Origin of the sequence: Streptomyces rishiriensis (assembly GCF_003112535.1) — a bacterium.
GTDB classification, from domain to species: Bacteria; Actinomycetota; Actinomycetes; order Streptomycetales; family Streptomycetaceae; genus Streptomyces; species Streptomyces rishiriensis.
In genome coordinates, this window is sequence record NZ_BEWA01000002.1 from 573,743 (window position 1) to 629,484 (window position 55,742).

Below are 55,742 nucleotides of genomic sequence, written 5' to 3' on the forward strand. Positions count from 1 at the left end.
CACTTCGAACCGCTCCCCGGCGGCGGCGCGGCCGTCGCGCTCGACGACGTCGAGATCTCCATCATCCGGTCGCTGGCCGTGCAGCTCCTGGAGCTGATCGGCCCCGGCCCCGCCGAGGACGCCTCCGACGATCCGCTCGCCGAGCTCTTCGCCGAGGGTCCGAGCGAGCCGCCCGCCGATCCGGTGCTCAGAAGGCTCTTCCCGGACGCCTACACCGACCCGGAGGGCGCCTCGGGCGCCAGGGCCGCGGACGAGCAGAAGGCGCACTCCGCCGAGTTCCGCCGCTACACCGAGAACGACCTGCGGGCCGGCAAGCGCGAGAACGCCCTGACGGTGGTCCGCTCGCTGGACGCGCTGGCCTCGGAGGCGGCCGGCGAGGGCGGGGCGGTGCTGAAGCTGTCGCCGCGGGAGTCGCAGGCCTGGCTGCGGGCGCTGAACGACCTGCGGCTCGCGATCGGCTCCCGGCTGGAGATCACCGACGAGGACGACACCGACCTTCTCTACCGGTTGCCGGACGACGACCCGCGCAAGCCGATGGTGATGGCGTATCTGTGGCTGGGCGGCCTCCAGGAGACCCTCGTCACGACCCTTATGCCGTAGTTCGCCCCTCTTCCCGTTCGCTCAGAGGACGCTCAAATCCGGATAACGATCGCGTTACCGCGACGGCCGGGAGTGTCCTCTTTGTGTCTCGTTCATCCGCTTCTTCTTGTGTCGTGCGCCACTCGCCCGCCGGTTGATCAGTATGGCGGGCGTGATAAATCTTCACGACCGCCCGGCGAACACCACCCGTATGTTCGGCCGGGTGCGCCACCGAGCCGGTTGATCGCCGGCCAGGCATCGCTCCATCAATCCGGGGGGATCGAAACCCGATCCGCGGCCGACGAGAGGCCCGGTTCGGCATGGAGAAAGGCGCACCACACATGACCTCCGAGAAGGTCACTGACACCGCTGTCACTGACACTCCCGAAGAGGGATACGAACGCGGACTCGGCAGCCGCCAGGTCCAGATGATCGCGATCGGCGGCGCCATCGGCGTCGGGCTCTTCCTCGGCGCCGGGGCGAACATCGCCAAGGCCGGCCCCAGTCTCATCCTGATGTACGCCCTCGCGGGCGGGATCATCTTCTTCATCATGCGGGCCCTGGGCGAGCTGCTGCTCTACCGCCCGGTCTCGGGCTCCTTCGCGGAGTACTCGCGGGAGTTCCTCGGCCCGTTCTTCGGCTACTTCACCGGCTGGACGTACTGGCTGATGTGGGTCGTCACCGGCATGGCCGAGCTGACGGCCGCGGCGATCTACGTCAACTACTGGTTCCCGGCCGTGCCCCGGTGGGTGACCGCGCTGGTCTTCCTGGTGGTCCTGTTCGGGGTCAACCTGATCTCCGTGAAGCTCTTCGGCGAGCTGGAGTTCTGGTTCTCGATGGTGAAGGTCACCGCGCTCATCGGCATGATCGTCATCGGTCTGGGCGTCCTCACCTTCGGCTTCAGCAGCGCCGGCGACACGGCCGCGGTCTCCAACCTGTGGGCCTTCGACGGCTTCTTCCCCAAGGGCGTCGGCTCCTCCCTGATGACCCTTCAGGGCGTCATGTTCGCGTACCTCGCCGTCGAGCTCGTCGGTGTCACGGCCGGCGAGTCCGAGAACCCCGAGAAGACGCTGCCCAAGGCGATCAACACCCTGCCCTGGCGCATCGCGCTGTTCTACGTCGGCGCGCTCACCGTCATCCTGTGCGTGGTGAAGTGGACCGAGTTCGCACCGGGCGTCTCGCCCTTCGTCGAGGCGTTCGCGAAGATCGGCATCCCGGCGGGCGCCGGCATCGTCAACTTCGTCGTGCTGACCGCGGCCCTTTCCTCCTGCAACTCAGGGATGTACTCCACCGGCCGCATGCTGCGGAACCTGGCCGAGAGCGGCGAGGCCCCCGCGGCCTTCCGGAAGCTGTCGTCGACGAAGACGCCCGCCCTCGGCATCACCGTCTCGGTGCTGTTCATGGGCATCGGCGTGGTCCTGAACTACGTCGTCCCGGAGAAGGCCTTCGGCTACGTCACCTCGGTGGCCACCGCGGCCGGCATCTGGACCTGGCTGATGATCCTGATCAGCCACGTCCTGTACCGCCGCGCGGTCGTCGCGGGGCGGCTGCCCGCGTCCAGCTTCCCGGCGCCGGGCGGCTCCGCCTTCAGCTGGGTGGCGATCGTGTTCCTGCTGTTCGTCACCGGTCTGATCGCCTACGACGCCGACTCGCGCGTGTGTCTGTACGTGATGGCGGTCTGGGCCGCGGCCCTCGGCGTCGGCTGGGCGGTCCTCAAGCGCCGCAACCCGCAGATCACCGACCGGCGCGAGCCGGAGCTCGAGAAGGTCGGCTGACCGACCGCCGGCCACCCCCGGGACGTCCGGCCGCAGGGAGCACTCGTGGCGCCCCCTCCGGCAGCCGCTCAGGACGTCCGCGACGCGGGCCGCCCCGCACCGTCCGCCGGTGCGGGGCGGCCCGTCCGTCGCTCACCGCCCCGCCGCTGGAACGCCGCCGCGCGGCCCCACGCCGGTTGCTTATCCTGACGACCATGCTGACCATCACCCGGGCCCTGCACGACCAGATCGTCGCCCACGCCCGCAAGGACCACCCCGACGAGGCCTGCGGAGTCGTCGCGGGCCCGGCGGGCACGGACCGCCCCGAGCGCTTCATCCCGATGCTGAACGCGGCCATGTCCCCCACGTTCTACGAGTTCGACTCCGGGGACCTGCTGAAGCTCTACCGCGAGATGGACGACCGCGACGAGGAGCCGGTGGTCGTCTACCACTCCCACACGGCGACGGAGGCGTACCCGTCCCGCACGGACATCTCGTACGCGAACGAGCCGGGCGCGCACTACGTCCTGGTCTCCACCGCCGACACCGACGGCCTCGGCGAGTTCCAGTTCCGCTCGTTCCGCATCCTGGACGGCCTGGTCTCCGAGGAGGACGTGCGCGTCGTCGAGGCGTACTGAGCGGCCCTACGCGGCCGCGTTCCTCAGCAGGGCCCTGATCGGCCGCCACAGCTCCGGGCCGGCCGTCACGCCGGCCGCGACACCGTTGTCGGGCGGGGTGCGCCATATCAGGCCGTCGGGGTGGTGCAGGACCGCCGTGATCTCGTCCGGGGTCGGCGGAGCCGCGTTGCCGCGCAGGTAGACGGCGCGCAGACCCAGGTTGCGCAGCCTGGTCAGGGCGCGCGCCCGGTTCTGGGCGTGGACGAGGACGCGGACGTCCGCGGCGGGGCCCGCAAGGCCCTCTCGGACGGCGGGACGGGGCAGGTTCAGCGCCACCACCACCCTGCCGTTCGGCAGCTTGCAGAAGCCTCCTGCGGCCATGCGGTCACACCCCCGTGCGAGTCGGTGTCGAGTTCGGTGTCAATAAGAAGGGCACAGGAGGCACCTAAACACGATCGGCGGCAACCCGCCAGGGGTTGCCGCCGATACGCGTCTGACCTGCTAATACGTCGGCTACTTCGCCGAGGGGCCGACCTTCACCTTGATCGTGGAGCCGTTGGCGGGCTCGCTGACGATCTTGATCGAGGTGTTGGTGTCAGTGATCTTCACGCCCGACAGCGGGGTCGAGGCGTCGTAGTACGTCGACTTGCCGTCGTCGAAGACCGGGACGCCCGGGCGGGACTTGATCTTGACCGCGACGTCCGCCTTGTGCAGCGTGATCGCGTCCGTCCGGAACGTGCTGAAGGTCGAGTCGAAGCTCTGCAGACGGGCGTTCATCGCGGTGCCGTCCGCCCACTTCAGCGGGGTCGGGTGCGAGTCGACCGGAAGGATCTGGCCCTCACCGGGGTGGGCGCTGGTGTTGTTGTCCGCCTGGGAGGTGTCCCACTTCCAGATCAACAGGCCGTTCTGGTACGCGTAGTGCTCCACCCAGTCGGGGCGGGTCGTCGAGAAGCCGAAGTTGTACGGGCCGACCTTGAGGGTCTTGTCGTACGACACGTACTGGCGGTTCTCGGCGATGTAGTACTGCGCGTAGTCGTCGCTGACGGATCCGCCGATGCGCGAGAACCCGGTCGCCTTCCAGGCCGGGTCGGCGCTCTCGGCGTTGTCCGAGAACAGCGTCGCGCCGTCGGCCGTCACCTTGATCTCGTCCGCCGTGAGGCCCTTCTGGGCCACGCCGCCGTCGGTGGCGTAGCGGAAGCGCAGGCTGACCTTCTTGCCGGCGTAGGCGTCCAGCGGGAACGTCAGCTTCTGGTACGACGCGACCGTGCCGGTCAGCGCGGGCTTGCCGCTGCCGTCACGCGGGATCGCGGTGCCGTCGGCCAGCGTGCCGTCGATGGGCGTGTAGTTGGCGCCGCCGTCCGTGGAGACCTCGACGTACGCGTAGTCGTAGTCCTTCTCGGTGTCCCACCAGGCGTCCATCGTGAGGGCGGCGGAGGACTTGCCGGTCAGGTCGACGTCACGGGTGAGCGTGTTGCGCAGGTCGTTGCCGCTGCCGCTCCACCACTGCGTGGCGCCCTCGGCCGGGGCGACCACCTCGGTGGTGACCTTCTTCTCCGGCAACTGGACCACGAGGGCCTGGGCGTTCTTGGTGTTGTACTCCGCGACGCCCAGCGTGTGGCTGGACTTCCTGCCCGCCGCGGCGACGTCGTAGTCCAGCCAGCCGAGCTGGAGCTTGTCCCAGGCGTTCATGTCGCCGGGCAGGTCGCCGATGGCCTTCCTGCCGGTGCCGAGCCAGGAACCGGAGGACATCAGCGTCCAGAAGCCGGTGGAGTTCTCGCCGCCGCCGGAGGTGTCGTACTCGTCCGGCAGGCCGAGGTCGTGGCCGTACTCGTGCGCGTAGACGCCGAGTCCACCGTTCTCCGGCTGGATGGTGTAGTCGCCGACCCAGATGCCGGTGTCGCCGACCTGGGCGCCGCCGAGCTTGTTGGTGTCCGGGCCGGTGGAGCCGGCGTCGGTGCCGAAGGCGTACCAGCGGTGGGCCCAGATGGCGTCCTCGCCCTGTGCGCCGCCGCCCGCGGACTCGTCCTCGCCGGCGTGCACGATCTGGAAGTGGTCGATGTAGCCGTCGGGCTCGTTGAAGTTGCCGTCGCCGTCGTAGTCGTAGCGGTCCCACTGGTCGAACTGGGCCAGCTCCGCCTTGATCTGGGCCGCGGTGGCGCCCGCGGCCTTCCGCTCGGCGACCCAGGCGTTGACGCCGTCCTGGACCGCGTACCAGGCGCCGTTGGAGGCCTTGTTGGAGCCGTAACGGGCCTCGTTGTAGGGGACCTTGACCCAGTCGGTGACCTCGCCGTCGACCGAGTAGCGGCCCGAGGACTGCTTCTCGTAGTACTTCTTCAGCGACTCGGTGTTCTTGCCGGCGCCGAAGTAGAGGTCCTGGAAGTGCTTCTGGTTGTAGTCCGCCTGCCAGGCCGTGGAGTTGTCCTTGGTCCGGTCCGGCGAGGCTATCCGGTTGTGCAGCGGGCCGGCGGTGCCGCCGTAGCGGGCGTCGACCTGGTCGCCGAACTCGACCAGGATCGTGAAGATCTTGTCGGTCTTCTCGCGGCCCAGCTCGACGTACTTGCTGTCGCCCTTGCGGCTCTTGAGCTGGACGACCTTGGACCCGTTGCGGTCCTTGACCGACGCCTTGCCGGATATGACCTGCTTGAGCGCCTCCTCGCGCTGGGCGTCCTGCGTCTTGCTCAGCGGCCCGTCGAAGTCGTGCTCCTTGGCCTTCGCCGGCTGCGGGTCGCGCCGGTCCACCGCCGGGGCCTTCGCCGAGCCGTTCTCGGCGGCCTGCGCCACGGCGAACGTGGTGTACGTCGCCGAGGCCGCGGCCAGGGCGACGACGGTCGCGACCGTCCGATACGTCCAGGATCTACTGCTCACTCGATGTCCTCCCACGCACGCGCCTGTGCGCGCGGAAAGGGGATCCCTGTCAAGGAAGGTCCGCGCGCTGTTATACGCGTGTAGTCAAGTGACGCCATTTGACTACTGGTTTGCAAGAAAAGACAGACCTTGACTTGGACAAGTCAAATGCATTATCGGGAGCCGGTGTTCGCATTGCGGACTCATGACAGCAACATGACGGGCCGTCACGGACGACGGCGGGCGCGCGGGACCGTCCACCTGATGGACGTCATGACTCCGTGCGCCCCCTGTGCACCGGCACCGTGGGTTAGGTCACGCTTACCGTTCGCTCCACTCGGGCATGCAGGCGAATAGAGTCGAGACCGCCCCCGCTTCCGAGGACACGATTGCCATGCCTCGTCCGACTGTCGCACAGCTCACGTACGGTTCCTGCACCGTCATCTTCTCGACGCTCGCCATGCTGCTGCTGTCACAGACGAGTTCGGGCCCCGGGATCGCCGTCATCGTCGTCGCCGCGGTCGCGCTCGGCGTGCTCGTCGCCATGACGGTGCCGACTCCGAAGCCGTCGAGGACCGTCGTGGCCCGTTCCGCCGCGAGCGCTGCCGCGAGCCGGCCCCAGTCCGTCAGCGTCACCGTCCCGGTCACCGTTCCCGCGCACGCGCCCGTGCAGGCGCCCGTGCCGGCCGTGGTGGCCTCGGCACCCGAGCCCGTCCGGGAGCCCACCGCTCCCTGACACCCGACGCCACCGAAGCCTGCACGCCGACGGCCCGCACCTCCCCCAAGGGGTGTGCGGGCCGTCGGCGTGTCCGCCCTTCACGGCATCCCGCCCGGAGCGGGCGCGCGAGGGTCCCGGTCCGGGCCGGCCCGGACCGGGACCTCCCGGTTCAAGCGCGCTTGAGGTGGACCGCCACCGTCTCGGCCGCGGTCACCTGCTGTGCGTAGTCCGGGTCCGTCGCCGCGGCCCGCGCCTCGACCTCGACGTCTCCGCGCTGGAAGGGGGTGTCCCCGGTGGGCACGGCCGTCGCGGTCCAGGCCGTGGGCGCGCCCGGCGTGCAGGGCACCGACGCGGCGAACGAGCCGCGGATGAGTTTCTGCTTCTTCACCTGGGTGACGTTGCCGGACACGTCCACCCTCACCGGCTTGCTGCAGCTCACCGTCCCGTGCAGGGCGGCCTTGCCGTTCAGGGCGCTCGCGGTGCCGTCCAGGGCCACGGCGAGACCGAGGTCGAGCTGGGCCGGCGGGGCCGGGTTGTCGATGTGGACCTCGCCGCGCGCCGCGGGAGCGCCTCCCTCGCAGTGCTGCTCGAAGGTGGCGTCGAGCTTCTTCACGTAACCCTGCGGGCCGAACTCCACGTCGAGAACGGTGAACCGGCCGGTGAGCGTGTTGCATCCGCGCCCGTTGCCGCTGAGGTCCAGCCCCGGCTCGGCCGGTCCGTTGAACGGGTGGCGGGTGGCGCCGGTGTAGGTGCCCGGCGCGAGGACCTGGCCGGACGGCGCCGCGAGGTCCAGGGACCACCAGTCGCCGTTCGCTCCGTCCGCCTGGAGGTGGACCGCGTTGTCGGCGTTGTCGGCGGAGATGCTCAAGCGGTCCTGGGAGGCGGTCGCGTAGGCGTAGGACCGCCCGCCGCTGATGTAGTCGCCCTCGTCTCCGCCGAAGCCGAAGGTTCCCTGGGTGACGGGCGCGGCGTGCGCCTCGGCCCCGGACAGCAGGCCGGTCGTGCCGGTGGCCATGCCCAGGGCCAGTACGAGGACGGCCGCGGTACGGGCCAGGACGCGTTCGGGCGTGCTGAGTGACATGGATGGTCCCCCTGAGAGATGAAGTGCCCCGTTGCCGGCGTCATGCGCGTGACGCGCCGGCGGAGCGAGTCTGCCAACCAGGGGGATGTGCAACAACTGTGTTTCGAGCGACGGTAGTTGACGTTTCGGCCAACAGGCGGCACGAGAGCCGTCGCCGCCGGACGGCCGTCAGCCCGTGCTGACGACGACCGTCTTGGCCGCCTTGTCGTGCAGGCCCTGCTTGTACGGCTTGTCGAAATAGCTCCAGCCGCCGCAGATCGCCGTCCACAGACAGGCGCAGCAGAAGGCGAACGGCACCCACAGCACCAGCGCGCGGATCAGCGACGTCTGCACGGAGGGCGTGGCGCCGTTGTCGAGGTCGGCCACGCGCATGCCGAGCCACTTCTTGCCCAGCGTCCGGCCGGATCTGGCGGTCAGGACCGTGTCGTACGCGACGTACATGATCACGGCGACGAGTTCCCGGCCGAAGGTCTTGCCGAACTGGATCTTGTCGGCGTTCACGGTGTACTGCGCGACTCCGAAGGCCCATGCCAGCAGCGTCACCACGATGAAGACGATGACCATGTCGATGATCCGGGCGAGCGTGCGTCGGCCGCTCTCGGCGAGCGGCGGCATCCCGGCGAGCGGGTCGGCGGGCTGCCCGCCGTACGGGTCACCCCCGTAAGGGCCACCTCCGTAAGGGGCGCCGCCGTACGGGTCGTTGCCGTACGGGCCGCCACCGGGGGGCGGGGGCTGCCCGGCGCCTCCGCCGTACGGCCCCTGCGGGGTGTCGTACGGCGAGCCCTGCGGGGGCTGCTGCGGCCGTTTCCTGAACGGATCGTCCTCCGGCGGCTCGCCGCCGCCGGAGCCGGGGGGCGGTTCGGTGGTCATGCCCCCGAGTCGACCCCGAACCCCCGCGCTCCGCATCCGGCGAGCGGCCGTACGGGGTACCCGGCACGCGCGGGAGAGCACGGGTGGGAGAGAGCGGGAGGGCGGGCGGCGAAGGAGGGCGGGCGGCGAAGGGGGGCGGGCGGGCGGCGAAGGGGGGCGGGCGAGTGGAGCGGCGCGGGCGGTCAGCCCGCGACGAACGTGTGCGCCGCCTTGTCGTGCCAGCACTGCCGCCACGGCTTGTCGAACAGGCCCCAGACGACGCCCACGATCCCGAAGGCGAGCAGACCCGGAACGCTGTAGACGAGCCAGCGGAGCACGGCCGCCCCGTAGGTCGGGGGCTCGCCGCCCTCGATGTCCCGCACGTCCAGACCCAGCAGCTTCTTGCCCAGCGTGCGGCCCCACTTGGCGGTCGGCAGGGCCTCGTACACGATCCCGAACACCAGCAGGACGGCGAGGACGATCCCCAGGTACACCGACGTCGTGCCGTCGAGCAGCCAGACGGTCACGGTCTCCCCGGTCAGCTTGGCCGCGTCGATCTTCTCGTTGACGTGGTCGAGTGCCCTCACGCCGAGCGGCACCGCGGCCGCGCCGGTGACGGCCGCGAGGACGAGGGTGTCGACGAGACGGGCGACCAGCCGCTTGCCGAGGCCCGCGGGACGGGCCGAGGCCTGACGCCGGGCCGCCGCCTGGAAGATGTCGTCCACCGGCGGCTTCCAGGGCGCGACGGGGCCGTCCTCGGCCCCCGCGAGCCGGTGCACCTGCTGCGCCCAGGAGGGCTGCCCGCCACCGGGACCGACGGGGGCGACCGGGGTGGCCGGGGCGGCGGCGCCCAGGGGGGCGGCGGGCTGCTGCGGGACCGCCGCGGCGGGCGGCGCGGCCGGGAACGCGGCGGGCCCCTGGGGGGCGGGCGCCGCGACGGGGGCGGGGGCCGGTGCGGGCCGGGCCGGACCGGCCTGCGGCGCGGGGGCTGCTGCCTGCGACGCCGCCGCCCGCTCGGCGGCCGCCTTGCCGGCGCCGAACCCCGGCTTCGCGGGAGCGGCGCCGCCTGCCGCCGCCGGGGATGCCGGTGCGGACGTCGGTCCCTGCGTGCCGGGAACGAAGGACGCGGCGGGCGCGGCATCCTGGTGGGCCGTGCGCGGGCCCGGCGCGCGGAAGGCGACGTTGCCCTCGTCGGGGACGAACCCGGGGGCGCCGGACGGGGGCGCGCCGGGCGGCGAACCGGCCGTTCCGGCGCCCGGGGTCGGGCGGCGGAAGACGAACGTGCCGCCGGAGACCACGTCCCCGGCGCCGGGGGCGCCGCCGTCCTCCGGCTCCGCGGGCGGGATCGTCGTCATGCCGTCCGTGCTCGTCGAGCGGCCCTCGGGCTACGCCGGGGCGGGCGGGGCGGCCCGCGGGTCGGCGCCCTGCGGAGCGCCCCAGGAGACGCGACGGTCCTGTTCGCCGCCGAAGCCGGACTGGTGGGCGCGGTCGGCGCCCCAGGCGGAGGCCGGCTCGGAGCGGCCGCCGTAGGGGTCGGCCGGCGCGGGGTCCTCGTCGAAGAAGTGCGGGCCGGTCTCCTCGACGGAGGGCGCGGGCCCGCCGGACGGGCTCGTGAGCGGCCGGCCGTCGGACGGCGCGGGCCGGCTGGTGCCCGGTACCCAGGAGGCACCGTTCCAGTACCGGACGTATCCAGGGATGGAAGGGTCCGGGTAGTACCCCTCACGGGGCCTGTCGTCGCCGGGGGCCGGGGTGGGGGCGCTCATGTCCGTCGTCCCGTATCTGCTCGGGGGTGGGATGGGGGGACCACATTTATCAGACGCGCGCGTGAGCCAGGGCGGCTCTGGCCATACGGCCACCTTTCCGGGCAACCCCGTGCAGGCTCTTCACACGTTCGAAAGCGCCCGCCGGGGCCCGGTGCGCACGGCCGACGGAAAAGTTCTCCGAACCCGCGTAATGGTTCCGGGTGCACGCCCTCTCCACTCGTACGGGCCCGCACGAAGGCCCGTACGACAGTCCGTGAAGGCCCCCCGGGGCCCGTCGCGGGTTCCGTTCCGAGAGGAGAACGTCATGCATCACACCGTGGTGGAGCGCGAGCTGGAGCTGAAGCTCATCCTGTCGCCAGAGCGCAGCATCCCCGTCCCGGCCAGACTCGGCTACCGCAGCGACGACCCGTTCGCCGTCCATGTCACCTTCCACGTCGACTCGGACCATCCGGTCGCCTGGACGTTCGCCCGCGAGCTGCTCGTGGAGGGGGTGTTCCGGCCGTGCGGACACGGGGACGTGCGGGTGTGGCCGACGAAGTCGGAGGGCCGCAGCGTCGTGCTGATGGCGCTGAGCTCGCCCTGCGGCGACGCCCTCCTGGAGGCGCCCTCGGCCCAGGTCTCGGCCTGGCTGGAGCGGACGCTGCGGGTGGTGCCGCCGGGCTCCGAGGGCGAGCAGCTCGGCATCGACGACGTCCTGGCCGAGCTGCTCGCCCCCTCCCCCAGGCTCTCGCCCTCGCTCGAACAGGGGGGCCCGGCCCCGGCGGACGACGCGTGGCTGCGCGACCCGTGGCCGGGCGACGAGACGGGGGACGCGGGTGAGTGAACGAGGGACGAGAGCGAGAACGAGAACGAGCGGGAGGTCGAGAACGAGGTCGAGTTCGAGAACGACGTGGAGGGCGGGGATCAGGACGTGGACGGCGTGGACGGTCGGCGCGACGGGCCCTCTAGAACAGCTTGCCCGGGTTGAGGATGCCCAGCGGGTCGAAGGCCGCCTTGACCGCGCGCTGCATCTCCACGCCCACCGGGCCGATCTCGCGCGCCAGCCACTCCTTCTTCAGCACGCCCACGCCGTGCTCGCCGGTGATGGTGCCGCCGAGGTCCAGGCCGAGGCCCATGATCTCGTCGAAGGACTCACGGGCGCGCCGGCGCTCGTCGGGGTCCGCCGCGTCGAAGCAGACCGTGGGGTGGGTGTTGCCGTCCCCGGCGTGGGCGACGACCCCGATGGTCAGCCCGTGCTTCTCCGCGATGCGTTCGACGCCTTCGAGCATCTCGCCGAGTCTGGAACGGGGCACGCACACGTCGTCGATCATCGTCGTGCCCTTGACGGCGTCCAGCGCGACGAGCGCCGAACGCCTCGCCTGGAGCAGGAGTTCGGACTCGGCGGCGTCCTCGGCGGGGACGACCTGCGTGGCGCCTGCCGCCTCGCACAAGGCGCCGACCGCGGCGAGGTCGGCGGCCGGGTCGGGGGTGTCGAAGGCGGCGAGGAGCAGCGCCTCGGTGGTCTCCGGCAGACCCATGCGGGTCAGTTCGTTGACGGCCCGGACGGTCGTGCGGTCCATCAGTTCGAGGAGGGACGGCACATGCCCGCCGGCCATGATCCGGCACACCGCGTCGCAGGCCGCGGCGCCGGACGCGAACTCGGCCGCCAGCGCCAACTGCCGCGGCGGCTGCGGCTTCAGCGCCAGGATCGCCCGCACGACGACGCCCAGCGAGCCCTCGGAGCCGACGAACAGACGGGTGAGGTCGTACCCGGCGACGCCTTTCGCGGTGCGGCGTCCGGTGGACATCAGCCGTCCGTCGGCGAGCACCACGTCGAGTCCGAGGACGTACTCGGCGGTCACCCCGTACTTGACGCAGCACAGGCCGCCGGACGCGGTGCCGATGTTGCCGCCGATCGTGCACGTCTCCCAGCTGGAGGGGTCGGGCGGGTAGTACAGGCCGTGTTCGCCCACGGCCCGCGACAGGACCGCGTTGACGACGCCCGGCTCGACCACGGCGACGCGGTCGACCGGGTTGATCTCGATGACGCGGTCCATCCTCGTCAGGGACAGGACGATGCAGCCCTCGGTGGCGTTGGCGCCGCCGGACAGGCCGGTGCGGGCGCCCTGCGGCACGACCGGGACGCGCAGCTCGGTCGCCGTGCGCATGACGTGCTGGACCTCTTCGGCCGTGCGCGGCAGCACGACCACGGCCGGGGCGCCGGCGGGGCAGAAGCCCGCCATGTCGTGGGCGTAGGAGGCCGTGACGTCCGGATCGGTGAGGACGGCCCCGGCCGGCAGGCCGGCCAGCAGACGGTCGAGGAGGTTGCCCGTCACCTCGTCGCGCGGCGCTTCCAAACGGCTCATGATCTCAGGTTCGCACCCGGGGCCATCGGTGTGAACCCCGCCCGCCGGAGCCTTCCGCTGACGTCATACGGTCGTCGTAGTGACGCACAGTGAGCGCCATGGAGAAGGTCTCTCGGTTTCGTCGGCGGCTGCTCGTGGGCTCGCTCGTGGGGTGTCTCGCGCTGGGCGGCGGGGTGCTGCTGTGTCTGCCCGGCGAGGGGCCGGCCGGGCAGGCGCCCGTGGCCGCTCCCGGAGCGCAGGCGGGCTCGGCGGTCCGCGCCGGGGCGCCTGCCGCGCTCGCGGATCTGGCGGAGCTGGTCGACGAGCGGGAGAGCCGGGTGCGGGCGCATCCGCGGGACGCGCGGTCGTGGGCGGTGCTCGGGGCCGCCTACCTGGAGCAGGGACGGCGCACCGCGGACGTGGCCGCCCTGTACCCCAAGGCCGAGCGGGCGCTGCGGACCTCGCTGAAGGCGCGTCCGGAGAACAACGCCGAGGCCCTCGACGGCCTGGCCGCGCTGGCCAACGCGCGCCGTGACTTCCCGGCGGCCCTGGCCTGGGGCGAGGCCGCGCGCAAGGCGGCGCCCCGGCGCTGGACGACGTACGCGCAGCTCATCGACGCGTACACCGGGCTCGGCGACTACAAGAAGGCCCGCAAGGCCCTCGACCGGCTGACGGCGCTGCACTCCGGGCCCGTCGTGCGGGCGCGGGCGGCGGGCGTGTACTGGGACCAGGGCCGACGCGAGGACGCGCAGGCGGCGCTGGCGGACGCGGCGGCGGCCGCTTCGTCGCCGGCCGAGCAGGCGGCCTGGCTGGAGCGGGGCGGGGAGCTGGCGTGGGAGCGCGGCGAGCGGGAGAACGCGCTGCGGCACTTCCAGGAGGCGGTGCGGCTCGACCCCGACATGCGGGCCGCGCAGGCCGGGCAGGGGCGGGCGCTGGCGGCTCTGGGGCGGACGACGGAGGCGCTGAACGCGTACCGGATGGCGCTGGCCAAGCAGCCGTCGCCGCAGTACGCGCTGGAGCTGGGCGAGCTGTACGAGTCGCTGGGGCTCGCGCAGGCGGCGCGGGTGCAGTACGACCTGCTGCGGGCGCGGGTGCGGGTGGAGGCGGCGGGCGGGGTGGACGGGGACCTGGTCCTCGGCCGGTTCGAGGCGGACCACGGGGACCCGGCCCTGGCGGTGCGGCGGCTGCGGGCCGAGTGGCGCAGACAGCCGGGGATCGCGGTGGCGGACGCGCTGGGCTGGGCGTTGCACCGGGCCGGGCACGACCGGGAGGCCCTGAGGTTCGCCATGAAGGCCACCGACCGGGTGCACGGGGGCGCGATGCGCAGCGCGCCCTACGTCTACCACCTGGCCATGATCGAGCGGACGCTGGGCGCGGAGGGGCCGGCCCGGCGGCATCTGCGGGAGGCGCTGCAGATCAACCCGTACTTCTCGCCGCTGCTCGGACCGGTGGCCCGGGCGGCGGCCGAGCAGCTGGGCGACGAGCCGGCCCCCGCCGAACCGCCGGCCTGAGCGCGGATGCCGCGGCGTGCCGTGAGCCGCGGGCTGCGGCTGCGTGCGTCGGGCCGCGGGCCGCGGCCGTCCTGACTACAGGTTGCCGCGCTTGGCCTGCTCGCGTTCGATCGCCTCGAAGAGGGCCTTGAAGTTGCCCTTGCCGAAGCCCATCGAGCCGTGGCGTTCGATGATCTCGAAGAAGACGGTCGGCTTGTCCTGGACCGGCTTGGTGAAGATCTGCAGCAGGTAGCCGTCCTCGTCGCGGTCGACGAGGATCTTCAGCTCGCGCAGGGTCTCGACGGGGACGCGGGTCTCGCCGGCCCACTCGCCGAGGGTGTCGTAGTAGGAGTCGGGGGTGTCGAGGAACTGCACGCCGGCCGCGCGCATCGTGCGGACCGTCTGCACGATGTCGTTGCTGTTGAGCGCGATGTGCTGGACGCCGGCGCCGCCGTAGAACTCCAGGTACTCGTCGATCTGGGACTTCTTCTTGGCGATGGCCGGCTCGTTGATCGGGAACTTGACCTTCAGGGTCCCGTCGGCGACGACCTTCGACATCAGGGCGGAGTACTCGGTGGCGATGTCGTCGCCCACGAACTCCTTCATGTTGGTGAAGCCCATGACCTTGTTGTAGAAGGCGACCCACTCGTTCATCCGGCCGAGCTCGACGTTGCCGACGCAGTGGTCGACGGCCTGGAAGGTGCGGCGGGACGGCGGTTCGACCATCGGGTCGGCGCTCGCGTAGCCCGGGAGGTACGGGCCGTCGTAGCCGGAACGGTCGACGAGGGTGTGGCGGGTGTCGCCGTAGGTGGCGATCGCGGCGAGGACGACCGTGCCGTGCTCGTCCTTGAGCTCGTACGGCTCGGCGATCGAACGCGCGCCGTGCTCGACGGCGTAGGCGTGGGCGGCGCGGGCGTCCGGGACCTCGATGGCGAGGTCGACGACGCCGTCGCCGTGCTCGGCCACATGCCGTTCGAGGAAGTGGCCCCAGGCAGTGGCGGCCTTGATGACGGAGGTGAGGACGAAGCGGGCGGAGCCGTTGGTGAGCACGTACGAGGCGGTCTCGCGGCTGCCCGTCTCCGGTCCGGAGTAGGCGACCAGCGTCATGCCGAAGGCGGTGGAGTAGTAGTGCGCCGCCTGCTTGGCGTTGCCCACGGCGAAGACGACCGCGTCCATTCCCTTGACCGGGAAGGGGTCGGCCTGCCGGGCGGTGTCGGGAGTGTGGTGTGTGGTCTGCGTCATAGCGGAAGGGTCGCCCCGCTCGGCAAGGTGCGCAATAGTTCGCTCCATCGCTGGTCAAGGTGTTCAGCGGCAGAGCGGTTTCGACGGGCTTTCTGTACAGGATGACCATCTCGGAGGCGGCGGCATGGCGATCGATCACCTGGACGGCCGGATCATCGTGCTGCTGGCCCGGGAGCCACGGCTGGGGGTGCTGGAGATGTCCCGGCGGCTGGGAGTGGCCCGCGGGACCGCGCAGGCGCGGCTCGACCGGCTTCAGTCGAACGGAGTCATCCGGGGCTTCGGGCCGCAGGTCGATCCGGCGGCGCTCGGCTACCCGGTCACCGCGTTCGCCACGCTGGAGATCCGGCAGGGCCAAGGGGCCGACGTGCGGGCGCACTTGGGATCCGTGCCGGAGGTGCTGGAGCTGCACACCACGACCGGCAGCGGGGACATGCTGTGCCGGCTGGTGGCGCGCTCCAACGCCGATCTCCAGCGGGTCATCGACCGGGTCGTCGGCTTTGATGGCATTGTCCGGGCCTCCACCGCGATCGTGATGGAGAACCCCGTTCCGCTGCGGATCATCCCGCTGGTGGAGCAGGCCGCGGACGACCGGGAAGGGCCTGGCAGACCTGTGGGGTGAGCGGCGTTGAGCTTCTGGGAGTACCTGGACGACCGGCACCGGCAGCTGCTCGCCGACGCCTGGCAGCACGCAGCCGTCGTCTTCCAGTGCATGGTCGCCGCCACCCTGATCGGGGTGGTGATCGGGGTCGTCACCTACCGCAGCGCCTGGGCGGCCGGCCTGGCCACCGCCTCCGCCTCGACCGTCCTGACCGTCCCCTCGCTCGCGCTGATCGGTCTGCTGATCCCGGTGGTCGGGCTCGGCGTGCCGCCGACGGTGATCGCGCTGACGCTGTACGGGCTGCTGCCGATCGTGCGGAACTCCGTCGTCGGGCTGCGCGGCGTCGACCCCTCGCTGGTGGACGCGGCGAACGGCATCGGCATGTCCCGGCTGACGCGGCTGGCCCGGGTGGAGCTGCCGCTGGCCTGGCCGCCGATCCTGACGGGGATCCGGGTCTCCACGCAGATGCTCATGGGCATCGCCGCCATCGCCGCGTACGCCTCCGGGCCCGGTCTCGGCAACGAGATCTTCCGCGGCATCGCCTCGCTGGGCAGCGAGAACGCCCTCAACCAGGTGCTCTCCGGCACGCTCGGGATCATCGTGCTGGCCCTGCTGTTCGACGCCGCGTACGTCGTCGTCGGACGCCTGACGATTCCCAGGGGGATCCGTGTCTGAGTCGCACGGCGCGTCGATCGAGCTGGAGAACCTCACCAAGCGGTACCCGGGCCACGCAGAGCCGTCCGTCGACGACGTCACCATGGAGATCAAGGCGGGCGAGACGGTCGTCCTCGTCGGGCCCTCGGGGTGCGGGAAGTCGACCACCCTGAAGATGATCAACCGGCTGATCGAGCCGAGCGGCGGACGGATCCGCATCGGCGGCGAGGACGTCACCGGCATCGACCCGGTCAGGCTGCGCCGCAAGGTCGGCTACGCCATCCAGTCGTCCGGTCTCTTCCCGCACATGACGGTCGCGCAGAACATCGCGCTCGTGCCCCGGATGACCGGCTGGCCGAAGGCGCGGATCCGGGACCGGGTGGAGGAGATGCTCGGCCTGGTCGGGCTCGACCCCGGCGAGTTCCGCCACCGCCACCCGCGCCAGCTGTCCGGCGGACAGCAGCAACGGGTGGGCGTGGCAAGGGCGTTGGCGGCGGACCCGCCGGTGCTGCTGATGGACGAGCCGTTCGGGGCCGTCGACCCGATCACCCGCGAGCATCTCCAGGACGAGCTGCTCCGGCTCCAGCGCGAGCTGCACAAGACGATCGTGTTCGTCACCCACGACTTCGACGAGGCGATCAGGCTCGGCGACCGCATCGCGGTGCTGCGCGAGCGCTCCCGCATCGTCCAGTTCGACACCCCTGAGGCGATCCTCACCAGCCCGGCGGACGACTTCGTGTCCGGGTTCGTGGGTGCGGGAGCGGCGTTGAAGCGGCTCCACCTCAGCCGGGTGCGGGACGTGGAGATCACCGGCTGTCCGACGGTCACCGTGGACGACCCGCTGCAGACGGTCTTCAACCGGCTGCGGACCTGCGGCGGCGACGAGATCCTGCTGCTGGACCGGCGGGGCCGGCCCTGCAAGTGGCTGCGCCGCGGGGACCTGATGCGGGCCAGGGGCTCCCTGGCCCGGGCCGGGACACCGGTCGGCGGCACGGTGACCCTCGACGCCACCCTGCGGGACGCGCTGGAGGCGGTGCTCACGGACGCCACCGGGCGGGTGGCGGTCACCGGACGGCGCGGCGAGTACACCGGGGTCGTCGACATGGAGACGCTGCTGAAATCCGTCCACGAACTGCTGGAGGCCGACCGGCTGGAGGCGCTGGGGGCGCAACACCGACCGGAGGAGGCCCGGGCCGCGCAGCCGCACGCGGAACAGGAGGACCCGGCCGGGAAGGCGACGGCGTGAGCGCCTCCGAACTCGACGGCCGGCCGGCCGACCTGCCGGACGGCCTGCCCGACGACGAGCCCGACGGCCAGGTCGACCACCTGGCGGAAGGCCTGCCGGTCGGCCTGCCGGACGCCCCAGGGGACGCGCCGGCGCGGGAGACGGCGCAGCCCGCGGGCCGGCCGGCCACTCCCCCGCGGCGACGCCTCACCTGGCGGAAGCTGACCCTGCTGCCCGCCTTCCTGGTGGCGCTGCTGCTGGCCACCTGGCTGTGGTTCGAGCAGGCTGACCTGGACACGGTCACCGAGAACGCGCTCTCCGGCGGCCAGGTGTCCAAGGCGCTGTGGCAGCACGTCCAGCTGACGGTGATCTCCACGTTCTTCGTGCTGATCATCGCGATCCCGCTGGGCGTCCTGCTCACCCGGCGCGGGTTCCGCAAGGCGACCCCGGTCGCGCTGGCCCTCGCCGACATCGGTCAGGCGACCCCGGCGATCGGCCTGCTGGCGCTGCTGGTGATCTGGCTGGGCGTCGGCCGCCGGGCGGCCCTGATCGGCATGATCGCCTACGCCGTCCTGCCCGTGCTCTCCAACACGGTCGCGGGGCTGAAGGCGAACGATCCGACGCTGCTGGAGGCGGCCCGCGGGATCGGCATGTCCCCGTCCGGCGTGCTGTCCCGGGTGGAGCTGCCGCTGGCGGTCCCGCTCATCCTGGCCGGCGTCCGCACGGCGCTGGTGCTGAACGTCGGCACGGCGACCCTGGCGGCCTTCGGCGGGGGCGGCGGCCTGGGCGTGCTGATCACGGCCGGCATCACCAACCAGCGCATGCCGGTGCTGGTGCTGGGCTCGGTGCTCACCGTCGCCCTGGCGCTTCTGGTCGACTGGCTGGCCTCGCTCGCCGAGGTGCTGCTGCGGCCGCGGGGACTGGAGGCGGACGCATGAGAGCGGCACGGTGCCTCGCCGGGGCGCTGCTGCTGACGGCCGGCTGCGGCCTGAGCAGCGGCTCCCCCATGGTCGACGACGTCTCGCCCGGCTCGATCGGGCGGGGCGAGCCGCTCAAGGGGGCCCGGCTGACGGTGACGTCCAAGTCGTTCACCGAGAACCTGATCCTCGGCGCGATGATCGGCATCGCCTTCCAGGCGGCCGGCGCGGACGTGCTGGACCGCACGGGCATCCAGGGCTCCATCGGCAGCCGTGAGGCGGTCCGCACGGGGGACGCCGACGCCATGTACGAGTACACGGGCACGGCCTGGATCACCTACCTGGGCAACAGCCGGCCCATCGCCGACCCGCGGCGGCAGTGGCAGGCGGTGCGCGACGCCGACGCGGCAAACGGGCTGACCTGGCTGCCGCCGTCCCGGCTGGACAACACCTACGCGCTGGCGATGAACCAGGCGAACCACCGCGGGTACCGCACGAGGACGCTGTCGGAGGTGGCCGCGCTGGCCCGGTCGGACCCGGGCGCCGTGACGCTGTGCGTGGAGGGCGAGTTCGCCGACCGGGCGGACGGGCTGCGGGGCATGGAGAAGGCGTACGGGATGGACGTGCCGGCGTCCCGGGTCACCCAGATGGACACCGGGATCATCTACACCCAGGCGGCGAAGGGCAGTTGCACCTACGGCGAGGTGTACACCACGGACGGCCGCATCACGTCGATGCGCCTGGTGGTGATGGACGACGACAAGGACTTCTTCCCGAACTACAACGCCGCGCCGGTGGTCAACTCCGGGGCGCTGAGGAAGTGGCCGGCGATCGCGGGCCTGCTCGACCCGATCACGAAGAAGCTCGACAACACGGTGGCGCGGGAGCTGAACGCCGAGGTCGACGTCGACGGGAAGGACCCGCACCAGGTGGCGCTGGAGTGGATGAAGGACCAGGGGTTCGTGAAGTAGCCGCCGCTCAGCAGCTGGGGACCGGGCCCTTGCCGTGCTCCAGCGCGACCAGCGCCTCGACCGCGCCCTGGAGCGTGGTGACGGGGATCAGCCGCAGCCCCCCGGGCAGCTCGGACTTCGCGTCGGCGCACTCGTCCTTGGGCACGAGGAACACGGTCGCGCCGTCCCGCCGGGCGGCCTGCGTCTTCAGGGCGACGCCGCCGACCGCGCCCACCTTGCCGGCGGCGTCGATCGTCCCCGTGCCGGCGATCGTGCGCCCGCCCGTGAGGTCGCCGCCGCTGCCGTCGCCGTCGAGCTTGTCGACGATGCCGAGGGAGAACAGCAGGCCGGCGCTGGGTCCGCCCACGTCGGACAGCTTCAGCGTGACCTTGACCTTGTCGTCGCCGAGGTCCAGGTACTTCAGCGCGGCCTGGGTCGCCGCGTCCTGCGACTGCCGCATCTGCTCGGTGTTGTGCTGCTCGATCTCCTTGGTGCTCTGCCCGCTGGGGTAGACGGAGTCGCGCGGCATGATCGCCTGGTCGGTGCGGAACCAGCCGTCGATCACGTCGGAGAGCCTGACGTCGGTGTCGGGGTTGGTCGCCTCGATCGTCGTCATCCGCAGCTGCCCGCTGGTGTGCCTGGTGGGCGCGCCGGAGATCGTGATCACTTCGGCTCCCTTGTTCTCACCGAGGACGTTCGCCGTCATGCCCGGCTGCGCCACCGAGAACGGCAGCGGCGCGAAGGCGGCCGTGGCGAGCAGCGCCACGACGGGCAGCGCGCAGACGGCGAGGGCCTGGGGGCGTGAGAGGCGTGAGAGCACGGGGTCAATCTAACGCGGCGACGCCCCGCGCCCGTGGCCGCCCGCCGGTCAGCGCAGGGCCTCGGCCACTTCCCGGGCCGCGTCCACGACCCGCTGGCCCACCCGCTCGGGCACCGCGTCGGCCAGCATCACCACGCCCACGCTGCCCTCGACGCCGGTCACGCCCAGCAGCGGGGCGGCCGCGCCGCTCGCCCCGGCCTCCAGCTCCCCGTGCGTCAGCGTGTAACCGGGCTCGTCCGCGGGACGCGCCGTCTTCTGCCGTGCGGAGAGGATCGCCCGGCCGGCCGCCCCCCGGTCCAGCGGATGCCGGAACCCGGCCCGGTAGGCCACGTGGTAGTCCGTCCAGGACGGTTCGACGACGGCGACGGCGAGCGCCTCGGTCCCGTCCACCAGCGTCAGATGCGCGGTCGCCCCTATGTCCTCGGCCAGCGAGCGCAACGCGGGCAGCGCGGCCTCCCGCACCAGCGGATGCACCTGACGTCCGAGCCGCAGCACGCCGAGGCCGACCCGGGCCCGGCCGCCCAGGTCGCGTCGGACGAGCGCGTGCTGCTCCAGCGTGGCGAGCAACCGGTACACGACGGTCCGGTTGACGCCCAGTTTGTTGGAAAGCTCGGTGACGGTCAGCCCGTGGTCGGTATCGGCCAGCAGCTTGAGTACCTTCAGCCCTCGATCGAGCGTCTGGGAGGTCTCCGCGGTCACGACGCCCACTCCTTAAGTGGTGAGGTCGGCGGCCCTCCGTCGCGGCGGATGCGTCACAGAGTCCCGTCGGTGACGCGCCACAGAGGCCGCCGATCGACAGACGGGTCCGGCGTGTCCGGGCCCGGTCGCTTCACGGCTGCGCTCCGCGGCGGCGCTGCCACGGGGCGTGTGCGTAGCGGGACAGTAGCGAAGCAGGTTCGCTGAGCGGAAGGCTCCGTCCAGAATCCGGTCAGTGGCCGGTAGGGACTTCCTGCATTTATCCCGATACGTACGGAGCGTGGCTCCCGGACGCACGCCCCCGTCCGGGGGAGCCGGGAGAGGGCGGAAGGCACGCCCCTGTCCGGGGGAGGCCGGGAGAGGGCGGAAGGGGGGCGCGGAAGCGAGGCGCGAGGAAGGGGAGCGGAGGGGGAGAGAGGCTCACCGCATCCGGGTGGCCCACTCCTGCACCTTGGCGATCCGCTGCCGCAGCTGTCCCGCCGTCGCCTCCGCGCTGGGCGGGCCCCCGCACACACGCCGCAGCTCGGTGTGGATCACACCGTGGGGCTTGCCGCTCTGATGGACGTACGCGCCGACCATCGTGTTGAGCTGCTTGCGCAGCTCCATCATCTCCTTGTGCGAGACGACCGGCCGCCGCTCGGCGGGCAGTTCGAGCAGGTCCGCCTCGGTGTCCGGCTTCTTCCTGCTGTGCGCGATCTGCTTGGCCTGCCGCTTCTGCAGCAGCAACTCCACCTGGTCGGGTTCGAGCAGTCCCGGAATGCCGAGGTAGTCCTGCTCCTCCTCGCTCCCCGGGTGGGCCTGCATGCCGAACTCGGCCCCGTTGTACATCACCCGGTCGAAGACGGCCTCGGACTCCAGCGCCTCGAAGGCGAACTGCTCCTGCTCGCCGGTGTCCTCGTCCTGCTCCTTGTTCGCCTCGTCCATCTCCTTCTCGGACTCGGCGTACGGGTCCTCCTCGCCCTCCTTCTTCGGCTTGTCGAGCGCGTGGTCGCGCTCGACCTCCATCTCGTTGGCGAAGGTGAGCAGGTCGGGCACGGTCGGCAGGAAGACGGACGCGGTCTCGCCGCGCCGCCGGGACCGCACGAAGCGCCCGACGGCCTGGGCGAAGAAGAGCGGGGTGGAGATGGTGGTGGCGTACACCCCGACCGCGAGTCGCGGCACGTCGACGCCCTCGGACACCATCCGCACCGCGACCATCCACCGGTCGGTGCTGCCGCTGAACTCGTCGATGCGGTTGGACGCGCCGGTGTCGTCGGACAGGACGACGGTGGCCTTCGAGCCGGTGATCTCCCGGATGAGTTTGGCGTAGGCGCGGGCGGAGTCCTGGTCGGAGGCGATGACGAGCGCGCCGGCGTCCGGGATGGCCTTCCTGACCTCGGTGAGCCGCTGGTCGGCGGCGCGCAGCACGCTGGGCATCCACTCGCCGCGCGGGTCGAGGGCGGTGCGCCAGGCCTGGCTGATCGCGTCCTTGGTCATCGGCTCGCCGAGCCGGGCGGCGATCTCGTCGCCGGCCTTCGTCCGCCAGCGCATGTTGCCGCTGTAGGAGAGGAAGATGACGGGCCGGACGACGTTGTCGGCGAGCGCGGACCCGTACCCGTAGGTGTAGTCGGCGGCGGACCGCCGGATCCCGTCGTTGCCCTCCTCGTACGTCACGAAGGGGATGGGATTCGTGTCGGAGCGGAACGGCGTGCCGGTGAGCGCGAGTCGGCGGGTGGCCGGCTCGAACGCCTCCAGGCAGGCCTCGCCCCAGGACTTGGAATCGCCGGCGTGGTGGATCTCGTCGAGGATGACCAGCGTCTTGCGCTGCTCGCTGCGGTTGCGGTGCAGCATCGGCCGCACGCCGACGCCGGCGTACGTCACGGCGACGCCGTGGTAGTCCTTGCTGAGCGGCCCGGCGCTGTACTCGGGGTCCAGCCGGATCCCTATCCTCGCGGCCGCCTCCGCCCACTGCTTCTTGAGGTGCTCGGTCGGCGCGACCACGGTCACCTGCTGCACGACGTGATGGTGCAGCAGCCAGGAGGCGAGGGTCAGCGCGAAGGTCGTCTTGCCGGCGCCGGGGGTGGCGACGGCGAGGAAGTCGCGCGGCTGCTCCTGGAGGTACTTCTCCATCGCCCCCTGCTGCCAGGCGCGCAGCTTGCTGGCGGTGCCCCAGGGGGCGCGGCCGGGAAAGGCGGGCGACAGGTGGTGGGAGGAGGAGCTGGTGGCGGCGGTGATGGTCACGGTCTCCGGGTTCGGGCTCGAATCAAGAGGGTCCGCGCGAAGCGCGTCGGAAGGACGGAAGCGGGGTGGCGGGCGGTCGGGCGGACGGACGGCGCTTTCGTCGACAGGACACTCGGTGGACGGGGGACTCGGCTGTGTATGACAACCGGGCCACCCTACCGGCGGCCCGGCGGTGCCGACGCGCGAACGACGCGCCGTCGCCCGTGGTTGGGATCCAGGTCACAGCGCCCGCAGTCGCTCCGCGATCGCCGGGACCTCGGCTCCACGCCCGAGGCCACGTCGATGACCAGGTCGTACGCCGCGTCCTCGGCGCAGCCGGCGAGGTCTGCGCCGTGCAGCGCGAGAAACGTGACCGCGGCCGGCCACGCGGCCCGCTTGTCGCCGTCGACGAGCGGATGGTACGTGGCGACGGCGTGGAGCAGGGCGGCCGCCTGCTCATGGGCGTCGTCGTATGCGGCCGTGAGGAACATCCGGGCCCGGGGCCGGAGCCGGAGCCGGAGCCGGAGCCGGAGCCGGAGCCGGAGCCGGAGCCGGAGCCGGAGCCGGAGCCGGAGCCGGAGCCGGGGCACGCCGGAGGCGAGCAGCCCGGGCGCGCGCCTTACGAGCGTTGCCCCCCACCCCCGTCACGGGTGCCGCTCGTGCAGGCGGGTGGTCACCCAGGCTCCCAGGAGCGCCACCGCGGCCATCGGGAGGAAGACGGCGGCGAAGGCCGCCGGATGCGACGCGCCGTCGGCGGCCGCCGCCGTCGTCGCGTGCGCCACGCTCCCGCCGCCCAGCGCGGCGAAGGCGGCGCCGCCCACGGCCAGCAGCAGCACGTTGGACAGTCCGTCCGAGATCTGCAGGGCGGCCGAGTTGGCGCCCGCCTCCTGCGGGGCGGACAGCTTCAGCAGCAGCACGCTGGTGGAGGAGATGACGAGCCCCATCCCGAAGCACCCGAAGCCCCAGGCGACGGCCACCGTCCAGGCCGGCACGGCGGGCAGCAGCACACTGGGCGCGGCGGCGATGGCGGCGGCCGCCAGCACCATCCCGAACGCCATCAGCCGCTCCCGGTACGGCTCCGCCCAGGTCCTCGACTGCAGCCATGAGCCCAGGGCCCAGGTGCCGCCGCCGGCGGCGAGCGAGAACCCGGCCAGGGTCGGGCTCAGCCCCCGCTGCGTCACCAGCATCAGGGGGACGAAGGACTCGGCGGCGATGAAGGACCCGGCGGCCACGCCGCGCAGCAGCACGACGGAGGGCAGGCCGCGGGCCGCCCGCCAGGTGCCGTGCGGCAGCAGCCCGCGCACGGCGGGCACGAGCAGCGCGAGCCCCGCGGCGGCGGGCAGGGCCGAGACGGGCCGCAGATCCTGGGCGGCGTACTGCAGGAGCCCCGCGCCGAGGGAGATGGCGAGGGCGAGCCGGATCCGCCGCCGGTCGAAGGGCGGGGCGACCGTCCCTTCCACGGGTCCGCTCGCCCGCCGGCGTATCTGGGGCAGCGCCAGCGCGAGCGGTCCGACGACGAGGACGGGTATCCCCAGGAAGACCCACCGCCACCCCAGATGCTCGGTCACCGCGCCGGCGGCCAGCGGCCCGACCACGGACGGCACCACCCAGCAGGCGGCGAACGCGGCCATGATCGCGGGCCGCAGCCGCTCCGGATAGGCCCGTCCGACGACGACGTACAGCGCGACGATCACCAGCCCGCCACCGAGTCCCTGCACGGCCCGCCCGAGGATGAACACCCACATGACCTGGGCGCTCCCCGAGAGCAGCAGCCCCGCCGCGAAGGCCCCGATCCCGCCTCCCAGCGCCCCGAGCGGTCCCCGCCGGTCCGACAGCTGTCCGGCGAACACCATCCCGAACAGGCTCGTCGTGAAGTACCCGGAGAACGCGAACGCGTAGACCGACACCCCGTCGAGGTCCCGCGCCGCGACCGGCATCGCGGTCCCCACGGCGGTCGCCTCGAAGGCGATGAGCAGCACCACGGAGACGATCCCGACGGTGAGGGCCCGATGGGCCCGCCCGAGGACGGTCCCGTCCTCGTCGGGCCTCACGGCGCGGGACAGGACGTCGTCTGCGACACCGGTGTCGCGGGGTTCGAGGGCGGCCATGGTCGTCAGCGTAAGGGGCGCGACCGACATCTGCCCCTGTCGGAGGACGGGTACGCGCCCGGGACCTTGGTCCTACGACCACGGCCGCGCCCCCGTTTCATGAACGGCGTGTGGCAGTCCCGTTGCGGCCCCGGCGAGACCCTTGAACCCCTTCCCGTCCGGCCCGTACGGTCAGGACACCAAGTTCGGACGGGGCGCACGACGAACCCCCTCCCGACCCGGCCGTGTGCCCGAGTGGCTTAGGGACTCGCCTGCAAAGCGAGTTACGCGGGTTCGATTCCCGCCATGGCCTCAAGTGACTGACCAGGCAGAACGAGAGGGCGGTACCCCTGCGAGGGTGCCGCCCTTTGGTCGCCCGTCTCAGTTCCCGTCTCAGTTGGCCGGTACGAGGGCCCCGGCCGCACCGTCGTCGCCGTCCGGCCGGTCCGTCTCGGGCTTCCAGATCAGACCGTCGACCTGCCTCGCGATGTCCGTCCGTACCGCGTCGACCATGTGCTGATACCGCGCGGCCATGGCGGTCGTCGACCACCCCATGAGCCCCATGACGGCCCGCTCGGGGACACCGAGGATGAGCAGCACCGTCGCGGCCGTGTGGCGCGCGTCGTGCAGACGCCCGTTCCGGACCTTCGCCTCTGTCAGAAGGGCCTTCCACTCTGACCAGTCCCGGCGGTGAGACGGGCTACGGCCGTGCTCGTCCGGGAAGACAAGGCCATTCTCCTCCCAGTGCTTCCCGGCCGACTCCCGCTCCGCTTCCTGCGCCTTGAGGTGGGCACCGAGCAGGTCAACAAGCTGTTCGGGAAGACCGACCGCACGACGGCCGGCGCGGGACTTGGTGGTGGACAACTCCGCGTTGGTTCGCCGTCTTTCCGGGCAGTACCCAGCCGCCTTGCGTCCGCAGGGCTCCGCGCACCCGTGGGCGTACTGCGGCCGGTGGCGACTGCGGCGGACAACGAGGAACCCACCCTCAAGGTCCACATCCTCCCACTTCAGCCCCAACACCTCGCCCTGGCGCAGTCCGAGGGCGAGGGCGACGGCCCACCGTGCGGAGTTGCGATGCTGGTCAGCGGCCTTGAGCAACCGCTGTACCTCTTGGACGCTGTAGGGCTCCACCTCGTACTCCCCCGTCTTCGGGGCCTTGGCCAACTGAACCGGGTTCTTGCCGAGATGCCCTCGCCGTACGGCTTCATTGAGGGCGGTTCGGAAGGTGCGATGCACCTGGTGGGCGGTCCCCGGCTTGCTGCCGTTGGCCTGCATGTTCGCGTAGAACACCTCGATGTGCTCGGGCTTGAGCCGGTCGAGACGGTGAGCCCCCAAGCCGGGGATCAGGTGCTTCCGCACGGCGACGCGGTACCCGACCATGGTGTTGTCGTTGACGGCCAGGGGCGCAACGTTCTCGATCCAGTGCGTCAGCCATGTCTTGACCGTCCACGCCTTGCCCGGCTTCCGCATCGTCTTGGCGTCACGCTGCTTCTCCAGCTCCCGCACGGCGGAGGTCACTTCGGCTCGGGTCTTGCGTTCGACGTGGCGACGGTCCGGGGTGCCGTCGTCTCGGGTACCGACCGTGACACGGCCGTGCCACTTGCCGTCCTTTCCCAGGTAGATCGAACTACGGCCGTTGGGCTGTCGGGTGCGCTTCTTGTCTTCCGCCACGGACGGACTCCTTGAAGTTGCGGCGAATGAGAACGTCCGGAGCGTCGCCCCGCGGTGGGGCAACGCTCCGGACGGAAGGGGTCAGGCCGTCTGCTGCTCAGCGCGGCGACGGGCGAGGTAGGCGGCCGGGGCGTCGGCGGGGACGCGCCTGAGTCCGCCGACCATCAGGGATTCCAGCTCCCCGTTGCGGATGAGGGCGAAGCAGGTGGTTCGGCCGACACGGAGGCAGTAGGCGGCCTCTTCGACGGTCAGGAGAACGGGGGCCAGACCGCTGGTCTCGGCGGGTCGGGTGGCGTCCACGATGGCGGTGCCCATGCGGGGTCTCCTCTGTGGCGATCCTTCGGGGGGTACCTCTGAGGGCCGCTACCTCCGCTACCGCCGCTACCTCGCAGGTCAGGGAGCCTGTCGAGGTAGCGGGAAGGGGTAGCGGTAGCGGATGGGTAGCGGCGAGGTAGCGGCAACTTGCGAGGCTTGCCGCTACCTCATCACTGCTGGTCAGACCAGGTTTTCGGTGCCGGGTAGCGGAGGTAGCGGACTTTCCGGGGGTGGGGGGCAGTAGCGGGCCCACGCGTCCCACAGATCGGTGGCGTAGTAGCCCTTGAGGACGCTGCCGGCGGCCTTGATGTTGCGGGAGGTGATCGGCTCGTTGTCGGCCGTCATGTACTCGGCGAGCATCTTGGAAAGTCGCCGGTTGTCGAGCGGTTTGCCGCCCAGGTCGGCCCATGGGGCGTCGTCGAGGGCGTTGAGGCGGTCGAGGATGGCGATGGTGGGCAGGCGGTCGATGCCGACCATGACGTGGTCGCGTAGGTCGGTCAGCAGCCGCACGCCCATGCTGCCTTTGTCGTTGGCGCGGGAGGCTTTGACCAGGGTCAGGCAGGCGTCGCGGGCCCGATCGGGCCAGGTTCCGCCGGCCGCGTCTGCGATGGCGAGCAGGGGTTCCCACACGTCGGCCGGCCGGTCGGCGACTCCGTCGGGCATGTCCGGCCACGCCCCCATGACGAACCCTCGCGCCTGTTCCGCCCATTCGGCGAGCCGGTCACGGAGCTTGTGGCCTTCCGCCTCATGGATGCGGGCCCGGAAGGGCTCGACCTTCTCGTTCCGCGCCCGGCGGCGCATGCGGATGATGACGGAGCGGGTCAGGATCGTGTCGGGCAGCGAGCCGAGTCCGGCGACCGCGACCGCGCAGTACGAGGGAAAGGCCTGAACGGTCTGGTTGCCGCCGTCGCCGATGCACCGGTAGGTGACGCCGGTGCGGCGGTGGCCGGCGTTGAGGAACCCGCGCAACTCCTCGTTGTCCCCAGCCTTGGGGCCGAAGACGGTGTCGATCTCGTCGAACAGGATCGTCGGCTTCCCACCGGGCCCGGAGACGGACCGGAACAGGGCAGCGGCGGACGCGTTGACGGCCGTCATCGGCTGAGGCACGAGCGTCTCGACGATCTCCAGCGCCCGCGTCTTGCCCGACCCCGGCTCGGGGGACAGGAAGGCGATGCGGGGGGTGGAGTCGAAGCAGTCGAGCAGGTGGGCGTGCGCGTCCCACAGCGCGACGGCGACGAACGCGGCGTCCGTGGGGAAGACGTTGAAGCGACGGTGGAACGCTTCCACCTCGTCCAGCAGCGCGGCCCCGTCAATGGCGGTGCTCATGCGGCGGCCCTCCCTTCGGGCAGCGTGGCGGGAACTCCCGCACAGGCGGTCTTGTGGGCGGTGTACTCGTCGACCAGGGCGGCCACCCGTCGCGGACCGGCGGCCGTGGCGGTCTTGCCGCAGGCACAGGCGTAGGCGGCGCTGGGGAAGTCGCCGTAGCGCTTGGACCAGCGCGCGCCGTCTTCGTGGTCGCGGTAGACGGGCGGCGCGTAGATGCGGACGCCCGGCCGGCCGGGTGTGGGGTCCGGGCTGGGGGCGGGGTCCGCGTCTACGACCGGGGAGCGGTCCGGGCACAGAGCAGTGGCGACGCCCTTGCGGGCGGCATCCTTCGGGCCGCCTGCGGCCGGGCGGGGGGCGGTCCACCGGGCGGCGTCCGGGCCGTCCGGGGCGGGGGTGACGCTCTTCAGGGAGGGGCGGGGAGGGGCGCTCATGCCGTCGCCCCCCTGCGCCTCTGGTTACGGGCGATGGACCAGTTCAGGGCGCTGCGCAGTGTGGAGCGGCACTCGGCGACGGTGAGTCCGGCCGTCTCTCCCGCCTCCTGAAGAGCCTGTTCGACCGTGTGGCGGGGGAGGTCGCCCCACGCGACGAACCGCCCGAGTGCTCGCGCCGCGCGGAACAACGTCGCCTCTCGCGCCCCGAGTTGAGCCGCCGCGACGTTGCGCGTCTCGGCAGTGAGTGCGACGTCTGCGTATCGGCTGGATTGCCCCGGTAAGGCCACCGAAGGGGCCGCGGAGGCTTTGGGGGCGGGCTTGAGGATGCTGTGCAGCCATCCCGGCAGTGGGGCCGCCTCAGAGGCGTACAGCGGCTCGTACGGTCCGGCGGGAGTGACGGAACCGGCGGCGACGACGTATCCGCCCCACGCTCGGGTGTCGACCAACTCGCCCACGGTTCCGGCCGTGTTGGAGAATCGCACTCCGGTCGGGGCGGTGAAGTACAGGTGCTCCCCGCCGCTCGCGGTCCGGGTCCGGTAGGTGCCGGGGACGGCGTGGCCGGCGCGCTCGCAGAGCGCTCCGAAGGCTGCCGCGCCGCAAGGCGCGTCCGAACTGCCCTTGCCCTTCGGCACGTCGAGGTCGACGACCAGCAGCCCGGAGGGGCCGGTGGCAATGCCGACGTTGAACGGGCCGTGCGACCAGGTGGCGCGGATGCGGTCCGGGTCGGTCGTGGCGCGCTCCTCCCACTTGCGGTGCCCATTCGTGCAGGGGCCGGTGCCGGGGCAGGACTGCTCGCCGTGCAGGGCGGGCCGCTTGGTGCCGGGGCGCAGGGGGAAGACGTGCCATCCGCGTGCGGCGGCGTCCAGCGCTGCGCGCAGCAGCGCGGATTGTGCGTCATGGGTCATGCTGGATGTCTCCAGTCCTGTGATGGGTGCTGGTGGACAAGGGCGGCCCCGCGACTTTGGCGAGACGTGAGGGGCCGCCCTTGGCGTAGCTACCGGCCGTTCGTGGCCCAGTGGGCGTACTGCTGACGGACGTAGGCGCGCGGGTCGCAGTCGGCGTGCGCGTCGTCGAGTACGACCAGGAACTTCGCCGCGATGTGGGCGGTGTCGTCGTCGCGGTAGTCGGCCCCGTCGGCGAGCGCGATGCGGTCGAGGACGGCGGCCTTACGCAGATAGAAGCCGCGCTCCAGCTTGGTGTAGCAAGCGGCGGTGCCGAGGATGTGAGCGATCCAGTCGAGTTCGCTGTGGATGCTGGGGGCGTCGGCGTAGGCCTGCTCAGGCTCGGGCCACACGTCGGCGTGGTCGGCGTCGAGGTAGAGGCGCTGACGCTCGCCGTCGCGGGCGGGGCGCACGGTGACCCGTCCGGTCTTGAACGCGGCCTGCAGGGCGTCGGTGATGCGGTCGGAGTCGGCGGGGTCGCAGATGACGCGGATCTCGAACACGTAGGGCTCCTGTCAGCCGTTGAAGTGGTTGCGCTTGAAGGTGGCTTTGCGGATGTGGAAGGTGTTGCCGCCGCTCGCGTGGCGGGTGCCGAAGATCTGCACGGCGATCCATCCGCCGAAGATCACGGCCGCGAGGGTGATGAGCTGAGCGATCAGCGCGGTGAGCGCGGCGATGAACGTGGTCAGCAGCAGCAGCCCGCCGCAGACGGCGAGGAACCCGACGCCTCCGAGGGCGACGTTCACCGCGGTCCGGGAGACGGCCGGCCGGGCGGCGACCGGTTCGGGCTGCACGGGGCTGACGGCGTAGCCGGTGACGACGCGGCCGTCCGTCAGAACGACGGACGCGACCGTCGGGACGGTGCCGGGCTGCACCGGCACGAGGGGTGCTGCGTACGGCCCGGCGGGGGTGAGGGGGGTGGGCTGGTGGACTTCCACGGCCCGCTGAACGGGCCGGTGGTGGGCGGGGTCGGGGTACATGCGGAATCCCTTCCGGTGGTGAGACAGGGAGGCGGAGGCACACCCCGTCGGGGTGGCTGTGGAGGGGGTTTCGGGGGTGCTGGCCTGCGTGCCTCCCTGACTCCCTGAGTGATCATTTGTGCAGGTCAGGGCCAGGGAGGCGGGTCAGGGAGGGGTTCAGGGAGTTCTCCCTGCCTCCCTGGCCCGTCAGGGGTGCGCCTCCCTCTGCTCGGAGGCGGAAGTGGAACCGTCGGTGTCGCGGTTGGCGAGGGCGCGGGCGACGCGGTCGCGGCCGACGACCATGCGGCCGTCGGACTTGTAGGGCTCCGCGCCGGCGTCCTCCAGGACGCGCTTGAGGTCGCCGGGCGTCCACCGGCCGTAGGCGTCCGCGTTCAACGCGGTGAGGCGCTTGAGGACGTCGGCGGTCAGGACGCGGGCAGCGTCGCCGAGGACGGCGGCGATGTCGGCGAGCGGGTCGCGGTCCTCGCCGCTCTCGATGGCGTGCAGGGTGGTGACGCCGTCGCGCAGGGCCTTGGCCCGGTCGACGATGGCTTCGGCCGCGTCGTCGTCGATGTAGTGCGTGCGCACCGTGATGGACGCCTGTCCGGCCGGAATGGCGATGCCGGAGGAGGCGAGGACCAGGGTTCCCTGATCCAGGCCGGGGCGCAGCAGGTTGGGGGCGGCTCCGCCGTCGACGGCCTTGTCGCCGAGCGCCATGCGGGCCTGCGACTCGGTGCCCAGGGCGAGGGAGGCGCGGGTGTGCGCGCCCTCGCGGACCAGCTTGGGAAGGTTCTGGTCGGTGGGGTCCTGGGTGCCTTGCCACATCAGGACGTTGACCGCGCGGCCCTGGTTGTGGATTTTACGGACGGCCATGAAGTAGCGGGAGGTGGCCTTGGATCCTCCGTAGGGCCGCTTCTCGTCGTCCTTGGCCGGGCACATGAACGCCATCTGCGCTTCGTCCACGATCACGATCAGGGCGGGGAACTGGGTGCCGGGCGGTGCTTGGATGCGGCGGTTCATCTCCTCGACCGCGTCCTCGACCATCTCGGTGACCTGGATGACGTGCTCGTCGGTCGGGCCCTGGATGAGGCGGGCGGCGAGTCCGTCGAACATGTTCCAGTCGCCGACGCCCTTGAGGTCTCCGACCCAGAACTCCACCGACTTGTCCAGCGCGAGCCACAGGGCCAGCGAGCGCAGGGCGACGGTCTTGCCCTGGTTGGACAGTCCCGTGATCAGCAGGTGGCGCTGATACAGGCTCAGCGATGCGGCGTCGCCACGCAGGTCCTGACCCCACGGGGCGCGGCCCTTGGCGTAGTCGGCGGTCATCGTCTCGTCGGTGACCAGCGGAGACGGGCCGATCGGCTCATCCAGCGCGCCGGAGTCGGCGACCCACAGCCGCACCGTGCGCGCCGCCTGCGGGATCGTGATGAACACCTCGTGCTCATGCCGGGTCAGGTTCTCCGCCAACTTCCGCCGGCGGTTCTGCACTTCGATCGTCGACACCCCGGACGGAAGCGTGACGTCGACCTCCACGCCGCATCCGGCGATCCGGATCGGACCCAGCATGGACGCGCCCGCGTCGCCCATCTCCTTGATGGCGTTGCGCAGCGCGGGCACGCCCAGGTCGCGCAGGGCCTTGACCACGATCGAGGGCGTGATCGGCTCACCCTCGCTGCTGCGGACGTTGGCGGGCATCGCCCACGCGGGGGCGGCCTGCTGCTTGCTGCCGACCGCCCACAGCGCCAGCAGGGCCAGGAAGGGGCCGAGCGAGATCAGCGGCCCCCACACCACTTGCACGATCGTGATCAGCAGGTTGATGAACTCGATGACGGCGGCGATGGGGGTGATGACGTCGGTGACGTCTTTGTTCGCGATGGCCATGACGATGCCGAGGGCGACCAGGGACCCGATGCCCATCCCGGTGCCTACGGCGACGCCCTTGGCCGCGTCGAGGGGCGAGTGGAGGAGGTCCATGCGGCGGCGGTGGCGGGCGTCGCGGTAGCGCTGGGCGCGCTCCTCCCACTCCATGGCCGCGTCCATGTTCCCCGCGGCTTCGGCCGCGCGCATGAACCGCTCGTAGCGGGCGGCGGTCTTGCCGTCCCAGGTGCGGCGGGCCACGATCCGCGCCCCACCGGCCACGTAGAGGCTGTGCCGGGCGACGGCGCGGCCGGTCGTCTTGGTGCGCTCGTGGGTGACGGCCGCCTTCACGGTGCGGCCGGACCGGATCCACAGCGGCACGGGTGCGGGCGAGGCGGGGTCGGGGACCACGGTCAGCGTGGTCACGGCGGTCGTTTCGGTGGACGGGGCGGTGTTCTTGTGCAGGTGGACGACGGTGTCACCCATGACGGGAGCACTCCTGACTGCCCCATGCGGGGCGGGAAGTTGAGGGGCCGCCGCGTCCGTCCCGGTAGCCGGGACGGACGGGGCGAGGTGTTCAGCGGGCGCGGCGGGCGCGGTTCTCGATCTCGCTGAGCTGGGACGACTCGGTGCGGGGGCCGTCCATCCAGCAGAAGGGGCGGATGCCGGCGGCGGCGGTGAACACGCGGATGGCCGTTCCGGGCGCGGCATGCGGGAGGCCGTAGACGCGTCCGCCGTCGAGGGAGGCGAGCAGGCGGGCACCGTGCTGCTCGCAGCCGTCCGCGCCCCCGTTGAAGCGGTCCAGCACGGTCACCACTACCCCACCCGCGCACGGGGTGGGGTCTTCCGGGTGCGCGGCCGGACAACGGTCCTGCGCGGGGCGGGCGTTCACCACCATCCGGACGCCTTCTTGGCGGCCTTGGCGGCGGCGGCCTCGCGCACGATCCGCTGCCGTTCCATGTGCAGCGCGGTCAGTTCGGCGGTCAGGCGGGTCTCGGCGGAGCTGGCGACGGAGTCGAGCCGGTTCTCCTCGCGGCCGGTGCTCTTGCCGCGCAGGACCCGGTAGGAGCCGCCGGCGAGCGCGCCGATCACGGCGCGGCGTTCGGCACTGGTCAGCGGCCACATCTCGCCCTTGCGGACCGCTTCCAGCTTGCGGGTGGTCTTGCTGATCTCGCGGTCAAGGCGTCGGGTGTCGGGCTTGCCCATGGTCAGCTACTCCTCAAGGCGGGGTGCCGCTGGTCGGCGGCGGGGCGGGTGTCGCAGGGCTCGCACGTGCCGAGGGACGGGCGGATCACGTAGCCGACGTCGCGCCGGCAGGCGGGGCAGGTGCGGCGGGGGCGCATCATCGCCTCGTGCGCCCGCCACCGGCCCGGTGTCATCTCACGGACCGGTTTGGCAAGGTCGATCCGGTAGAGGTAGGCGGTCAGCGGCTCGCGTCGGCGACGCGGGCGCAGGATCTGTCCGGCGACGTCCTGACCGCCCGGCCGCAGTCCTCGACTGCGCAGTTGGCGGCGGGTGGCCAGGTCGTCCGGGGCACAGCGCCACGGGTAGGTCGGGACGCCGAAGCGTTCGCCGGTGGGGTCGAAGCAGTCGGCGAGGGTCAGTCGCTTCATGCCGCCCTACCGCCGTTGCTCGCCCGTTCCGTGAGGAGCGTGTCCCGCAGCGTCCGGGCGTTCGCCGGCGACGTGCGCACGGCGCGGCGGATCCCCTCAGCGGTGATCTGCGCGTCTGCCCAATCGACGGTTACCTTGCGGGCCTCGGCGAGCAGTTCATCCGGGGTGCGCTTCGGCCGGGGCGATCGGGCGACGTCCGGAACACGGCCGGTCGCCCTACGCGGCCGACTCGACTCCGCCGGAACCGCGACCGTGACCGGTGCCGGTGCCGGTGCCGGAACCGGCACGGGAATCGCCCGTACCGGCTTGCGCGGTGGAGTCGACTTGCCCACGTCGATCGCGACCGGATCCGGCACGCTCAACCGGGTCACCGTGGCTGTGGGCGGCGGGGTCGATTCGAGCAGGTCAGCTGTAGACCGTTTCCTTGCGGTCTCGGTGGATTTCTCCGCATTCATAGTCACGGTGGGGATCGGGGCGGGGCGGTGGTGCAGCACCTTGGCGACCAGGTCGGATCCGAAGTAGATCGACCCGACCGGAAGCGACGTCGCCAGCAGCACCAGCGCCCAGTTCGCCGCGTCCCACTCCGCGACCCGGCCCAACTCGACCGACTGGCCGTGCAGCTCGGGGACCAGTCCGTGTACGTAGTTCAGGACCAGGGAGGCGATCGTGTAGGTGCCCAGCACCCGCAGCGCGAACTTGCGGTCGTCGTCGACCAGGACCAGCGTGGCGACCAGCGCCAGCGCCATCAGGCCGTCGACCACGAACGGGTAGAGGACGGCGGCAGTCGAGTCTGCGCCGATCGCGCCGGCGATGTCGCGCAGCGCGTTCCACGAGACGCGGAACGCCATGCCGACCACAGCGACCAGCGCCAGCACCAAAGCCGTGCGGCCCTTGCGGCGCAGGTTCATGCCGCGCCGCCCGCCGTGCTCGCGCCGGCCGCACGGTTGGCCGCGTCCCGCCGCGCGGCGAGCACCCGGTTGCGGGCGCGGCGAATGCGGCGGGCGTCGACCTCGTTCTCGGGGTGGTCCATGGCCTTGATCTGCGCGTCGAGCAGGTTGACCTCCGCCAGGAGCAGCGGGGACTCCAGCTCGATCGCGTCCAGCTCCGCGTCCGTCGGCTCCATGAAGTCGGCGAACGCGGTAACAGCGTCCTGATCAGTGACGATGTGGTTCATGGGTCGTGGTCTCCCTAGTAGGTGAAACGGCCCGAACAGCACCCACCGGAGTTGCCGCTTCGGTGGGTGCGCGCCGTTTGAGGGGGAAGCGCCGCAGCCGATGCGTGCGGCGGGCCGCGCGATGGCGGCCGGTGCCCCGGACCGGATCCGATCCGGCCTCGTCACGACCCCGCCGCAGGGCGGCGGGTCCGGGGCTGCTGAGGGTCAGCGCTGGACGACGTCCTTGCCGAGGTCGCGGTGGTGGACAGTGACCGTGTGGCCGGCGACGGTCAGCCGGTCGGCGAGGGCACGGGCGAAGGTGGGGGCGCGGTGACGTCCGCCGGCGCAGCCGTCGGCGACCGTGACCGTTCCGGCGCTCGGGCCGGCGGCGAACGCGGCAACCGCCGTGGCGGTTGCCGCGACCAGGGCGGCGATGCCGGGGGTGCCCATCACGGCGTTGCGGACGGGTTCGTCGTCAGCGCTCATGTAGCGCAGCTCGGGCGACACGTGAGGGTCGCGGAAGTGGTGACGCAGGTCGATGGTGAGGTGCGCGTCCGGCGGGGCGTCGTGCAGGTAGCCGAACGAGACGATCTCGACAGTGCTCATGCGAACTCCAGACGAAGTGGCCGGTGATGCGTGCCCCGGCCGGGAGTCGAACCCGGCCTGCGACCATCGGGGCTGTGGGGGCGGGTCAGCGGTCCCGGCGCTCCAGCTCGCGAGCGATGTCGTTCTGCGCGTTGATCGCGCTGAGCGCGTTGTGGCCCCCGTCGCGCTCACGGGTGATCAGGTCGTACTCCCGCCGCAGGTCATCGCTGCTGCGGTTCTTCATGGCGGACACGGCGGGGGAAGGGCTCGTACGGAAACGCATGTCGATCTCCCTTGGGAATGTGAGTGGCCCGCTGGTCAGCGGGAGTGCCCCGGCCTGCTTTCGAGGCGTAGGCCCGAGATCGGCCGGACCGGGGCTGTAGCGGCTAGACCGCCGAAGGTTCTGCGGAAGTCGAATCACTCAGTGCCGGTAACAGCCCGAAGACTGAAACCGGGCAGGCCACCCGGCCTGACATGGACGGTCAGGGTGGCGACCCGCACCCATCGACCGCACGTGTTCATGCGGCTGGGTCGGCACTCTGTTGAGTTCTCAATCAAGGCGCGCTCACTTCGTACTCACCCCAAGGGGCTTTCCTCCGGACGCAATCCGTGCAGGTCAAGCAGCCGCGCTCATCCGTCCCCAGCTTGCTTAGGGGGGGTTGCCGCCTTGCTTGATAGGTACCGTAGGCAAACCCGAGGCTGCGCGCAACCCCCTCTCGCGATAGAGTTCGCTAGCCCCCCTAGGCGACGTTGGGAGAGACATGCAGGACGACATGGACAAGGTCTCGGGGATCACAGACCCCGTTGATCGCGCGAAGGGTGCAATCGACCTGATGGCGCGGTACCAGAGCCACGTGAACGAGCTGTCGCGCATCCGCAGGGAAGCGATCGAAGAGGCTCAGGCATCAGGCATGACCCAAGCTGAAATCGCAAAGCGACTCGGGGTCAGCCGGGGGCGTGTCGGACAGCTCGCGTCAGCCGGCCCCCCACCAGAGCGCGCCTTCTTCGGCACCGACCTGGTCACGGTGTCCCTCGGCGGCAAGTACGAAGCCGGAAAGACTCCTGATCAGCGCCCCAACGAGGTGATCGCTCGGGAAGACCTCAACAACTTCGAGCACCTTCGGAAGCTGTTGGGCGGCATGAAGCTGGACAGTCAGTACGAGGTGATTCCGCCCACCGGGATCGTGAACCTCAACCGTGACAACCACGTCGTGGTCTGCGGACCCCGCCTCTCTCCGATCGTGGCGCAAGTGCTCGAAGGTGACGACAACCTTCGGTTTGCCAAGGACAGCGTGTGGCACCTGGTGGACCAGGTGGAGGGGAAGGAGTACCGATCTCCGCAGGACGAGGACGGATCGGCTGGTGACGTGGGGTACCTGGGCCGGCTTCCCCGTCTGGACGGAAAGGGGACGTTCCTCTACATCGCGGGTATCCACGCCATCGGGGCGAACGGAGTCGTTCACTTCCTGGAAAACAACCTGGCAGAGCTCTACCGAGAGGTGCGCACCCGCCGCTTCTCCACCCTGATTACGTGCCGCTACGACCCGAAGACACTCGAAGTCCTGGAGAGTCGGCGCGTCACTCCGTTGTACCGACACGAAGGTTGATCATGCGCGTCGCGATCGACACCCAGCCCGGCGGAACGGGCCCTAACGAGGATTGGGTCGCTGGCACACCGACGCTCGCCGTTGTGCTGGATGGTCTAAGCACTGCGGGCCTAGAGACGGGATGCCAGCATGGCGTGCCCTGGTATGTGGCGCATCTTGGCAGTCAGATCGTCAGTGCACTCGCGGAGTCAAACACTCCGCTGACGGTCGGCTTGGCAAGTGCGCTCGAACGGGTTGCGGCGCTGCATCCTCAATGTGACCTCAGCAATCCCGGTACGCCCTCAGCTACGGTCGCGATTCTTCGGGAACGACAAGGCTTCCTTGATCACCTAGTTTTGGCGGACTCCCCCGTCGTCCTTGACGGTCACCAGGGCATTTCCGTGATCACGGACCTGCGGGTGGACCAGATCCTTCCCGAGCTGAAGGCCGAAGTCGCTCGACACGAAACCCATACAGCGGGTCACAAGCAAGCCCTGAGGGACTTGGTGACCGCGCAGAGGGAGACCCGCAATACGACCACCGGATACTGGGTCGCGGCCGCCGACCCGGAGGCGGCGAACCATGCGCTGACTGGCACGGTCCCCGTCGGCGACGTACGCGCCGCAGCCCTGCTGTCCGATGGCGCGGCTTGCCTCGTGACGGACTACGCGATGTCGACCTGGCCCGAAGTCTTCACAACCCTTCGAACTGTGGGGCCCAGAGGGTTGATCGACACCGTCCGGAAGGTGGAGGCTACCGATCCAAGGGGCCAGCGATGGCCCCGCTACAAGTCTGGCGACGACGCCGCCGTGGCCTTCTGCCAGTGGTGAAAGCGGCTGGTCAGTGCGCGGGTTCCGTCTCACTCCGTCTCAGTTTCCGTCTCATTCATTCCCGTCCGAAGCCGTTCACAGCGGGCCACAGGTCGGGCGCGCCTACGGCAATGAACGAGGTTGAACGGCTGCGGATCATGCTCTGACCAGCACAGACAAACCTGCAAAGCGAGTTACGCGGGTTCGATTCCCGCCATGGCCTCAAGTGACTGACCAGGCAGGGAATGGCGCGAGGGGGGCATCTCCCGAGTGGCGTCCTTGCGATCCCGCGGGGGCGGCCCGGTCCGTGCCGGGTCAGGCGTGCGGGCCGGCGTCGTCCGTGTCGTCGTCGAACACCGGGGCGCAGGCGGGCGGGTCGGCCGCGGACAGGGTGCGGCACATCGTGTCGGCGAGGCGGCCGTACGCCTCGGTCAGCGCGTGCACCGCGTCCAGGGCGCGCTCACGGCGGATCAGCCAGAAGGTGAAGGCCAGGGTCGAGATGTCGGCGCTGAGCGGACGCAGGCCGAGGTCCGGTTCGCTCCAGATCAGCACCGCGCCCGTGGCGCCGTCCAGGACGAGGCTGGTGTCCGCCGTCAGGCCGCCCAGTCGGATCAGCCGGCCGGCGCCGGCCGGGAGCCGCTGTTCCGTCAGGACGTCGCCATGGCCGTCGGCGCCGTACTCGGCGAGGGTCCGCAGGGGTGCGTCCGTCTCCAGCGAGAACCGGACGACCTTCTCCGGCAGGCCCCGCTCGCGCAGGAAACGGCGGGTGGGGGCGTGGGTGAGCGCGCGGGGGCAGTCGACGTCCTCGAAGCGGACGACCGCGCCGGAGCCGAACTCCTCGCCCAGGAAACGGGCCGGCAGGTCCAGCGCCAGGCCGGACGCGGTGCACGGGCCGGACGCCGGAGCCAGCGGGCGGATCACCGCGGCCAGTTGCCAGAAGAGGGCGGACGCGCCCGTGGAGCCGAGCCCGCCGGATCCCGGGTTCGAGCGCTGCGCGCGTTCCCTGTCGGCCGCGCCCGTCTCGAACGCCGTCAGCAGTCTCCGCCTGGCCTCCGCCACCGCCTTCGGGCCGAGCCGGCCCGCGTAGGAGACGAACTGGCCGCGCAGAGCCGCCAGTTCGTCCACCGCCGTCGCCAGGCGTGCCAGCGTGTCCAGGGAGGGCGCGAGCGGGCGGGCGGCCATCAGGCCGGGATGGTCGTGCAGGAAGTACGTGGCCGGGATCTCGCCGCTCACCCCGTCGAGCAGGACGGTCGAACGGCCCTCGGGGGCGCCGGCACGCGGGCCGTCCCCGCGCCGGCGGTCGGTGTGCGGCGCGCGGAAAATCGACAGGCCGCCGTGTTCCGGGAGTTCGGGCAGGCCGAGGCGGGTCGGCCGGTGGCGCGTCGGTACGTGTGCGGTGTACGGGTTCAGCTCGTCCTCGGTGAAGATGATCGTCGGTGTGGTCGTCGTGGCGGTGGTGGTCCTGGTCGTGCCCATCGGTCCCCCGTGCGGAAAGTTGCGTGCGCCGTCCCACTGCTCCGCAGCCTATGCGGACCCACTGACAACGGCTGTGACCGGCGACAGCACCCAGCACCCAGCCCTCAGCCCGCCGACAGCACCCGGCCCTGAGTCCGCCCGAACGCCGGTCCCGCACTGACAGACGTCGGGACGGCCCCGCGCGTTCCCCCGCTCAGGCGAACCGAGGTGAACTCGAGCGCACGGAGGTGAACTCGGGCGCACTGAAGGTGAACTCGAGCGCACTGAGGTGAACTCGGCGCACTCAGGTGAAGTAGACGCCGCCCAGGACCACGGCCACCGCCGCCGCCACGAAGAGCAGGATCCAGGCCAGCAGTTTGCCGATGGCCGGCGGGGGCTCGTAGCGCTGTCCGGGGTCCGGATCCGGCTCGCTCATCGGTCCGTCACCACGGCCGCCTGCGGCCTTATCGGCAGCCGGTTCACCGGACGGCCCGTAGCGGCGCGCACGGCGGAGGCGATCGCCGCGGGCGAGGTCACCACCGGGACCGCGCTGGCCGCCTTCGCCCCGAACGGCGCGACCACGTCCCGCTCCTCGACCAGCTTGACGATCCGGATGTCCGGGGCGTCCAGGGCCGTGGGCAGCGCGTAGCCGGTGAGGTCGGGGTGCCGGATCAGGCCGCGCGGGGTGCGCAGGTTCTCCGTGAGCGCGATGCCCACGCCCTGGGTCACGCCCGCCTCGATGCGCGCGGTGAGCTGCGCCGGGTTCAGGATCCGGCCGACGTCCTGGGCGACCGCCAGTTCGACGACCCGCACCGAGCCCAGCTCGATGTCGACGTCGACGACCGCGCGGATCGCGCAGAAGGCGAGGCCGACGAAGGCGTCGCCCTGGCCGGCCGCGTCCAGGGGCTCGGTGGGGTGCGGGCGGCACTGCGCCGTCGCCCACAGCTCCTTGCCCCGCATCTCCTCCGTGACGGTCGTCGACAGGACGCCGTCGTAGGAGGTGATCTTGCCGTCGGTGATCTGCAGCAGTTCCGTGGACATGCCGAACTTGTGCGCCAGGGGCTGCAGGAGCTGGGTGCGGACCATCTTGGCCGCGCGTTCCACCGCGCCGCCGGAGACCCAGGTGTGGCGGCCCCGGCAGCCGGGGCCCGCGGGGGGCTGGTCGGTGTCCACGGGCGCCACGTGCACCTCGTCGACGCCGAGCGTCTCCTGGACGATCTGGCGGGCCAGCGTCGTGAAGCCCTGGCCGGTCTCCACCGCCGCGCACAGGACCGTCGCGACGCCGTCCTGGACCTTCACGGTCGCCGTGGAGACCTCGTCCGTGCCCTCCGCGCCCAGCATGTGCACCATGCCGAGGCCGTAGCCGACGCCCCGGCGGACCGCGCCCGGTTCGCCCGCGCCCTCGGGGCCGCCGGGCAGCAGCCAGTCCTCCTCCGGCGTGTCCTTGGGGAGCGCCGGGAGGGGGAACTCCTGGACGGCCTGGAGGAGTTCGGCGACGGGCGCCGGGCAGGTCACCGTCTGGCCGGTCGGCAGGACGTCGCCGGTCGCCATGACGTTGCGCAGCCGCAGCTCCGCCGGGTCGACGCCGAGCTTCTTCGCCAGCTTGTCCATCTGCGCCTCGTAGGCGGCGCAGACCTGCATCGCGCCCTCGCCGCGCACATGGCCCGACGGCGGGTTGTTCGTGCGCACCGCCCAGCCCTCGATGAAGGCGTTCGGGACGACGTAGGGGCCGCAGGCGAAGGACACGGCGGCGGCCAGGGCCTCGGCGGAGGTGTCGGCGTAGGCGCCCGCGTCCAGCAGGATCTGCGCCTCGACCTTCACCAGCCGTCCCTCGGCGTCGGCGTGGTGGCGGTAGCGCAGGAGTGTGGGGTGCCGGTGGGCGTGGCCGAGGAAGGACTCCTCGCGGGTGGCCGTGAGCTTCACCGGGCAGCCGGTCTTCAGGGCGAGCAGCCCGAGCGGGAGCTGGAAGCCCTGGTCCTCGCGGTCGGCGGTGGCGCCGGGCACGCCGGTGACGACGATCTTCACCCGTTCGGGTTCGAGGCCGTAGCAGGCGGCGGCGGTGTCCCGGTCGGTGTGCGGGTCGGTGGAGGCCAGGTAGAGCTCCACGCCGCCGTCGGGACGGGGCACGGCGAGGCCGGCCTCGGCGCCGATCGGGGCGGGGTCGGCGCGGCCGATGCGGTACTGGCCCTCCACGACGATCTCGCCCATCGCGGCCGGGTCGCCGTGGTGCAGCGGGATGTGCCGGATCAGGTTGCCGTCGGGGTGCAGGGGCTCGGCCTCGAAGGCCTGCTCGGGGTCGATCACCGGGTCGAGCACCTCGTACTCGACGATGACGGCCGCGGCGGCCATCCGCGCGGTGTCCGGGTGGTCGGCGGCGACGGCCGCGATGGGCTCGCCGTGGTGGCGTACGACGTCGGAGGCGAAGACCGGCCGGTCGGCCGTGCCGCGGCCGTGCAGGGCGCGACCGGGGACGTCCTCGTGGGTGACGACGGCCCGTACGCCGGGCATCTCCCGCGCGTGGGACGTGTCGACGGACAGGATGCGCGCGTGCGGGTGCGGTGAGCGCAGCACGGCCGCCCACAGCAGGCCCTCGGCCCACAGGTCGGCCGCGTACGGGAAGGTGCCCTCGGTCTTCGCGCGGGCGTCGGCGGGCTGCAGGGAGGCGCCGATGCCGTGCGGGATCGCCTCGGGGGGCGGAGCGGCCTCCACGGGGCTCGTCGCGACGACTGCTTCGTGGCTCACGCCTGGCCTCCGTCCTGGCCCTGCCCGTATGCGGGGTCGTGCGGGTGGGGCTGCGCCGGGTTCTCGAAGGCCGACACGTGGACGCCGCCCCCGCCCGGGCCCGCCTGGTGGGGGATGCGGGCCTCGTCGCCGTCCGTCTCAGCGTCCGCGGCGGCGTGCGCCTCGCGTTCGGCCACGACGTCCTGGACGGCCCGCAGGACGCCCCGGTATCCCGAGCAGCGGCACAGGTTGCCGCACAGGGCCTGGCGGGCCTCCAGCTCGGTGGGCGCCGGGTTGCCCTCCAGGAGGTCGTGGACGGTCATCGCCATGCCCGGCACGCAGAAGCCGCACTGCACCGCCCCGCAGCGGGCGAGCGCGCGCTGCACGTCGGAGGGCTGTCCGTCGACGGCGAGGCCCTCGACGGTGCGGATCTCGCTGCCGGCGGTGGTGACGGCCGGGACCAGGCAGGAGGCGACGAGCCGGCCGTCCACCTGGACGTTGCAGGCTCCGCACTCGCCCTGCGAGCAGCCGTCCTTGGCGCCGGCGAGGCCGAGGCGCTCGCGCAGGACGTAGAGCAGCGACTCGCCGATCCAGGCGTCGGCGACGGGCCGGTCGGAGCCGTTGACGCGCAGCACGTAGGCGGCGAGGGGGTGTTCCTCGTGGAACGGCGGCGGGGCGTCGTCGGGTGCCTCGGCTGCGGCGGCGGCCGCCGGGGTCTGCTGTGCCTGCGGGTCCGCCTCGGGGGCCGTGTCGGGCTCGGGGACGGTCCCGGGTTCGCCCGGGGCGCCGTCGGGAGCCGGGGCGTCCTCGGGGGCGTCCGCCGGGGCGTGGGCGTCCGCGGGGACGGCGGCGGCCTCCGGGGCGGGCTCGGCGGGGCCGCGGGAGGCCTCGGCGGGCGCGTGGACGGCCCGCTGGGCGTGGCCGGGGTCCCGGGCGGGCTCGGCGCTCTCCTCGGCCCCGGCGGCCCGCCGGGCGGCCTCCGCCGAGCCGTCCGGGGCCACCGTGTACGCCTCGGGGGAGATCTCCGGGGCGTACGTCCCGGAGGCGTGCGGCTCGGTGTGCTCGGGGGCGGCACGGCGGTCGCGTTCCGCTGCCGCGGGGTCGTGCGGCGTGTGTGCGGCGCTGCCGTGCGGGGGCGTGTGCTCCTGCGCGTGGCCGAACGGGGGCTGGTCCGCGGGCTGCCGGCCGGCTTCGTCGGGGTGCGGCCCCCAGGGCCCGTCCGCCGGGTCGGGCGCGCCCGTCGCCCAAGGGGCGGCCGCGCCGCCGGGCAGGGTGGCGGGGGGCGTGCCGCCCCACTGCTCGACCAGGGACGACGTGGTGAACTCGCCGGACTCGTCGGGCAGGTCGCCGCCCGCGACGGGGATCGACCACTGGCCGGTCACGTCGTGGCCGGAGGCGTGCGGGGAGTGCGGTGCGCCGGGGGGCGCCGAGGGGTCGTTGAAGGTCCACTGCCCGGTCGCGCCCGGGTGGTACGCGAACCGGTCGTCGCCGACCGTCTGCGGAGTGCCCTGCGGAGCGGGCCAGTCGCCGGCGCCGGCCGGGGCGGCCCAGGTCGCGGAGGGGTCCTCGGGGGGCGCGACCGCTATCTGCGGCGGCACGTACCCGTGGCCCGGCGCGGCGAGCGGGCTGTCGCCGCGGGCGGCCAGGAAGGCGTCGATGCCGCCCTCGGGGAGCTTGACGAAGGCGGTCGCGCCGTCGTCGTAGTCCCCCTGGGGCAGCGGGTCCCAGCGGCTGCCGCCCTGCGGCGCGCCCTGGTCCTGCCCGTTGTCCTGTCCGTGTCCGTGTCCGGGTCCGTGCTGGTCGTCGGTCACGACAGCGCCCTCCCCAGTGCTCGTCGGGCCAGCGCGGCGACGGTGCGCCGCAAGTGCAGTACGGCGGGCGGAAGTTCGGGTACGGAGCCGTCCACGCCCGGCGTCGGGTCGGGGATGCAGGCGGCGGCCACGTACTCCCCGAAGGCGGTCAGCGCCTCCGGGACGATGGCACGGCCGTTGTCCCAGTCGATCAGCCGGGCGACCCACTGCTCGGCCTCCAGCGGGCGCAGCGGCATCGGCGCTATGGCGCCGACGGCGCATCTGACGCCGCGCCGGGCGGGGTCGAGGACCAGCGCCACGGAGGCCACCGCGCGGCCCGGACCGGTGCGTCCGGTGGCCTTGAGGAAGACCTGCGGGGCGTGCAGCAGCGGCACGCGCACGTACCCGATGAGTTCGCCGCCGCGCAGCATGTCCATGCCGGCCAGCAGGTGCGACACCGGGATCTCCCGGCGGGCTCCGCCCGGGCCCGCGATGACCAGGGTCGCTTCCAGCGCGGCCAGCACCGGCAGCGCGTCGCCCGTGGGCGCGGCCGAGGCGATGTTGCCGCCCAGGGTGCCCGCGTTGCGGATCTGCGGCGGTCCCGCGGCGCGCGCCGCGGCGGCGAGCGCCGGGATGAGGGCGGCGAAGTCGGGACGGCCCATGCGGGCGTGCGTCAGTCCGGCGCCGAGCAGTGCGTGGCCGTCCTGGTACTGCCAGCCGCGGATCTCGCTGATCCGGCCGAGGCCGACCAGTCCGGTGGGCCTGAGCTGCCCGGAGTTGACGGCGGCCATGAGGTCGGTGCCGCCGGCCACCGGCACGGCGGCGGGCATGGCGGCCAGCGCCGCCACGGCCTCGTCCAGTGTCGTGGGCAGCGTGACGGCCTGCGCCGCCTGCGGTGCGTGCGTGCTCAAAACCGGCTGCCCCTTCCCGCTGCCCCACCTGGTCCCACCTGTGTTGCCGTACGGTACGTGCTGACAGGGCGGGCGTGGCAACTCTGGCACATCTTCGCCACACCAGAACGCGGGGGTCCGCCAGGAGGCATTCGCCCACGTCATCCGAGACATAATCCGTTTTCGGACGGCATCGCCGGTGTGCGCGAATTGCCACTCTTCGGTGACCCTGACGGGGTTTTTCCCTACGCCTCACGATGGACGCCGTCACCGGTTCGGGGGCGGGCCGTCGATCGGACGCCCGAGGACGCCGGGCCGCCGCTGCCACGGCCGGGGCCCGGACGGCGGACGGTAGCCGACGCCCAGGGCGTCGAGCCGCCGGTAGTGGGCCTCCATCCGCCGCTCGAAGCCGGCGAAGTCGCGCTCCGCCGGCGCGGGCAGGCCGCTCCAGGCGACCTCCGCGAACGCGGCGAGCCGGGGGAACGCCTGGTAGTCCACGCGCGTGTGGTCCTCCATCGCCTCGGTCCACAGGTTGGCCTGGGCGCCCAGCACGTGCCGCGCCTCCTCGGGCGTCAGCTCCGGTGGAACCGGCTCGAACCGGTAGACGTCCTCCAGGGTGCGCACGTAGCCGATCGGCACGGGCTCGTCCGGGCCGTCGTGCTGGCGATGGTCGAGGTACACCTGCTGTTCGGGGCACATCACGACGTCGTGTCCGGCCCGGGCGGCGGCGATCCCGCCGGCGTAGCCCCGCCAGGACGACACGGTCGCGCCCGGCGCGAGGCCGCCCTCCAGGATCTCGTCCCAGCCGATGAGCCGGCGCCCGCGCGCGGAGAGCCACCGGTCGAAGTGGCCGATGAACCAGGACTGCAGGCCGTCCTCGTCGGCGAGCCCGAGTTCCCTGATGCGCGCCTGTGCGGCCGGCGAGGCGCGCCACTCGTCCTTGAGGCACTCGTCGCCCCCCACGTGGACGAACTCCGACGGAAACAGCTCCAGCACCTCCTCGAACACCCCCTCGTAGAAGCGCAGGGTGTCCTCGGCGGGGGCCAGGACATGGGGGCTGATCCCCCACGTGTCCCACACGGAGAGAGCGCCGCGTTCCTCTCCGGAGGCGGAGGCGACGTCGGTGTTGCCGAGTTCCGGATAGGCGGCGATGGCGGCCTGCGAGTGGCCGGGCACGTCGATTTCCGGGACGACGGCGATATGCCGTTCGGCGGCGTACGCGACGATCTCCCGGATGTCGTCCTGGGTGTAGAAGCCGCCGTGCGGCTTCTCGTCCCACAGGGGCGAGGCACGATGGCCGAATTTCGTGCGCGTCCGCCAGGACCCGATCCCGGTCAGCCGCGGATGCCTCCTGATCTCCACGCGCCAGCCCTGGTCGTCCGTCAGATGGAAGTGGAAGACGTTGAGTTTGTGCGCGGCCATCAGGTCCAGATAGCGCAGGACGCCTTCCTTGGGCATGAAGTGCCGGGCCACGTCGAGCATGAGACCGCGCCAGCGGAAACGTGGGGCGTCCTCGACGGTGATCTCCGGCAGGTCCCAGTGCCGGCCGGGGCGCAGCGGGGCCCGGCGAAAGGCGTCGGGGCCGAGGAGTTGCCGCAGGGTCTGCGCCCCCCAGAAGACGCCGGCCGCGCTGCCGCCCGCGATCACCTGGTCGGGGCCGCCGAGGGCCAGCCGGTAGCCCTCGGGGGGCAGCGTGGGGTCGACGGCCAGCCTGATGCGCGGCTCGCCGTCGCCGGGCCCGGCGAGGGGAAGGCCGGTCGCCGCGCCGACCGTCGCCCGCAGCCAGCGCGCGACGCCCTCGGTGCCGGGGCCCGCCTCCAGCCGGGTCTGCGCGTCCAGGCGGCCGTGGCCGCGGGGGTCCCGGGTGATGCTCCGGGGCGCCGGAATGAGATCCATCATCACTCCCTGACCGCGACGGCCGGTCCGCGGACCGGCCGTCGCTGTGCGAGTACGAAGAAACCGGAACCGCAATAGCCGTGACGGTGCGACCCGCCCCCGGAAGAAAGCGCGTACGCCTGGTTCCGGGGCGTTGCGCGGCCTCCGCGGGGCCTGCCGAAGCCGATCCCGCGAGGCTGCGGAACCGCTTTCCCGAGCCATTGCGGCACGCACGCCGAAAACCGCCGAGAAGGCGCCGCGAGGCCTGCGGAACATGATCGGCGAGGCGGCCCGGAAGGGGAAGCGGAAGGAGAGGAGGAAGGAGAACCGGAACGGGAACCGGAATACCTCGCGGCGGTCGCCGAGGGGGAATCGCGGACGCCGACGCGTCCCGCGCGAGGGCGAACACGCCGAAGGCCCCCGAACGCGCCGGAGCGCGCCCCGAGGGCCTCAGGGAAGTGAGCGGGCTACTTCTTGTCGCCGCCCTTGCCCTTGTCGTCGCCGCCGCCCGCCATGGACTCGAAGATCTCCTTGCACATGGGGCACACGGGGTACTTCTTCGGGTCGCGGCCGGGCACCCAGACCTTGCCGCACAGCGCCACGACGGGCGTCCCGTCGAGGGCGCTCGCCATGATCTTGTCCTTCTGGACGTAGTGGGCGAAGCGCTCGTGGTCCCCGTCGCCGTGCGACACCTGCGGCGTCGGCTCCACGAGGGTCCCCGTCCCAGTGCCTCGCTGGGGCTGGGTCTCAGGCTCAAGAGTGCTCATGGCGCCAAGCGTACTGAAGCCGGGCGGGGATGCTCACGCACATCAGTTGAGCGAGGCGTCGTCCGGATAGGTGGCCACCATCGCCAGTTCGCTGCGCTGGCGGCGCAGCACCTCGCGCCAGAGCCGCTCGGGCGCCGGCGAGGAGACGTCCCCGGGCTCCGACTCCACGACGTACCAGGCGCCCTCCACCAGTTCGTCCTCCAGCTGGCCGGGGCCCCAGCCGGCGTACCCGGCGAAGATCCGCAGGGAGCCGAGGGCCGAGGCGAGGAGTTCCGGCGGGGCCTCCAGGTCGACCAGGCCGATCGCGCCGTGCACCCGGCGCCAGCCGAGCGGCGCCCCGTCCCCGGCCGCGCCGCCGGGGATGACGGCGACCCCGAGGGCCGAGTCGAGGGACACCGGGCCGCCCTGGAAGACGACGCCGGGCTCGCCGGCCAGGTCCGCCCAGTCCTGCAGGATGTCGCTCACTCCCACCGGCGTGGGCCGGTTGAGGACGACACCGAGGGAGCCCTCCTCGTCGTGGTCGAGAAGGAGCACCACCGCGCGGTCGAAGTTCGGGTCCGCCAGGGCGGGCGTTGCCACGAGCAGCCGTCCTGTGAGCGAGGACACCTCGGTCATGCCAGACATGATCCCGCATCTTCGCGTGAAGTGGGGGGCCAATGCGGGGGGCGAGGGTGAGGGCAGGTCGGGCGCGTGGGTGCGGTGCGGGCGCACGGGGCGGCCCGGGCGGCCGGCGGTGACCCCTTGTGCCCGCCGGGAAACGGTTCGTGTTGTGACACAGCCATGACGCCGCTGGGCGGTCCTCGGGCTTACTGCCGAGGGGCCGACGGCGATTACTCTGTCTCCTCTGGCCCTGCCCCGACCCAACGGCCCCTGCCCAATCCACCATCCATGGAACGCGAGACACATGACCGTCAACGGCTCTGACGACGTACTGCTTGTCCACGGCGGAACCCCGCTCGAGGGCGAGATCCGAGTCCGCGGTGCGAAGAACCTCGTACCCAAGGCCATGGTCGCCGCCCTGCTGGGCAGTGAGCCGAGCCGGCTGCGCAACGTGCCGGACATCCGTGACGTGCGGGTCGTACGCGGCCTGCTGCAACTGCACGGGGTGACGGTCCGTCCGGGCGAGGAGCCGGGCGAGCTGGTGCTCGACCCGACCTACGTCGAGAGCGCCAACGTCGCCGACATCGACGCCCACGCGGGCTCCAGCCGCATCCCGATCCTCTTCTGCGGCCCCCTCCTGCACCGCCTCGGCCACGCCTTCATCCCGGGCCTGGGCGGCTGCGACATCGGCGGCCGGCCGATCGACTTCCACTTCGACGTGCTGCGCCAGTTCGGCGCGAAGATCGAGAAGCGGGACGACGGCCAGTACCTGGAGGCCCCGCAGCGGCTGCGCGGCACGAAGATCGTGCTGCCGTACCCGTCGGTCGGCGCGACCGAGCAGGTGCTGCTGACGGCGGTCCTGGCGGAGGGCGTCACCGAGCTCGCGAACGCGGCGGTCGAGCCGGAGATCGAGGACCTCATCTGCGTGCTGCAGAAGATGGGCGCCATCATCGCGATGGACACCGACCGCACGATCCGCATCACCGGCGTCGACAAGCTCGGCGGCTACAACCACGCGGCCCTGTCGGACCGTCTGGAGGCCGCCTCCTGGGCGTCCGCGGCGCTGGCGACCGAGGGCGACATCTACGTCCGCGGCGCCCAGCAGCGCTCGATGATGACGTTCCTGAACACCTACCGCAAGGTGGGCGGCGCCTTCGAGATCGACGACGAGGGCATCCGCTTCTGGCACCCCGGCGGCCACCTGAAGTCCATCGCGCTGGAGACGGACGTCCACCCCGGTTTCCAGACCGACTGGCAGCAGCCGCTGGTCGTGGCCCTGACGCAGGCCACAGGCCTGTCGATCGTCCACGAGACGGTCTACGAGTCCCGGCTGGGCTTCACCTCCGCGCTCAACCAGATGGGCGCCCACATCCAGCTCTACCGCGAGTGCCTCGGCGGCTCGAACTGCCGCTTCGGCCAGCGCAACTTCCTGCACTCCGCGGTCGTGTCGGGCCCCACGAAGCTCCAGGGCGCCGACCTGGTCATCCCCGACCTGCGCGGCGGCTTCTCGTACCTGATCGCCGCCCTCGCGGCCCAGGGCACCTCCCGGGTCCACGGCATCGACCTCATCAACCGCGGCTACGAGAACTTCATGGACAAGCTCGTGGAGCTGGGCGCGAAGGTCGAGCTCCCCGGCAAGGCGCTCGGCTAGCACTCACCCGGCCGAACGAACCACGATGGGGCGGTACCCGGATTCCGGGTACCGCCCCATCAGCGTTCTCAGCGGAGGCGCTTACTTGCCCTTGGCGGCTTCCTTGAGCTTGCTGCCCGCGGAGACCTTCACGCTGTAGCCGGCCGGGATCTGGATCGGGTCGCCGGTCTGCGGGTTGCGCGCGGTGCGAGCGGCACGGTGGGTGCGCTCGAAGGTCAGGAAGCCGGGGATGGTGACCTTCTCGTCGCCCTTGGAGACGATGTCGCCGACGACCTCGGCGAACGCGGCCAGCACTGCGTCGGCGTCCTTGCGGGTCACCTCGGCGCGGTCGGCCAGCGCGGCCACCAGCTCACTGCGGTTCATGTTGTTACTCCCGTGTTCTTCTTGCCGTTGAGGCGTGCCACGCGGCGGAGCCGCATGTGGGGCACAGCGAAGTCGATGTGCTCGCGCCCAGGGACGCATCCTGCCCCTACCTGCGGCGGGAAAGCCAATCCGGCACCCGCACGGAGGCGTGAGACAACCCATGTGTGTCACACGAAGGCGCGCCAGGCCGCAACCCTAGAGGGCCGCTCACGGCGCGAGGTTCCGCGACGCGCCGTCGTGGGGGCCGCCGTGGCGATCCTCACAGCCGCCGCGGCCCCCACAAGCCATGCCACAGAGCCTACGAGGCCGACGCGCCCGCCGCCTTCGCAGCATCCCGCACCGCACCGGCCACCGCGCCCGCGACCTTGTCGTTGAACACGCTCGGGATGATGTAGTTCGCGTTGAGCTCGTCGTCGCTCACGACCTCCGCCAGGGCCTTCGCGGCGGCGAGCATCATGTCGGTGTTGACCGTCCGGGACTGCGCGTCCAGCAGGCCGCGGAAGACGCCCGGGAAGACCAGCACGTTGTTGATCTGGTTGGGGAAGTCGGAGCGGCCGGTGGCCACGACCGCGGCCGTCCGGCGGGCGACCGCCGGGTCCACCTCCGGGTCCGGATTCGCGAGCGCGAACACGATCGCGTCCTCGGCCATGGCGGCCACGTCGTCGCCGTCGAGGACGTTCGGGGCGGAGACGCCGATGAACACGTCCGCGCCGCGCACCGCCTGCTTCAGGGTGCCCGTGAGGCCCTCGGGGTTGGTGTTGTCGGCGATCCAGCGCAGCGCCGAGCCGGGGGCCGCGTCGACGAGGTCCTCGCGGTCGGCGTGCACCACGCCGTGGATGTCGGCGACGACCGCGTTCTTCACGCCGGCCGCCAGCAGCAGCTTGAGGATGGCCGTGCCGGCCGCGCCCGCGCCCGACATGACGACCCGCACGTCCCCGACGCCCTTGCCCACGACACGCAGGGCGTTCGTGAGGGAGGCGAGGACGACGATCGCGGTGCCGTGCTGGTCGTCGTGGAAGACGGGGATGTCGAGGGCCTCGCGCAGCCGGGCCTCGATCTCGAAGCAGCGGGGGGCGGAGATGTCCTCCAGGTTGATGCCCGCGAAGCCGGGGGCGATGGCCTTGACGATCTCGACGATCGCGTCGGTGTCCTGGGTGTCCAGGCACAGCGGCCAGGCGTCGATGCCGGCGAACCGCTTGAAGAGGGCCGCCTTGCCCTCCATGACGGGCAGCGCGGCCTTCGGGCCGATGTTGCCCAGGCCCAGCACGGCCGAGCCGTCCGTCACGACCGCAACGGAGTTGCGCTTGATGGTGAGGCGGCGGGCGTCCTCGGGGTTCTCGGCGATCGCCATGCAGACGCGGGCCACGCCCGGCGTGTAGATCATCGAGAGGTCGTCACGGTTGCGGATCGGGTGCTTGGACTGCATCTCGATCTTGCCGCCGAGGTGCATCAGGAACGTACGGTCGGAGACCTTGCCGAGGGTGACGCCCTCGATGTGGCGGAGCTGCTCGACGATCTCGTCGGCGTGCGCGGTCGAGGTCGCCGCGATGGTGACGTCGATGCGCAGCTTCTCGTGGCCGGACGCGGTGACGTCGAGGCCGGTCACCGAGCCTCCGTGGGACTCGACGGCTCCGGTGAGCTGGGAGACCGCGGTTCCGCTCGCGGGCACCTCCAGCCGGACCGTCATCGAGTAGGAGACGCTGGGCGCCGTTGCCATGGCCGACTTCCTCTGCACTGCTGGGTCGCTGGTTTGCCGTCCGATCGTCGCACCTACCGACGAGTACGTGAAAGCCGCCCCTGATTGCGATCGTTTTGTTCTCGGAACGGCACATGAGAGAGCCCACGCCACCAGGTGACGTGGGCCTCTCCGACGTTCATGACACCGACCCGCCATGCTCGCCTCGCGGCAAGTGGTCGCTCGTAGCGACGAAGGTTGGGCCCGGGGGCTTGGATCGGGCCGGTGTCACGTCCAGGCTAACAAACGGATGCCCGAACACCATTCCCGTCCGCGGACTTCACCGGAATCAGTCGGATTCCTCAGTCCCGGAGGAGGTCGGGCACGCCGTCGGCGTCCGGCTCGTCCCGGTCCCCCGACACCACCGTCAGCTGCTGGGTGGCCCGGGTCAGGGCCACGTACAGCACCCGCAGGCCCGCCGGGGACTCGTCCGCGATCTCCGCCGGCGAGACGACGACCGTGGCGTCGTACTCCAGGCCCTTGGCCTCCAGACTGCCGAGGGCCACCACGCGGTCGCCGAGGCCGGCCAGCCAGCGTCTGGCCTCCTCCCGGCGGTTCATCGCGACGACGACGCCGACGGTGCCGTCCACGCGCTCGAGGAGGCGTTCGGCCTCCGCGCGCACGGTCGACGCCAGGGAGCCGCGGACGGCCGTGAACCGGGGCACGACGCCCGTCGACCTGACCGCCGACGGGGACTCGGCGCCGGGCATGGCCAGGGCCAGCACCTTGGCGGCCAGCTCGGCGATCTCGGCCGGGTTGCGGTAGTTCACCGTCAGCTGGAAGCGGCGGCGGGGGCGGCTGCCGAGGGCCTCGTCGCGGGCCTCGGCGGCCTCGTCGGGGTCGGACCAGGAGGACTGGGCCGGGTCCCCGACGACCGTCCAGGTGGCGTGCCTGCCACGGCGGCCGACCATGCGCCACTGCATCGGGGTGAGGTCCTGCGCCTCGTCGACGATGACGTGGGCGTACTCGGTGCGCTCCTGGGCGAGCCGCTCGGCGCGCTCGCGCTGGGTCTCCTCGCGCACCGGCATCAGCTCCTCCAGGCCGGTGAGCTGGTCCAGCGGATCGAGCTCGCGTCTCCTGCGCGGGCGGGCCGGGGCGCCGAGGATCGCCTGGAGCTCGTCGAGCATGGCGATGTCGTGCACCGAGAGCCCGTCCCGCTTGAGGGAGCGGGCCACCTTGCGGACCTCGCCGGGATTGAGGATGCGGCGGGCCCAGCGGCCGAGCCTGCGCTCGTCGGCCATGGCACCGAGGACGGTCTGCGGGGTCAGCTCGGGCCACCAGGCGTCGAGGAAGGCGATGAACGCGTCCTCGGTGCTCACGTCCTCGTCGAAGGAGGAGCGCAGCTCGGCGGCGAGCTCGGGGTCGCTGTGCCGGCCGACCGCGCCGGAGCGCTCCCACAGGGCGTCCAGGAGGAGCCTGCGGGCACGCGGGCGCAGCAGGTTCACCGGGGCGGTGCCGCTGAGGGCGCTCTGGCGGACACGGTCCAGGTCGGCGGCCTCCAGCTCCAGACGGCGGCCGAAGGCGACGACGCGCAGGCGGGTGGGCGGGCCGGCGGGCACGGGCGCCCCGTCGGGCACGTCGGGCTCGTCGAGGGTCGGCTGGACGGGCCGGCCGGCGCCGCGGCCGCCGTCGCTCTCCAGGGCTCCGCGCGCGGCCTTGCGCAGCACCTTCAGCATCCGGTAGGACCCCTTGGCCCGGGCGACCGCCGGAGAGTCGTACAGGGTGGCCTCGGCGCCGTCGACCAGGGACCCGATGGCGCGGATGGCGACCTGGCCCTCCTCGCCGAGCGAGGGCAGCACACCCTCGGTGTACGCCACGAGCAGGGGTGTGGGCGAGACGATCAGGATGCCGCCCGCGTACCGGCGCCGGTCCTGGTAGAGCAGGTAGGCGGCCCGGTGGAGCGCGACGGCGGTCTTCCCGGTGCCCGGGCCGCCCTCGACGTACGTCACGGAGGCGGCGGGGGCGCGGATGACCAGGTCCTGCTCCGCCTGGATGGAGGCGACGATGTCGCGCATGGTGTGACTGCGGGCCTGGCCGAGGGCCGCCATGAGGGCGCCGTCGCCGATGACCGGCAACTGCTCGCCGTCGAGGAAGGCCTTGAGCTCGGGCCGCATCAGGTCGTCCTCGACGCCGAGGACGCGCCGCCCCTTGGAGCGGATCACGCGACGCCGTACGACGCGCCCCGGGTCGACCGGGGTGGACCGGTAGAAGGGGGCGGCCGCGGGGGCCCGCCAGTCGATGACCAGCGGCGCGTACTCCGAGTCGAGGACGCCGATACGGCCGATGTGGAGGGTCTCGGCGATGTCGGCGGTGTCGTCGGGCCGGACGGCCCCCTCCGCGGGGTCCACGGCGGTGTAGGCGCCGTCCGGGCCCTTCTTGCCGTCCTTGCCGAGGAGCAGGTCGATGCGTCCGAAGAGGAAGTCCTCGAACTCGTTGTTCAGCCGGTTGAGGTGGACGCCGGCGCGGAACACCTGTGCGTCCCGCTCGGCGAGCGCGCCGGGCGTGCCGACCTGGCCGCGCTGGGCCGCGTCGTTCATGAGGAACTCCGCCTCGTGGATCTTCTCCTCAAGGCGTCGGTACACCCGGTCGAGGTGTTCCTGTTCGACGTTGATCTCTCGGTCGCGCACCGAATCCGGCGCGATTTCCTCAACCGATCCGACCGCGGTCTCCTGCTGTGCCTGGACGGCCACCGGGCCCCCTTCTGACGTGCTGGGCAGCCGTCAACCGTACGCGAAGGGGGCCCGCGAAGCCATGCGCGGCTACGCGTCGATCTGGACGAGCTTCTTGCCCTCGAAGGTCATGACCTCGAAGTGGTCGATCTCGTTGGTCTTGAAGGCGGCGCCGCCCATGACGTAGAGCGGGTTCTTGGCCTGCTCGGTCTTGGCGTTGGGCAGGCCGTAGCCCCACTCCGGGACGGACCAGGAGGAGACGGTCTCGCGCTCGCCGTTCTTGCCGACGGCGATGAGCGAGCACTTCTCCGGGCCCGACACGTTCTTCAGCTCGACGCCGATCTCGGTGCCCCAGGCCTTCTCGCCCATGGCGACGGTCGCCGAGACCTTGGACGCGGCGTCGGTCGCCGTGACCCGGCTGCTGAGCGTGTCGAAGGTCGCCTTGGCGGAGTTCGCGGACTTGGTGGCGCTCGCCTCGGCGCCCTTGCTCCCGCCGTCGCCGCCGGTCGCCGCCAGCACGGTGAGCGGACCGCCGATGATCAGCGCTGCCGCGGCCGCCACCAGGAAGAAGGA

Annotated in this window: 52 protein-coding genes, 1 tRNA gene and 1 pseudogene (2 of these 54 running past the window's edge); 15 read left to right on the forward strand and 39 right to left on the reverse strand. The window is 72.0% G+C overall.

Going from position 1 to position 55,742, the window contains the following annotated elements; all coding sequences use genetic code 11:
- The 3 genes from Sri02f_RS04260 to Sri02f_RS04270 all read left to right on the forward strand — a co-directional run.
- Positions 1–600, forward strand: the 3' portion of a protein-coding gene (locus Sri02f_RS04260) for a DUF2017 domain-containing protein (protein WP_108999682.1). Its footprint begins 9 nt before the window's first position; the window shows 600 of its 609 coding nt (coding positions 10–609); its start codon lies off the left edge, out of view; it ends in the stop codon at positions 598–600.
- A gap of 320 nt (positions 601–920) precedes the next feature.
- On the forward strand, positions 921–2,354 hold the full coding sequence (locus tag Sri02f_RS04265) for an amino acid permease (RefSeq protein ID WP_108999683.1): 1,434 nt from the start codon (positions 921–923) through the stop codon (positions 2,352–2,354).
- A gap of 194 nt (positions 2,355–2,548) precedes the next feature.
- Positions 2,549–2,971, forward strand: a complete 423-nt coding sequence (locus tag Sri02f_RS04270; RefSeq protein WP_108999684.1) for a M67 family metallopeptidase — start codon at positions 2,549–2,551, stop codon at positions 2,969–2,971.
- A 6-nt stretch (positions 2,972–2,977) separates the two neighbouring features.
- On the opposite strand, the gene Sri02f_RS04275 is transcribed toward Sri02f_RS04270, so the two are convergent.
- Both Sri02f_RS04275 and Sri02f_RS04280 read right to left on the reverse strand, forming a co-directional pair.
- Positions 2,978–3,331: a hypothetical protein gene (locus Sri02f_RS04275; RefSeq protein ID WP_108999685.1), complete on the reverse strand. Its 354-nt coding sequence runs from the start codon at positions 3,329–3,331 to the stop codon at positions 2,978–2,980.
- Between the two features lie 132 nt (positions 3,332–3,463).
- Entirely contained in the window at positions 3,464–5,815 is a 2,352-nt protein-coding gene (locus Sri02f_RS04280; RefSeq protein ID WP_108999686.1) for an immune inhibitor A domain-containing protein, read from the reverse strand.
- Between the two features lie 373 nt (positions 5,816–6,188).
- Between Sri02f_RS04280 and Sri02f_RS04285 the strand changes: the two genes are divergently transcribed.
- On the forward strand, positions 6,189–6,530 hold the full coding sequence (locus Sri02f_RS04285; RefSeq protein WP_108999687.1) for a hypothetical protein: 342 nt from the start codon (positions 6,189–6,191) through the stop codon (positions 6,528–6,530).
- A 151-nt stretch (positions 6,531–6,681) separates the two neighbouring features.
- Here Sri02f_RS04285 and Sri02f_RS04290 read toward each other — a convergent pair whose 3' ends face one another.
- The 3 genes and pseudogenes from Sri02f_RS04290 to Sri02f_RS04300 form a co-directional block, all read right to left on the reverse strand.
- The gene (locus tag Sri02f_RS04290; protein ID WP_108999688.1) at positions 6,682–7,593 is read right to left on the reverse strand and encodes a hypothetical protein; all 912 of its coding nucleotides are present in this window, start codon (positions 7,591–7,593) and stop codon (positions 6,682–6,684) included.
- 168 nt (positions 7,594–7,761) lie between these two features.
- Complete coding sequence (locus tag Sri02f_RS04295; protein WP_108999689.1) at positions 7,762–8,463, reverse strand: RDD family protein; 702 nt, start codon at positions 8,461–8,463, stop codon at positions 7,762–7,764.
- 182 nt (positions 8,464–8,645) lie between these two features.
- Positions 8,646–10,205, reverse strand: a pseudogene (locus tag Sri02f_RS04300) (RDD family protein).
- 304 nt (positions 10,206–10,509) lie between these two features.
- On the opposite strand from Sri02f_RS04300, the gene Sri02f_RS04305 reads away from it, so the two are divergent.
- A complete protein-coding gene (locus tag Sri02f_RS04305) occupies positions 10,510–11,028 on the forward strand; it encodes an SsgA family sporulation/cell division regulator (RefSeq protein WP_108999690.1) in 519 nt (172 codons plus the stop codon).
- A 121-nt stretch (positions 11,029–11,149) separates the two neighbouring features.
- Here the strand turns inward: Sri02f_RS04305 and Sri02f_RS04310 are convergent, their stop codons facing one another.
- Entirely contained in the window at positions 11,150–12,550 is a 1,401-nt protein-coding gene (locus Sri02f_RS04310; RefSeq protein ID WP_108999691.1) for an FAD-binding oxidoreductase, read from the reverse strand.
- A 98-nt stretch (positions 12,551–12,648) separates the two neighbouring features.
- Between Sri02f_RS04310 and Sri02f_RS04315 the strand changes: the two genes are divergently transcribed.
- Positions 12,649–14,040 (forward strand): tetratricopeptide repeat protein, encoded by a 1,392-nt coding sequence (locus Sri02f_RS04315; protein WP_108999692.1) that lies wholly within the window; start codon positions 12,649–12,651, stop codon positions 14,038–14,040.
- Positions 14,041–14,115: 75 nt separating this feature from the next.
- On the opposite strand, the gene hppD is transcribed toward Sri02f_RS04315, so the two are convergent.
- Complete coding sequence (gene hppD, locus Sri02f_RS04320) at positions 14,116–15,261, reverse strand: 4-hydroxyphenylpyruvate dioxygenase (protein WP_108999693.1); 1,146 nt, start codon at positions 15,259–15,261, stop codon at positions 14,116–14,118.
- Positions 15,262–15,385: 124 nt separating this feature from the next.
- Between hppD and Sri02f_RS04325 the strand changes: the two genes are divergently transcribed.
- From Sri02f_RS04325 to Sri02f_RS04345, 5 genes are all read left to right on the forward strand, one after another.
- Positions 15,386–15,880 carry an Lrp/AsnC family transcriptional regulator gene (locus Sri02f_RS04325; RefSeq protein ID WP_108999694.1) on the forward strand — a complete coding sequence of 165 codons (495 nt, stop codon included), beginning with the start codon at positions 15,386–15,388 and terminating at the stop codon, positions 15,878–15,880.
- 6 nt (positions 15,881–15,886) lie between these two features.
- Positions 15,887–16,534, forward strand: a complete 648-nt coding sequence (locus Sri02f_RS04330; RefSeq protein WP_108999695.1) for an ABC transporter permease — start codon at positions 15,887–15,889, stop codon at positions 16,532–16,534.
- Entirely contained in the window at positions 16,527–17,759 is a 1,233-nt protein-coding gene (locus Sri02f_RS04335) for an ABC transporter ATP-binding protein (RefSeq protein WP_108999696.1), read from the forward strand. Before Sri02f_RS04330 ends, Sri02f_RS04335 begins: the two co-directional genes overlap by 8 nt.
- A gap of 104 nt (positions 17,760–17,863) precedes the next feature.
- Positions 17,864–18,676 (forward strand): ABC transporter permease, encoded by an 813-nt coding sequence (locus Sri02f_RS04340; protein ID WP_245970425.1) that lies wholly within the window; start codon positions 17,864–17,866, stop codon positions 18,674–18,676.
- Positions 18,673–19,626, forward strand: a complete 954-nt coding sequence (locus Sri02f_RS04345) for a glycine betaine ABC transporter substrate-binding protein (protein ID WP_108999697.1) — start codon at positions 18,673–18,675, stop codon at positions 19,624–19,626. Before Sri02f_RS04340 ends, Sri02f_RS04345 begins: the two co-directional genes overlap by 4 nt.
- Before the next feature lie 7 nt (positions 19,627–19,633).
- Here the strand turns inward: Sri02f_RS04345 and Sri02f_RS04350 are convergent, their stop codons facing one another.
- The 5 genes from Sri02f_RS04350 to Sri02f_RS04375 form a co-directional block, all read right to left on the reverse strand.
- Entirely contained in the window at positions 19,634–20,425 is a 792-nt protein-coding gene (locus tag Sri02f_RS04350; RefSeq protein ID WP_108999698.1) for a YlbL family protein, read from the reverse strand.
- Between the two features lie 48 nt (positions 20,426–20,473).
- A complete protein-coding gene (locus Sri02f_RS04355) occupies positions 20,474–21,124 on the reverse strand; it encodes an IclR family transcriptional regulator (RefSeq protein ID WP_108999699.1) in 651 nt (216 codons plus the stop codon).
- Positions 21,125–21,541: 417 nt separating this feature from the next.
- The gene (locus Sri02f_RS04360; protein ID WP_108999700.1) at positions 21,542–23,341 is read right to left on the reverse strand and encodes a DEAD/DEAH box helicase; all 1,800 of its coding nucleotides are present in this window, start codon (positions 23,339–23,341) and stop codon (positions 21,542–21,544) included.
- A 155-nt stretch (positions 23,342–23,496) separates the two neighbouring features.
- Positions 23,497–23,811 (reverse strand): hypothetical protein, encoded by a 315-nt coding sequence (locus Sri02f_RS04365; RefSeq protein WP_174855577.1) that lies wholly within the window; start codon positions 23,809–23,811, stop codon positions 23,497–23,499.
- Positions 23,812–23,964: 153 nt separating this feature from the next.
- Positions 23,965–25,428 carry an MFS transporter gene (locus Sri02f_RS04375; protein ID WP_108999701.1) on the reverse strand — a complete coding sequence of 488 codons (1,464 nt, stop codon included), beginning with the start codon at positions 25,426–25,428 and terminating at the stop codon, positions 23,965–23,967.
- 220 nt (positions 25,429–25,648) lie between these two features.
- Here Sri02f_RS04375 and Sri02f_RS04380 point away from each other — a divergent pair.
- A tRNA-Cys gene (locus Sri02f_RS04380) sits at positions 25,649–25,720 on the forward strand.
- A gap of 80 nt (positions 25,721–25,800) precedes the next feature.
- On the opposite strand, the gene Sri02f_RS04385 is transcribed toward Sri02f_RS04380, so the two are convergent.
- From Sri02f_RS04385 to Sri02f_RS41070, 15 genes are all read right to left on the reverse strand, one after another.
- Positions 25,801–27,078, reverse strand: a complete 1,278-nt coding sequence (locus Sri02f_RS04385) for a tyrosine-type recombinase/integrase (RefSeq protein WP_108999702.1) — start codon at positions 27,076–27,078, stop codon at positions 25,801–25,803.
- 81 nt (positions 27,079–27,159) lie between these two features.
- Positions 27,160–27,393, reverse strand: coding sequence for an excisionase family DNA-binding protein (locus tag Sri02f_RS04390; protein ID WP_108999703.1), 234 nt, complete (start codon positions 27,391–27,393; stop codon positions 27,160–27,162).
- A 180-nt stretch (positions 27,394–27,573) separates the two neighbouring features.
- Entirely contained in the window at positions 27,574–28,719 is a 1,146-nt protein-coding gene (locus Sri02f_RS04395) for a DUF3631 domain-containing protein (protein WP_108999704.1), read from the reverse strand.
- Positions 28,716–29,150 (reverse strand): hypothetical protein, encoded by a 435-nt coding sequence (locus tag Sri02f_RS04400; RefSeq protein ID WP_174855578.1) that lies wholly within the window; start codon positions 29,148–29,150, stop codon positions 28,716–28,718. Before Sri02f_RS04400 ends, Sri02f_RS04395 begins: the two co-directional genes overlap by 4 nt.
- On the reverse strand, positions 29,147–30,055 hold the full coding sequence (locus tag Sri02f_RS04405; protein ID WP_108999705.1) for a bifunctional DNA primase/polymerase: 909 nt from the start codon (positions 30,053–30,055) through the stop codon (positions 29,147–29,149). The genes Sri02f_RS04400 and Sri02f_RS04405 overlap by 4 nt, the downstream gene beginning before the upstream one ends.
- A gap of 89 nt (positions 30,056–30,144) precedes the next feature.
- Positions 30,145–30,594: a hypothetical protein gene (locus Sri02f_RS04410; RefSeq protein WP_108999706.1), complete on the reverse strand. Its 450-nt coding sequence runs from the start codon at positions 30,592–30,594 to the stop codon at positions 30,145–30,147.
- A gap of 12 nt (positions 30,595–30,606) precedes the next feature.
- Positions 30,607–31,071 carry a hypothetical protein gene (locus Sri02f_RS04415; protein ID WP_108999707.1) on the reverse strand — a complete coding sequence of 155 codons (465 nt, stop codon included), beginning with the start codon at positions 31,069–31,071 and terminating at the stop codon, positions 30,607–30,609.
- Positions 31,072–31,257: 186 nt separating this feature from the next.
- Complete coding sequence (locus tag Sri02f_RS04420; RefSeq protein WP_108999708.1) at positions 31,258–33,393, reverse strand: FtsK/SpoIIIE domain-containing protein; 2,136 nt, start codon at positions 33,391–33,393, stop codon at positions 31,258–31,260.
- Between the two features lie 91 nt (positions 33,394–33,484).
- Complete coding sequence (locus Sri02f_RS04425; RefSeq protein WP_108999709.1) at positions 33,485–33,805, reverse strand: hypothetical protein; 321 nt, start codon at positions 33,803–33,805, stop codon at positions 33,485–33,487.
- Positions 33,796–34,113 (reverse strand): hypothetical protein, encoded by a 318-nt coding sequence (locus Sri02f_RS04430; RefSeq protein ID WP_108999710.1) that lies wholly within the window; start codon positions 34,111–34,113, stop codon positions 33,796–33,798. Before Sri02f_RS04430 ends, Sri02f_RS04425 begins: the two co-directional genes overlap by 10 nt.
- 2 nt (positions 34,114–34,115) lie before the next feature.
- The gene (locus Sri02f_RS04435; RefSeq protein WP_108999711.1) at positions 34,116–34,520 is read right to left on the reverse strand and encodes an RRQRL motif-containing zinc-binding protein; all 405 of its coding nucleotides are present in this window, start codon (positions 34,518–34,520) and stop codon (positions 34,116–34,118) included.
- Positions 34,517–35,428: a DUF2637 domain-containing protein gene (locus Sri02f_RS04440; RefSeq protein WP_108999712.1), complete on the reverse strand. Its 912-nt coding sequence runs from the start codon at positions 35,426–35,428 to the stop codon at positions 34,517–34,519. Before Sri02f_RS04440 ends, Sri02f_RS04435 begins: the two co-directional genes overlap by 4 nt.
- Positions 35,425–35,694 (reverse strand): DUF6284 family protein, encoded by a 270-nt coding sequence (locus Sri02f_RS04445; protein ID WP_108999713.1) that lies wholly within the window; start codon positions 35,692–35,694, stop codon positions 35,425–35,427. Before Sri02f_RS04445 ends, Sri02f_RS04440 begins: the two co-directional genes overlap by 4 nt.
- Before the next feature lie 204 nt (positions 35,695–35,898).
- Positions 35,899–36,279: a RapZ C-terminal domain-containing protein gene (locus Sri02f_RS04450; protein WP_108999714.1), complete on the reverse strand. Its 381-nt coding sequence runs from the start codon at positions 36,277–36,279 to the stop codon at positions 35,899–35,901.
- An 85-nt stretch (positions 36,280–36,364) separates the two neighbouring features.
- Positions 36,365–36,541, reverse strand: a complete 177-nt coding sequence (locus tag Sri02f_RS41070) for a hypothetical protein (protein ID WP_159106661.1) — start codon at positions 36,539–36,541, stop codon at positions 36,365–36,367.
- Positions 36,542–37,019: 478 nt separating this feature from the next.
- Here Sri02f_RS41070 and Sri02f_RS04455 point away from each other — a divergent pair, with 478 nt between their 5' ends.
- Together Sri02f_RS04455 and Sri02f_RS04460 are read left to right on the forward strand one after the other, a co-directional pair.
- Positions 37,020–37,865 (forward strand): sigma-70 region 4 domain-containing protein, encoded by an 846-nt coding sequence (locus tag Sri02f_RS04455; RefSeq protein WP_108999715.1) that lies wholly within the window; start codon positions 37,020–37,022, stop codon positions 37,863–37,865.
- A 2-nt stretch (positions 37,866–37,867) separates the two neighbouring features.
- Positions 37,868–38,674, forward strand: coding sequence for a protein phosphatase 2C domain-containing protein (locus Sri02f_RS04460; RefSeq protein ID WP_108999716.1), 807 nt, complete (start codon positions 37,868–37,870; stop codon positions 38,672–38,674).
- A gap of 294 nt (positions 38,675–38,968) precedes the next feature.
- Here the strand turns inward: Sri02f_RS04460 and Sri02f_RS04465 are convergent, their stop codons facing one another.
- The 8 genes from Sri02f_RS04465 to Sri02f_RS04495 all read right to left on the reverse strand — a co-directional run bounded on the left by Sri02f_RS04465 (position 38,969) and on the right by Sri02f_RS04495 (position 48,766).
- A complete protein-coding gene (locus tag Sri02f_RS04465; protein WP_108999717.1) occupies positions 38,969–40,129 on the reverse strand; it encodes an SUKH-4 family immunity protein in 1,161 nt (386 codons plus the stop codon).
- 283 nt (positions 40,130–40,412) lie between these two features.
- Complete coding sequence (locus tag Sri02f_RS43580) at positions 40,413–40,544, reverse strand: hypothetical protein (protein WP_281261880.1); 132 nt, start codon at positions 40,542–40,544, stop codon at positions 40,413–40,415.
- Positions 40,541–42,850 carry a xanthine dehydrogenase family protein molybdopterin-binding subunit gene (locus Sri02f_RS04470; RefSeq protein ID WP_108999718.1) on the reverse strand — a complete coding sequence of 770 codons (2,310 nt, stop codon included), beginning with the start codon at positions 42,848–42,850 and terminating at the stop codon, positions 40,541–40,543. Before Sri02f_RS04470 ends, Sri02f_RS43580 begins: the two co-directional genes overlap by 4 nt.
- Positions 42,847–44,640: a 2Fe-2S iron-sulfur cluster-binding protein gene (locus tag Sri02f_RS04475; protein WP_108999719.1), complete on the reverse strand. Its 1,794-nt coding sequence runs from the start codon at positions 44,638–44,640 to the stop codon at positions 42,847–42,849. The genes Sri02f_RS04470 and Sri02f_RS04475 overlap by 4 nt, the downstream gene beginning before the upstream one ends.
- Positions 44,637–45,530: an FAD binding domain-containing protein gene (locus tag Sri02f_RS04480; RefSeq protein ID WP_108999720.1), complete on the reverse strand. Its 894-nt coding sequence runs from the start codon at positions 45,528–45,530 to the stop codon at positions 44,637–44,639. The genes Sri02f_RS04475 and Sri02f_RS04480 overlap by 4 nt, the downstream gene beginning before the upstream one ends.
- Before the next feature lie 246 nt (positions 45,531–45,776).
- Positions 45,777–47,408 carry a beta-N-acetylhexosaminidase gene (locus Sri02f_RS04485; protein ID WP_108999721.1) on the reverse strand — a complete coding sequence of 544 codons (1,632 nt, stop codon included), beginning with the start codon at positions 47,406–47,408 and terminating at the stop codon, positions 45,777–45,779.
- 443 nt (positions 47,409–47,851) lie between these two features.
- A complete protein-coding gene (locus Sri02f_RS04490; protein ID WP_069773379.1) occupies positions 47,852–48,151 on the reverse strand; it encodes a DUF3039 domain-containing protein in 300 nt (99 codons plus the stop codon).
- 42 nt (positions 48,152–48,193) lie between these two features.
- Complete coding sequence (locus tag Sri02f_RS04495) at positions 48,194–48,766, reverse strand: YqgE/AlgH family protein (RefSeq protein WP_108999722.1); 573 nt, start codon at positions 48,764–48,766, stop codon at positions 48,194–48,196.
- A gap of 289 nt (positions 48,767–49,055) precedes the next feature.
- Here Sri02f_RS04495 and murA point away from each other — a divergent pair, with 289 nt between their 5' ends.
- The gene (gene murA, locus Sri02f_RS04500) at positions 49,056–50,402 is read left to right on the forward strand and encodes a UDP-N-acetylglucosamine 1-carboxyvinyltransferase (protein WP_108999723.1); all 1,347 of its coding nucleotides are present in this window, start codon (positions 49,056–49,058) and stop codon (positions 50,400–50,402) included.
- Between the two features lie 81 nt (positions 50,403–50,483).
- On the opposite strand, the gene Sri02f_RS04505 is transcribed toward murA, so the two are convergent.
- From Sri02f_RS04505 to Sri02f_RS04520, 4 genes are all read right to left on the reverse strand, one after another.
- Positions 50,484–50,765: an HU family DNA-binding protein gene (locus Sri02f_RS04505; RefSeq protein ID WP_004000874.1), complete on the reverse strand. Its 282-nt coding sequence runs from the start codon at positions 50,763–50,765 to the stop codon at positions 50,484–50,486.
- A gap of 298 nt (positions 50,766–51,063) precedes the next feature.
- The gene (locus tag Sri02f_RS04510; protein WP_108999724.1) at positions 51,064–52,482 is read right to left on the reverse strand and encodes an NAD-dependent malic enzyme; all 1,419 of its coding nucleotides are present in this window, start codon (positions 52,480–52,482) and stop codon (positions 51,064–51,066) included.
- 320 nt (positions 52,483–52,802) lie between these two features.
- Positions 52,803–55,190 (reverse strand): HelD family protein, encoded by a 2,388-nt coding sequence (locus Sri02f_RS04515; RefSeq protein WP_108999725.1) that lies wholly within the window; start codon positions 55,188–55,190, stop codon positions 52,803–52,805.
- 69 nt (positions 55,191–55,259) lie between these two features.
- Positions 55,260–55,742, reverse strand: partial view of an anti-sigma factor family protein gene (locus Sri02f_RS04520; protein WP_108999726.1) — the 3' portion only. Its footprint extends 300 nt past the window's final position; 483 of the gene's 783 nt are visible here — the last part of the coding sequence; its start codon lies off the right edge, out of view — the gene reads right to left on this strand; it ends in the stop codon at positions 55,260–55,262.

What these genes read in the sequence shown, in the direction of transcription:
- Sri02f_RS04390 (WP_108999703.1), bottom strand. Translation starts at nt 27,393, where the DNA reads ATGGGCACCGCCATCGTGGACGCCACCCGACCCGCCGAGACCAGCGGT.
- Sri02f_RS04450 (WP_108999714.1), bottom strand. Translation starts at nt 36,279, where the DNA reads ATGAGCACTGTCGAGATCGTCTCGTTCGGCTACCTGCACGACGCCCCG.
- Sri02f_RS04460 (WP_108999716.1), top strand. Translation starts at nt 37,868, where the DNA reads ATGCGCGTCGCGATCGACACCCAGCCCGGCGGAACGGGCCCTAACGAG.
- Sri02f_RS04415 (WP_108999707.1), bottom strand. Translation starts at nt 31,071, where the DNA reads ATGTACCCCGACCCCGCCCACCACCGGCCCGTTCAGCGGGCCGTGGAA.
- Sri02f_RS04445 (WP_108999713.1), bottom strand. Translation starts at nt 35,694, where the DNA reads ATGAACCACATCGTCACTGATCAGGACGCTGTTACCGCGTTCGCCGAC.
- Sri02f_RS04315 (WP_108999692.1), top strand. Translation starts at nt 12,649, where the DNA reads ATGGAGAAGGTCTCTCGGTTTCGTCGGCGGCTGCTCGTGGGCTCGCTC.
- Sri02f_RS04455 (WP_108999715.1), top strand. Translation starts at nt 37,020, where the DNA reads ATGCAGGACGACATGGACAAGGTCTCGGGGATCACAGACCCCGTTGAT.
- Sri02f_RS04295 (WP_108999689.1), bottom strand. Translation starts at nt 8,463, where the DNA reads ATGACCACCGAACCGCCCCCCGGCTCCGGCGGCGGCGAGCCGCCGGAG.
- Sri02f_RS04275 (WP_108999685.1), bottom strand. Translation starts at nt 3,331, where the DNA reads ATGGCCGCAGGAGGCTTCTGCAAGCTGCCGAACGGCAGGGTGGTGGTG.
- Sri02f_RS04325 (WP_108999694.1), top strand. Translation starts at nt 15,386, where the DNA reads ATGGCGATCGATCACCTGGACGGCCGGATCATCGTGCTGCTGGCCCGG.
- Sri02f_RS04405 (WP_108999705.1), bottom strand. Translation starts at nt 30,055, where the DNA reads ATGACCCATGACGCACAATCCGCGCTGCTGCGCGCAGCGCTGGACGCC.
- Sri02f_RS04425 (WP_108999709.1), bottom strand. Translation starts at nt 33,805, where the DNA reads ATGGTGGTGAACGCCCGCCCCGCGCAGGACCGTTGTCCGGCCGCGCAC.
- Sri02f_RS04490 (WP_069773379.1), bottom strand. Translation starts at nt 48,151, where the DNA reads ATGAGCACTCTTGAGCCTGAGACCCAGCCCCAGCGAGGCACTGGGACG.
- Sri02f_RS04305 (WP_108999690.1), top strand. Translation starts at nt 10,510, where the DNA reads ATGCATCACACCGTGGTGGAGCGCGAGCTGGAGCTGAAGCTCATCCTG.
- Sri02f_RS43580 (WP_281261880.1), bottom strand. Translation starts at nt 40,544, where the DNA reads ATGAGCGAGCCGGATCCGGACCCCGGACAGCGCTACGAGCCCCCGCCG.
- Sri02f_RS04395 (WP_108999704.1), bottom strand. Translation starts at nt 28,719, where the DNA reads ATGAGCACCGCCATTGACGGGGCCGCGCTGCTGGACGAGGTGGAAGCG.
- Sri02f_RS04420 (WP_108999708.1), bottom strand. Translation starts at nt 33,393, where the DNA reads ATGGGTGACACCGTCGTCCACCTGCACAAGAACACCGCCCCGTCCACC.
- Sri02f_RS04345 (WP_108999697.1), top strand. Translation starts at nt 18,673, where the DNA reads ATGAGAGCGGCACGGTGCCTCGCCGGGGCGCTGCTGCTGACGGCCGGC.
- Sri02f_RS41070 (WP_159106661.1), bottom strand. Translation starts at nt 36,541, where the DNA reads ATGCGTTTCCGTACGAGCCCTTCCCCCGCCGTGTCCGCCATGAAGAAC.
- Sri02f_RS04375 (WP_108999701.1), bottom strand. Translation starts at nt 25,428, where the DNA reads ATGGCCGCCCTCGAACCCCGCGACACCGGTGTCGCAGACGACGTCCTG.
- Sri02f_RS04510 (WP_108999724.1), bottom strand. Translation starts at nt 52,482, where the DNA reads ATGGCAACGGCGCCCAGCGTCTCCTACTCGATGACGGTCCGGCTGGAG.
- Sri02f_RS04365 (WP_174855577.1), bottom strand. Translation starts at nt 23,811, where the DNA reads ATGTTCCTCACGGCCGCATACGACGACGCCCATGAGCAGGCGGCCGCC.
- Sri02f_RS04495 (WP_108999722.1), bottom strand. Translation starts at nt 48,766, where the DNA reads ATGACCGAGGTGTCCTCGCTCACAGGACGGCTGCTCGTGGCAACGCCC.
- Sri02f_RS04440 (WP_108999712.1), bottom strand. Translation starts at nt 35,428, where the DNA reads ATGAACCTGCGCCGCAAGGGCCGCACGGCTTTGGTGCTGGCGCTGGTC.
- Sri02f_RS04290 (WP_108999688.1), bottom strand. Translation starts at nt 7,593, where the DNA reads ATGTCACTCAGCACGCCCGAACGCGTCCTGGCCCGTACCGCGGCCGTC.
- Sri02f_RS04265 (WP_108999683.1), top strand. Translation starts at nt 921, where the DNA reads ATGACCTCCGAGAAGGTCACTGACACCGCTGTCACTGACACTCCCGAA.
- hppD (WP_108999693.1), bottom strand. Translation starts at nt 15,261, where the DNA reads ATGACGCAGACCACACACCACACTCCCGACACCGCCCGGCAGGCCGAC.
- Sri02f_RS04465 (WP_108999717.1), bottom strand. Translation starts at nt 40,129, where the DNA reads ATGGGCACGACCAGGACCACCACCGCCACGACGACCACACCGACGATC.
- Sri02f_RS04285 (WP_108999687.1), top strand. Translation starts at nt 6,189, where the DNA reads ATGCCTCGTCCGACTGTCGCACAGCTCACGTACGGTTCCTGCACCGTC.
- Sri02f_RS04270 (WP_108999684.1), top strand. Translation starts at nt 2,549, where the DNA reads ATGCTGACCATCACCCGGGCCCTGCACGACCAGATCGTCGCCCACGCC.
- Sri02f_RS04485 (WP_108999721.1), bottom strand. Translation starts at nt 47,408, where the DNA reads ATGATGGATCTCATTCCGGCGCCCCGGAGCATCACCCGGGACCCCCGC.
- Sri02f_RS04505 (WP_004000874.1), bottom strand. Translation starts at nt 50,765, where the DNA reads ATGAACCGCAGTGAGCTGGTGGCCGCGCTGGCCGACCGCGCCGAGGTG.
- Sri02f_RS04310 (WP_108999691.1), bottom strand. Translation starts at nt 12,550, where the DNA reads ATGAGCCGTTTGGAAGCGCCGCGCGACGAGGTGACGGGCAACCTCCTC.
- Sri02f_RS04400 (WP_174855578.1), bottom strand. Translation starts at nt 29,150, where the DNA reads ATGAGCGCCCCTCCCCGCCCCTCCCTGAAGAGCGTCACCCCCGCCCCG.
- murA (WP_108999723.1), top strand. Translation starts at nt 49,056, where the DNA reads ATGACCGTCAACGGCTCTGACGACGTACTGCTTGTCCACGGCGGAACC.
- Sri02f_RS04430 (WP_108999710.1), bottom strand. Translation starts at nt 34,113, where the DNA reads ATGGGCAAGCCCGACACCCGACGCCTTGACCGCGAGATCAGCAAGACC.
- Sri02f_RS04435 (WP_108999711.1), bottom strand. Translation starts at nt 34,520, where the DNA reads ATGAAGCGACTGACCCTCGCCGACTGCTTCGACCCCACCGGCGAACGC.